Here is a 56,553-nt window from a genome sequence, read left to right as displayed (position 1 = left end):
GATCGGCACATCGTCACCGAGCAGAGCGCGGTAGCCCCGCATCATCGTGTCCGCCCGCTCAGGGTCGTCCGTGTAGATCAGGGCGAGATACTCGTCGGCAGCGCCCGCTGCTGCCCGTGGATCGATCCCGAGTCGCCGCGCCGCCGTCGACGTCGCCTCCTCCGGGGTGACATCGGTCATCACGTGCGACATCGCTCCCGAGTGATCGATGAAGCTAAGACGTACACCGTTCTGCGTGGCGACACTCGTTATATCCCTTGTCAGGGCGGTGATCGTCGCAACCCGCGAAGTTGCGTACCGGTCGAGGTCCTCAGCGAGGGCTGCCTCGAACCCGCCAGTCGCCCCGGCCAGTGCGGCATCGATGGCGTAACGGAGCGCGATCTCGAGCGACGGGACGTCAACGCCGTGTAGTGCCCCCGCTGCGGCGCATGATTCGCAGAAGCAAAGCCCAAGCGCAGAACGCACATGGCCGGGGATGTCGATGAGGTACCGCTCATGGTGTTCGCCGTGCTCGAAGGCACGGTAGTGCAGGCACTCAGCCAGCAAAGTCGAGATCGGGTAGCTGCAGATGTCGGCTGTGAGCGCCGCGAAATGGTCTTGCACGAGCGGATTCGACGGACAAAGATCACCCCGCATCCTGTCACCGAAGACGTTCCTGACGGAGGTGTCAGGAGCCGCTGCGCTCAACCTTGAATTGTGCGAGTAAATCGTCCACGCCTTCACGTCAGTGCCGCGCCGCTCGGCGGCGTCCGTCACCAGGCCGAGCACGTCCATACCGTCCGCGTCACTAGCAAGGGGTGGAGCGAATCCGCCGGGGTACAACCTCTTGTTCGGCCTGAACCAGGCGATGTCTCCTTCATGACGGTAGACCCGATGGCGCGGGTTGTGCGGGAAGACATCCCGGGCGTTGTGATACGTCGCCGACAGCGAGATCGTGTCCACGCCAGCCCGGGCCGTGAGGTTGTCAAGCACCGTCTCGACGCCCTCGCCCACGATGTCTGTGCCGAAGACGAACATCGACGATTTCATGCTCTGCTCCTGTCGTTTTTGCGGAACACCGTTCCGGCTTCCGCTCCTGTGTCTTCGCCGTCGGACACGACGATCCGTCCGTTGACGACAACGGTGCGCACGCCGGTCGAGAATTGGTGCGGCCGGTCGAAATCAGCCTGATCGGAGACAGTCGCCGGGTCGAACAGCACCAAATCTGCCGCTGCCCCCGCTTTGATCACCCCACGGTCACTGAGGCCAAGACGCGAAGCGGGAAGCGATGTCATTTTGCGCACCGCGTCTTCGAGCCCCAAGACCTGCTCCTCGCGAACATAGCGACCGAGGATTCTCGAGTATGTGCCGTAGTTTCGCGGGTGCGGGCGCCCGCCTGCCTCCGGGCTGAGGGTCCAGCCGTCGCTCGCAATCGCAGTGAATTCGTTCGCCATGATCGTCCGGAGGTTCTCTTCGGACTGGCCGTGCACAACCGTCAGGATGTCGCCCCCCGCCGCAGCCAGCAGGTCGAGAACCGTGTCGACCGGTTCCTGATTCCGTCGTTCGGCCACCTCCGTCAGCGTCAAGCCGATGTACTGGGCCAGCGGTCCTTCCGGGACCTCTGCGATAACAACGAAGTCCGGTTCGAACACCCGCAGCCCTGCGATGAGGTCTTCCGGCCGTTGCGCGGCAATCACCTCGCGGATCTCGGCGCGCTGCTCAGGGTTCGCAAGCCGTTGCTGCATGGCCGGGACGCCACCGACGAGCGCCCAGCGCGGGAGGATGACGGCGAGGGTCGTACTGCCGGCGGTGTATGGGTACTGGTCGAGCATGACATCGAGGCCATCCGCGCGCGCCGATTCGATGAGCGCGAGCGAGCCGGCGAGCTTCGGCCAGTTGTCGCGCCCCATGATCTTGTGGTGACTCAACTGCACCGGAACGTGCGCCCGCCGCCCGACGTCAAGTGCCTCTGCCACCGCCTCGAGGAGCGTCGTCGCTTCGCTCCTGATGTGCGTGGCATAGAAACCGCCGTAAGGTGCCACTGCCTCGGCGACAGCGACCAGTTCTTCCAGGGCAGCTGCGCTGGCGGGCGCGTAGGTCAGACCGGTCGACACTCCGAAGCCACCGGCCTGCATCCCTTCCGCGACGAAAGCCTGCATTGCCTTGAGCTGGGAGGGGTCCGGCACGCCGGTGTCGAAGCCCATCACTGCCATCCGCACTGTGCCGTGTCCGACGAGGCAGGCTACGTTTGCGGCGAGGGGCAGCCCATCGAGCAGTTCCAGGTACTCTGCGGCGCTGCTCCAACTGCCCCACGGCAACCCCGCGTCGAGGAAGCCGCTGTACTCGCGCAGCATGTCCGCGTGCTCCTCGACGACTGGGAAGGGCGAAAAGCCGCAGTTGCCGGTGAGGTGCGTGGTCACGCCCTGCAGAGTCATCGAAGCCGCCCGGGGATAACTCGGCAACGCGAAGTCCGTGTGGGTGTGGAGGTCGATGAACCCAGGGCTCAACACCATCCCGCGCGCGTCGATGGAGACAGCCGCGCCGCCCGTGACCGAACCGACGGCGTCGATCCTGCCGTCGACCACGGCGACGTCGGCGGTGAAGGTGGCGGCGCCTGTCCCGTCAACGACGTTCGCCCCGCGAAAGACGATGTCAGCCATCTTGGAGAACCGCCATAACGCTCACTTCGACCAGGACGCCGGGCCGAAGCCCGCAGTATATGGTGGTTCGCGCGGGGCGTGGCTCTGAGAAGAACGGGGCGTACGTTTCATTGAACTCGGCGAAGTCGTCGACGTCCGTCAGGTAGGCGCTGGTGCTGATGACATCATCGAACGTCGCGCCGGCCGCGGTCAGGGCAGCTTCGACATTCTCCATCGCGAGCTTGGTCTGGGCGGTGACTCCCTCAACAAGGGAGCGATCGGGGAGGTATCCGCACTGACCGGCAATGGCGACAACCTTGCCGATGCGGACGCTGGCCGAGTACGGGCCGCCCGGCGCCGGACCGTCGGGGACGGGGTTAGCAATTCTAGTCATGGGTGACCTCCTGGTCAGAAGAATGTGAGAACACCGTCGACGACGTTCCAAGCGTCGTCGACCAGCGGAATGAAGGGCATTTTGTCGAACGCGCCGCAGGGATGCGAGAGTCCCAGTGCGACGATGTCCCCGGGAGCGATCGACACCGGGGAGCCGACGGACATGAACGCGTGCTGGTCCATCATGCCGGTGACGATGCAGTTCTCGAGTTCGGTGATGGAGCCGTCCCTGCGGTGCACCCGCATGGGCAGTGGCATCTCGACGTCGTACGGAACATCCCTTTTTCCCGTGCCGAGAATGACGAGACCGGGCTCTGGCACAGAGAGCACCACGGCCCATGACTCCAAGGCATCACGCAGGCTCAGCGTCTCGTCCGCTTCACGCCTGCCGTCAAGGGGTGACAGCCGGTGATACCGGCCTGCATCGTGCGAGAGATAGCATCCGCTTCTCAGGACAATACGAGGGACAGCCGTTCCGGCCGGCCAGTTCGTGAGGCTCTCCACCACGCGGTCGAAGTACACGCTCCCGCCTGCGCTCACGATGACCTCGTCTCCAGCGAACAATCCAGCAGAAGAGAGCGAGACCACGAGCCCGCGCACGGCGTTGAGCAAGTGGTCGACGGCGGCGATGTCTTCGAGGGACGCCGACCGGCCAGCGAGCCCCTCGTAGGTTTCGACACCGACCAGTTCGAGCGTTTGCGATGCGGCGATCGATTCAGCCAGGCGCATGGCATCGGCAAAGTCGCGGATGCCTGTCCGTCCCCCCGGGACGCCAACCTCGAGCAACACGGGCAGCCGCCGCGTGGTGAGCACACCATGGAGCGCCGCATCCATCACGGCAACCGTCTCGATCGAGTCGACGAGGCACATGAACTCGAATCCGGCGTCGTGCTCGAGTTGCCCGCCGACCCACCGAAGCGCATCCGCTTCGACGAGTTCGTTCGCCAGGATGACGCGCGGGACCCCGAACTGTCGCATGATCTGAACCTGGCCGGGGGTGGCGGCTGTCATCGCCCACGCTCCCGACTTAAGCTGCCAGTCGAACAGTTGCGGGCTCATCGTTGTCTTACCATGCGGGGCGAGCGAAACCCCGTAGCGCTCACAGTACGCAGAGAGCGTCGCGATGTTGTGTCGGACCGCGTCAACGCGAAGCGTGGTGATCGGGAGTGAGAGATCCCCGCCGGCCACGTTCCAGCCAAGCGAACCAATCTCGGACAACGTCACAGTCGCCCCGAGCGGGACTCCCTTGTACCTCCAGTCGAGCGTCGCGTGCTCGATCGTCGACAGATCCATGATCATGCGACCGGGTTCTGCACGATGACTGAGTTCCGGAGCGTTCCGACACCCGGAATGGTGCTCTCGACTACATCACCTGCTCGAATGACGACAGCCCCGGGGGTTCCCGGGGAGATGATGTCGCCGGGGTACAGCGGCATGACCTTGCTGTGGAAGCTCACCAGGAAAGCGGGGGAGAAGGTCATCTGGGAGACGGTGTTCTCCCGCCAGACTTCGCCGTTGCGCACCGTCTTCACCACAACGTCCTCGAGGCTGCCGTCGTCGCCGAGGACCTCGTCGAGGGGAACGATCTCGGGGCCGAACGAGAAGAACGACGGAAAATTCTTCGAGCGCGTCAAGAAACGGGGGTTGCGCTGAAGGATGTCTTCTGCGGTCTGGTCAAGGATCGGAACGACCCCCCAGACGTAGTCGAGAGCCTCTTCTTCTGAGACATCGCGGCAATAGCGGCCGATCACGATGCCGAGTTCGGCTTCTGCAGTCACCCGCTCGCTCTGCTCGGGAAGCACGATCTGCCCGTCCTGGCCGATGATCGTATGGTCGCCCTTCATGAACGACGCTGGCTCTGTCGGCACGTTCTCCGACAAGTCCCCGGCGTGGGCCCTGTAATTCAGCCCGATTCCCCAGATCTTGCGCGGCGAGCGGTATGGCGCGGTGAACACGACGGTCTCACGCGCCGAGAACACCTCTTCAGGGGCGGACTCTGCAGCGGCACAGGCTGTCGCGAACAGTTCGTCGTCCAGAAGCATCATGGCGTCACCGCTGAAACCGGGGATCAGGTCCTCAACCGCGGCCACCCCTCTTTCCGGGTGCACGATGGCCGCTTTCGCGTCGTCCTTCTGCATGATTGTTGCGAGATGCATTGTTATGTCCTTCACCTATTCCGTCAGTACCAAAGTTCTTTGTTCACGATGTTCTCGAGCGGTGCACCTTGGACGAATGCCTCTGCATTGCGCTTCAGCACCCCCAGACGCCGATCGTCGATATAGGGCCCCACCACAGCGACATGGGGCGTCAGCAGCGCGCGCGGTTGACGCCAGAGCGGATGCTCGGGCGGGAGCGGCTCGACCTCGAAGACATCGAGCGCGACCGCGCCGAGAGCGCCGCGATCGAGGGCGTCGTTCACGGCCTCAAGACTTACCGTCGGACCTCTGCCGATATTGACGAGCATCGCGTGGGGTTGCATCAGGGCGATCCGGCGAGCGTTGATGAGTCCCTCGCTTTCCGGAGTGTGCGGCAGGGTGAGCAGCACAATGTCTGCGCCCGGGAGGAGGGAATCGAGCTCGTCAGGTGTGTGCATGGCCACCACGCCCTCGGGAGGGGATGCCAGCTGCGGATCGACCCCATGTACGGTGACACCAAACGCCGCGAGCATCCGCGATATCTCAGCACCGATCGCGCCTACGCCGACCACAACGGCCGTCGAGTTCTGCAGATGAATGACATCCGAGTCGGCCAGATGCCGGTCCCAGTCGCCGTTGGCCTGCTGCCGTATGTAGACAGGGATGTTCCTGGCGATTGCCAGCACGAGTGCGACGGCGTGGGTTGCGACGTGGTCGTTGTAAATGCCCCTGAAGTTGGTCACGGTCACCGGATGCGCGGTGAGCTCGTCGAAGAAGTAGCCAGGGGGCGGGGCAGCCATCGGGGCCTGAAGCCAGCTGAGCCTGTCGGCGACGGCGAGCATCCTGCGGTCGAGCGTGCCGTATGCAGCCTCGGCAGCGGGGAGCACTTCCATCGCCTCGGCCTCGTTTTCGGCGCATACAACCTCGAGTCCGTCAATTGACGCGAGCTCCGCTGCCCAGGACCGTGTCAGTTCAGACTGCGGGGGTAGAATCACCATTCGCTTCGTCATGCGCTAACCTCCGAGGCCGTGTGCTCAAGCCGGTTCCGCCAGTCGGCGAGGCCGGCGTACGCCAGCAGGTTGTGTTCGAAGATTTGCGCCCACCGGGGGGCGAAATTGGGACTGTCGCCGCCGATGTGGGGTGTGATGATGAGATCGGGGCAATCCCAGAGCGGCGAGTCCTGCGGCAGCGGCTCCGGATCGGTCACATCGATGCCCGCACCGCGCAACTCGCCGTCACGAAGTGCAACGAGCAAGGCGTCGCTGTCCACGAGTGGTCCCCTGCCGACATTTACCAACCACCCTGCTCCAAGGAGGGCGAACTCCTCTGCTCCAATCAGCCCGCGGGTCTCGTTCGTTGCGGGGGCAGTGATCATCAGGATGTCCGCCCAGCTGCACAGCTCGTGCAGGGCCTCAGGCCCGCGAACCACCGGGACGCAACCCCTATAGCTTTCAGGTGTGCGCTTCAGGCCGGCGACCTCCACTCCCCATGCGATCGCCCGGCGGGCAACCTCCTCGCCGATGCGGCCGAGCCCGATGATCGCCATCTTCTTGCCGCCGAGCTCCTCCGCCGTCATTGACGACCAGGTGTGGGTGACGGAGTTGCGAACGGACTGGCCGATTCCCCGCGTGACTCCGAGAAGCAACGCGAAGGCGTGCTCGGCGACGCACGAGGCGTGCACCCCGTGCGCGGTGGTGAGTTCGATGCCATTCCGGCTGAAATCCTCGAGCGGGTACTGGTCGGTACCGGCGCCGTTCCCGGCCACCCAGCGGAGGCTCGGGGTCAGGAAGTCATCCCTCCAGTACGAGGTGACAAGCACCTCTGCACCTGCGGCGAGTTCTGCAGCGACGGCATCCCGATCGGGGGCGAGGACGACATCCAGATCCCGCAAACCCTTCACAGTCTCGGGAACGCCCGTCGGACATCCGGGATCGACCACAACTCTTATCATTGAATTCCTCTCCATCAGACTGTTGGTACCCCGGCGCCGCGAATGCTCTCGCTGCGCGGATCAAGTACGTCACGAACGGCGTCGCCGAGCACGTTGAAGGCGAGCACGAGTGCAACCACCGCGACGCTCGGCCCGAGCACTAGCCACGGCGCCACCGTGATGAAGTTGCGCCCGGTCGACAGCATCCCTCCCCAGTCGGCCTGGGGAGGACTTACTCCCAGGCCGAGGAAGGCCAGCGAAGCGTAGGCGAGCTGGGCAGTCGACATACTCAGCGCGGCGAGCACGATGACGGAGGGAAAGACGTTCGGCACTACGTGGGTCCAAAGGATCCTGAGTGGCCCGACGCCTGCCAGCCTTGCCGCATCGAGGAACTCGCTCGTCTTGATCTGCAGTGTTGCTGAGCGACTGAGCCGCACGAATCGTGGAATGTAGAGCAGCGAGATCGCGAACGAGGCGTTCAAAAGGCCGGGGCCCATGACCGCGACGATGATAATCGCGAGAAGCAGTTCGGGGAACGCGAACATGACGTCCTGCGATCGGTTGATTAGGCCGTCGACGGCGCCGCCTGCGTACCCGGCGATGACACCGAGGACGAGTCCGATCACCAGGGCGATGCCTACGGACAGCAGCGACACCGTCATGGCGATCTTCGATGCGTCGATCACTCGGCTGAAGACGTCACGGCCTATGTCGTCGGTGCCGAGCCAATGAGCCGCTGACGGCGACGCCAGGCTCTCGACTACGTTGCCGACATTGGGGTTGTACGGTGTGATTACCGGCGAGAGGACGGCCAACAGGGCGAAGACCAGCACGACGGCGAACGACACGACGGCTGCGCGGTTTCGGCCAAGCCTTCTCAGCGCACCGCTCTTGCCCGATCGGACCCGCGGCAGGCGCACGGTTTGGGGTATTGTCTTGCTCATCATCGCCTCTGTCGTGGATCGAGGATCGGGTAAAGGGTGTCGATTACCGCATTTATCAGCACGAATGCGACGGCGAACACCATGGTCGTCGCGGTAACGGCGGGGTAGTCGCGATTATTGATCGCCTCGAGCAGTCCCCGGCCGAGGCCGGGAAGCCCGAACAACTGTTCGACGACGATCAGCCCACCGAGCATCACGCCGAGCTGGAAACCCAGAAACGTCACAAGCGGGGGGAGTGCGTTCCGGAGCGCGTGCAGATAGTGGATCCTGTTGCTGCGTACCCCGACAGCTCTCGCGGTAACGATGAACGGGTTCCGGAGCACCTCGAGCATGGCGCTGCGGGTGAGTTGCATCGTCATAGCCGCAAACGGGAGCGTGTTCGCGATCACGGGAAGGGCCATGGAGCGAAGGTTGCCTAGCGGATCGTCCGTGAAGGGGATGTAGCTCACCTGAAACAGATCAGGCGCGACCACCGAGACCACAAGCAGCAGCACAATACCGATCACAAAGACGGGAATCGAAAAGATTGTCAGCAGGACCGCGCGCGCGGCGACATCCGCCCGTTTGTTGGCGTGCACTGCGGCGATGATGCCGACTGGAACTCCCACGAGGGTCGAGAAGACGAGCGTGAGGATCGCGAGGTCGGCGGACACCGGGATCTGCTGGGCGAGGTCGGCTGCGACGCTTCGCCCAGTGATGGGCGATGTCCCGAAGTTTCCCTGCACGGCCGAGGCGAGCCAGTGGAAGTACTGGACGATGAGCGGCTGGTCGAGTCCCAGCTGATGCCGCACCGCTTCGAACTGCTGTGCCGTGGCCCCTTCCTGTCCGACGAGCACACTGGTCATGTCGCCCGGGATGAGGGTTCCAAGCGAAAAGATCAGCACAGAGACCACAAGCAGTACGGTCGCCAAGCTGAGGACCCGTTTGGTGATGATGCGGGCGATCATCGGGGCACCTCCTGGATCGTCAGTTTCGCTTCTCCAGGGAAGTGGCAGGACACCATGCGGCCGTCGCCCGCGGGTGCGAGCGGAGGCTTGATCTCTTCGCAGATCTTCTGCGCGAGAGGGCAACGGGTACGGAAGCGGCATCCGGTTGGGGGGAAAAGGGGACTGGGGACGTCACCTTCGAGCACCACGGAATCTCGATGACGCTCGATTCGGGGGTCCGGAGTGAGGGCAGATGCCCTCAGGGCGACTGAATACGGGTGCAGCGGACGCGCCACGAACTGCTCTGACGTCGCCGCCTCGACGATCTCGCCAAGGTACATCACGACGATCCGGTGGCTGATCGCCTGGACGGCCGCGAGATCGTGGCTGATGAAGAGGTACGAGACCCCCAGTCGGTCCTGAAGGTCGACGATGAGGTTGAGGATCTGGGCCTGGATCGAGATGTCCAGTGAGGCGATGGATTCGTCGTGCACAACGAGGGAAGGATCGGCGATGAGCGAACGGGCGATGGCGGCTCGTTGCTGCTGTCCGCCCGAGAGCTGGTGCGGCATGCGGCCAGCCATCTCAGGCTTCAGTCCGACCAGTGACAGGACTTCGGCGATCCGGTCGTCCGAGGTCCGGGCCCGTCGCGCGCGCAGGGGTTCGGCAATCGCCTGCCCGACTGTGCGCCGCGGGTCCATCGAACTCGCAGGGTCCTGAAAGACCATCTGAAGGCCCAGGCGGCGCTCCCGACCCTCCTGCCCCCGGGCCCAGATGTCACCGCCGTCGACCTCTACAGTTCCCTGCGACGGCTTCATCAGCCCGACGACGAGCCGGGCGACAGTGGACTTGCCGCAGCCGGACTCTCCGATCACGCCGAGAGTCTCTCCGCGGTTGATGTTGAAGGAGACGCCGTCGACGGCACGCAGGGTCTGTTCCCTGCCCCCGACTCTGACGGGAAAATGTTTCTTGAGGTCGCGCACCTCGAGCAATGAGGTGGTCGATCGGGTGTCGACAGGTGCTGTGGTCATGATGGCTCATTCGGGATCAGGGCTGAGACGGGATTGCCGGTTTGTTGCACGACCAGGCAGCGCGTGCTGCGCCCTGGCTCGATCTCAACCAGCTCGGGGTGCGTTGTGCGGCATTGGTCTTGCGCGAAGCGGCAGCGGTCAGCGAACCGGCAGCCGCTCGGGACGTTGGCCATGTCCGGCGGAAACCCGGGCAGCGTGGGCAGCTTGCCTCGGACGTGATCAGCCCGGGGAAGGGAGTCAAGAAGTCCCGCGGTGTAGGGGTGAAGGGGCTCGGCGAAGAGGGGTTCGACGGGCGCTTGCTCGACGATTTCTCCCGCATACATCACGGCAACCCGATCACACATCTTCGCAACGACGCCCATATTGTGGGTGATGAGAAGCAAAGCGGTGCCGCGCTCGTCGGCCAGGCGCTTCATCAAGGCAATCACCTGCATCTGGATGGTGACGTCGAGTGCCGTTGTCGGCTCGTCTGCGATGAGCAGCTGGGGACTGTTGATCATGCCGATGGCGATGACAACGCGTTGGCGCATGCCTCCGGACATTTGATGGGGGAATGAGGCGCGTTGCCTGGCCGGGTCCGGCATCCCGACGTCAGCGAGGGCCTGTTCGATCCGGGCTTCAGCCTCCTTGCCGGTGGGGCCCCCATGGGCGCGCAACGCCTCTGCCAGTTGCCATCCCACGGTAAAGGACGGATTGAGTGCGGTCATCGGGTTCTGGAAGACCATGCCGATGCCGGATCCACGGACCTCGCGCAGCTGCTCAGGGCTGAGCTCCTTAAGGTCCTTGCCGTTGAGCCGGATCTCCCCGGCAACGATCCGTCCTGGCTGGGGCACGAGCCTGAGGATCGAGTTGGCCGTCACGCTCTTGCCTGAGCCCGATTCTCCGACGAGGCCGAGGGTTTCTCCTGCCGCGACGTCGAAGGTCACGCCGTCGACGGCGCGGACATCGCCGGCGGGGGTGCTGAACCAGGTCTTCAGGCCGCGCACTGAGAGCACAGGCGCCTTCGTGCCCGACCCGACGATTGTCTCGTCTGTGTCGTGCGTCCGGTCAGTGTCAGTGGTATTCATAAATCGTCTCCGCCCATGAAGTGGTGGATTCCGCCGTCCGGGTCGATGCAACGACCCGGACGGCGGAGGTGGGGGTGCTACTTGACGGCGACGGCGGTCAGGAACTGCCGCGCGAGGGTCGGGTCCGGCGTCGCAGATGTGACGTTCGGGCCGTAGGCGATCATCGCGTTTGGCGCAGCCACCGCGATGTCGGGGAACGTGAGTTTGTCTTCCAGCTGCATGAGCGCCTGCAGGTTTGCACCGTACGCGGACGGATCGTCCTGTGCGGCTTTCTGCATCAGTGCCGTAACCTCAGGCGGTGTTGCTCCCTGGCGTCCGGGACGGGGGGACAACAGTGACATTGGATCGCCGGTGAATGCGTAGACGTTGTCCAGGATGTCGTAGTTGGCCTTGTTCTGGTGATCGAGCCACACGGCATTCTGCTCGGCCTGGATAGTGACGTTGATGCCCGCTTCCGCCAGTTGTGTCTTCACAAGGTCGGCGAACCGGTCGAGGTAGGTCCCGTATCCGGCGAGGTGCGTCAGCGTGATGCTGATGCCATTGGGGAAGCCGGCTCCTGCGAGCAGTTGCTTCGCCTTGGCCACGTCGCGCGTTTGGTTTGCGAGCTGGCCGAGCGGAAGGCCCCACGGTGTTGATCCAGGGAGTTGCGCACTCGGCGCTGCCTGACCGAGGAAGGCGCCCTTCACGATGGCGTCGCGGTCGAGGGCTAGTGAAATCGCCGCCCTGACGTCGGGGTTGTCGAACGGAGCGCGGCCGGAGTTGATGTTCAGGCGAATGGTGTTGGTTCCCGGAACACTTGCGACCTGCACTGTCTTGCTGTTCTTAAGTTGCAGGGCATTCTCAGCGCTCGGGAAGATCAGGTCGACCTGTCCCGACTGCACCGCGGCGACCTGGGCAGCCTGGTCCGGCATGTACTTGACCTGAAGGTCCGTGTACTTGGGAGCGGCGCTGGCGTTCCAGTAGTTCGGGTTGCGCTTGAGGACCAGTTCGCTGTTCGGAGCGTAGGAGACCACTTCGAACGGGCCGGCGCCGAGGACCTGGGTCTTGAGGTCGTGAGACGCTGCCCACGCCTTGCTCACGATGCCTGAACCGATCAGGAACGGGCTGCCGAGGTTGAGCAGGAAGCCTGCGTCGGGGGTATTCAGCTTAAACTGCACGTGCGTCGCGTCGATCTTGGCGACAGAGGCCAGGCTCAGGAACCGCGCCTTGGCGTAGGGAAGTCCGTCCTTGAGCAGTCGCTGGAACGAGAACTCGACGTCGTCAGCGGTCAGAGGGCTGCCGTCGGAGAACTTCGCATCGCTGCGAATCGTGAAGTCATAGGTCTTTCGGTCGCTGCTGATGGTCCAGTCCGTCGCGATCTCCGGCTGTACCTTGCCTTGGCCGTCGACCTTGACGAGACCGTTGTATACAAGCTGCCACGCATACATGGTGGCAATCTGCGAAGACTGGATCGGGTCAAAGGTCTGTGGAGGGACCGTCTCGGCGACGACGAGTTTAGTACCTGTACTGGCCTTGTTTGCGGCGGGTGAGCCGCTGCCGCCGCCACAGGCAGTCAGCATGGTGAGCGCAAGCACACCAAGGGCGGCAATTCCTCTTAAACGTGTTAATCTCATAGATGTCATATCCTCTCTAGGGCTGAATCACGGCTTCAACGTGATCCAAGGGACCCCAGGGTCGACGGGACGGTCGACCCTGGTAGGGGGTATTTCGAGGTGGAATGCATGCTTCGGGCGCAGGCTCTGCGTGACCCTGCAATGCAGTGCGGCGTGGGCCACACGCGGGCTACATACTTGAGATGAGGCCTCCATCCACGCGGATCTGGGCGCCGGTGACATACGAGGCTCTGGCGCTGCTCAGGAATGCCGCGACACTCCCGAATTCTTCGGCGGTGCCGTACCGGCCGGCGGGAATGCTCTTCTGGGACCGCTCGCGCACGTCTTGTGCCGTCGTTCCCTCGCGTATCGCCTGTCCGGCGTCCAGGGATATGGCGCGCTCGCTCGCTATTCGCCCTGGGAGGATCATGTTGACAGTGACACCGTCCTGCGCGACCTCGCCCGCCAGTGTCTTGAGATAGGCGGCAAGCGCCGATCTGGCAATGTTCGACTGTGCGAGGTTGGGGATCGGCTGGTTTACGCCACGTGATCCGATTCCGAGGATGCGTCCCCAGCCCCGCGCGCGCATGGTCGGCAGCACCGCCTGGACGAGGTCGATCTGTGCCATCAGCAACGCTTCGATCGTCGACTTCATCTGGTTCGACTGCAGGAGCGAAGCCTGCCCTGCGGGCGGACCCCCGGAGTTGAGCACGAGGACATCGATTGGCCCGAACGTGGAAACGACCTGGTCGATCGCGGCCCTCCGGCTCGCGGCGTCAGTGAGGTCCAGTTCGACGCCGACGGCTGACGGCATCCTCGCCGCGTGGGTGCGGGCGAGATCGCCCCTTCGACCGGCGACCGCGACGGATGCTCCCTCATTACTCAAAGCCTCTGCGATTCCGAGCCCAAGCCCGGACGTCGACCCGACGACGAACGCCACCTTGCCTTGCAGTCCGAGTTCCATCACAACACCCCCGATTCGTTGACAGCCGCGAGTTGCGCGGACAGCAAGGGAAGCAGTTCGTCCGGCATGACCTGACTCGGCGGGCGCACTGCCCGATTGTCGAAGAGCCCCCGTTCGACGAATATTGACTTGCGAATTGCGAGGCCGACCTTGGCCTGGGCCTCGAAGTTAACGAGCGGCATCCACGGAAGGTATGCCTCCCAAGCCGCAGTGAATCCGCCGCGGTCGAACGCCTCGAGGACGGTAACGAGCGCTTCAGGGTACGAGAACCCGGTCATCGCTCCCGCCGCTCCCGCCGCGAGCTCGTCAAGCAAGCCGAGGCCACCCAGACCCCCAAATACGGGAACTGTAGTGAGGGAGGTGAGGCGGCCGATGGCGACGGCCGTCGGTGGCGCTTCCGCTTTGATCCCGACAACGAAAGGACTTGCGTTGACGACGGCGGCGAGTGCATCGTTCGGAATCGTCACGCCACTTGCGACGGGATAGTCCTGGACGAGGATGCCTGCGCCCGTCGCTTCGTGGATGGCCGCGAAGTGTGCCGCAAGCTCGTCGACGTCGTTCGTATTCACCTGCACCATGAGCGCGGGTTTGGTTTCTCCACAGACCGCAAGCAGTCGGGTAGCTCTCGCGATCGCGGTGTCCGTCTTGAGGTCGGGGAGGCCAAGCACGAGGCGCATGCCCGGGGCATGCTCGAGTGCGATCTCAACAATGCGTGCGCTCTCTGCGTCGTCGAGCTGTGCGCCCTCGCCGAAAACACCGAGCAGGACGAGCCCCTGTGCTCCTGCTTCCCGGTATAGATCGATGAGATTCCGCAGGCCCTGTTCGTCTACGGCAAGCGATTCGCCGGTGAACGGTGTCGCCATGACACCCCAGAGTCCGCGGTTGAGAAGATCCGGCGGCGTGTTCATCGGGCAGGCTCTCCCTGGTCGAAGCCGGCAAGGACCATCGACATCACATGACCGACGTGTTCCTCCATAGCTTCTCCGGCGATGTCCACTCTGCCGCTTGCGATAGCCTCAGCGATCCGGACGTGCTCCTTCGCGCAACTCACGGAATCATGCTGTGTCATCGGAACGTCCCGCGCACGGAGCGCGGACGTCAGTACGAGAGCGTCGTCGATCGCGGTGTTCAACAGCTCGTTCCCCGAACAGAGCGCCACCTGGCGGTGGAACTGGGCGTCAAACTCCCTGAAGCCCTGCGCGTCTCCGGCAAGCGTCTTTGTCAGCGAACCTTCTGCGAACTCGGCAAGGAGAAGCATCTCATTGTCCGTGCGCCGCGTTGACGCAAAGCGCGCCGACGCACGCTCCAAGCTGGCCCTAAGTTCATACGCTTCGCGGATCGATTCGCGCGAAGGCTGCACGACCTGCAGTCCAGAGCCGTTGGGCGAGACAAGGCCGATGTGCCTCAGCCTCAATAGGGCTTCGCGAACAGGGGTCTTGCTCACCTGCAGCTGGGCAGCGAGGGACGCCTCTGAAATCTTCGTTCCTGGAGCCAGCTCCTTATTCACGATCGCCGACTTGATCTGTTCGAGGACAAGACTCGACAGACTTTCGGGCCTCGTGCCCAAGGGCAGTAACTGGGGAATGGTCACTGATTACTCCGTTCCTCGTTCGTTTTGACTTCGTTCCAACAGCGGCTTCGTATAACGCATGCTAGACACTGTATCTGATATATCGTATTCTGCGATAGACCCCTGGCGAAAGAAATCCGCTGACCGAGATGAAGAGAAGAAGCGAAAATGTCGACTGAGTCTGCACATCGTCCCGTCGTACTTGTCACCGGTGCCACCGGCTATATGGGGCGACAGATAGTTCCGGCGCTTCGGGATCGCTACCGCTTGCGCCTTGTTGATGTCGCGGATCCTGGCGGCGAGGACATCGAAGTTGTTGACCTTTTTGAATCGGACCCTGCCGAATTGACGGTTCTTTTCGAGGGGGTCGACACGGTTGTCCACCTTGCGTACAAACATTCCGCACCGGGGAGCAGTTACGACAACAGTGTTCCTGCCATCGACAAGTTCGAGGTCGAGTTCGGAAACCTCCGCATGGCGCAGAATGTGTACCGGGCGGCCTTCGATGCCGGAGTGCGACGCGTCGTGGTCGCGAGCTCCAACCACGCCGCCGACTGGTACGAACACACGCTTGTGCACCATGGACTCAAAGACGTCGTGGAACCTTACGAACTTCCCCTTGCCGACAACTTCTACGGCTGGTCCAAAGCTTGCTACGAACACCTCGGCTTCGTGTACGCTTGCGGAGGCCTCGGGCGGTCCCTTGAGGTCGTCCAGGTCAGGATCGGCGCTCCGCGGGATCTCGATGAGGACACCTATTCAGCAGACGAGCCGCCGGCGCCTCAGCCCGGCCCGGCGTTCCCGACCGGTATTGCGCGCTTCAAGCGCGACTTGGGCGCATGGCTCTCCCAGCGTGACGCCCAACAGCTCTTCATCCGCTGCATCGATACCGAGAACATCGAGAACGAGCACGGAGTGCCGTGGCAAGTCGTCTACGGCATCAGCAACAACACTCGGGCATTCTGGTCCCTCACGTCGGCCCGGCAGGTGTTCGGCTTCCGGCCCGTGGATGACTCGGAGGTCCGCTACGAGGCAACTGTCCAGAAGCTGCTGATGCACGGCGGCATCGCAGGCGGACGGGTGGGGGCGTGATGAACGAGCTGAGCTTCTTCGATTGCAACGCCTTCATCGGCCAGCCGTCCCTCGTGAAGTACTTTCCCGAACGCGTCACCGTCCCCGTTCTTTCAAAGGAATACGACCGTCTGGGAATTGCCAGGGCGCTCGTCACCCACGTCGCCGCAAAAGAATATGCCCCGGCGGTCGGAAACGACCTGCTGCGTCAGGAACTGGCAGGGGCTGATCGCTTCAGTCCCTGCCTCACCCTCATGCCCCCGCTCACCGGAGAGCTCTGGCAGCCCGAAGACATTCTCGACGAGCTGCGCCAACGCGGGGCGCTCGCTGCACGCCTGTTCCCGTCGCTCACGGGACACAGGTACCCGTTCGATGTTCGCGTGATCGGGAGCATCTGTGAAGTGCTCGAGACAGCTCGGGTGCCGCTCTTCGTCGATTTCGAACTCGGGCGGCGTGACGAAGCCGACTGGGTCGGACTCTACGACCTGGCCGACGCTTTCCCCGGGCTTCCGATCGTGGTGATCCGCCCGGGCGGCAGGAGCGACAGGGGGCTCTACCCGCTCCTCACACGGTCGCCCAACGTTTACATCGAGAGTGGGGGGTATTGGGTGCACAACGGCATCGAAAAAATCTGCGACGTTTTCGGGGCTGAGCGGATCATGTTCGGCTCGGGATTTCCGTATTGGACCCCGTCCGGCGCAGTCTTCCACGTCGCGACCGCTGCCGTCTCGGACAGCGAGAAGGCCCTGATCGCCCACGGTAACCTCGATCGCCTCCTCTCGGAGGTGAACCTCTGATGGACATCACGTACAAGCCGTACTTGAAGACGTCACCGATCATTGACGGGCATGCCCACATGGGGCACTACCGCAACTTTGCGATCCCCAACAACGATGCTGACGGCATGATCGCCCGCTTCGACGCTGTGGGTATCGATGTCGCGTGCGTCAGCCACCACGCCGGGATCTCGGCAGACCACGAATACGGCAACAGCATGGTGGCGGATGCTGTCCGTCGCCATCCGAACCGCCTTGTCGGGTTCTGCGTGATCAACCCCAACTATCCCAAGACTGCAGCGAGCGAGATCGCCCGGTGCTTCGGGCAGCCCGGCTTTCGCGGTTTCAAAGTCCACCCCGAGCTTCATGGAGACTATCCTCTGGACGGACCTGGCTACCGGGCGATGTGGGAGTTCGCCAATGCGAACGCCCTGCCCGTGCTTTCGCACAGCTATTTCGGCGGCGACCGCCTCGCGACGTTCGAGAGCGTTGCGTCGAAATACCCCGACGCTACTATTTTTCTCGGTCACGCGGGCATAGACCTCGGGGCGGACAACGCTCTTGCCCTCCTCGATCGCACGAGCAATGTTCTGCTCGACATGACGGCGATCCAGCGCCACTGCAGCGCGGTAGAGTACCTCGGAAATCGAGCTGACCCGACCCGCCTGACCTGGGGGTCCGACAGCCCGTTCATCGACCCTGGCATCATTCTCGGTGCGGTCGTCCATGCGGACATCCCCGATGAGGTCAAAACGGCCATACTGTATGAAAACCTCGCGCGCGCCTTGAAGATAAGGGTGGTTGACGGCGTCATCGAGGAGGCCGGCCGATGAGGATCGTCCGCATCGAGGCAATTCCCCTGAGAGTACCGCGCGAACGCCCTGACCAGAGCGCTTTCGGCACGCGGGCGTACACAGAAGCCGGCATTGTGCGGATTGACACGGATAACGGCATCACCGGCTGGGGCGAGATCTGTCTCGTCTGGTGGCGGATGGGCAGCGGCCTGTGCCGGGACGTGAACCGCCTGCTCGCGCCGGCCCTCCAAGGAGAGGACCCTCGCGCCGTGTCCCTGCTCTGCGATCGGATGAGAAAGCTACTTCCAGGGCGTGAGGACGCCCCTGCCATAGCGGGTGTTGAAATGGCGCTCCTGGATATCTGCGGAAAAGCAGCCGGGGTTCCCGTGCACCAGCTGCTCGGCGGCGCCTACAGGGACCGTATTCCCGTCAGCTACTCCCTGCACATCAAGGCTCCCGAGGCGATGGCCGCCGAAGCAGGGCATTATGCGTCAGCGGGGTACGGCACACTCAAAGTGAAGATGGGCCGCACGTGGGAAGAGGACCTGGCATCTCTTGCCGCCGTCCGTGAGGCAGTAGGTCCCGATGTCTCGATCCGCGTCGACGTGAACGGAGCGTGGACGTCGGTCTCTGAAGCTGTCCACCGGATAGCAGCCATAAGCGAGTATGACGTGGAACTCGTCGAACAACCCCTTCACGGTGACAATTTGGCAGGCATGGCGGAGCTTCGCCGGGTATCAGCGCTACCGATAGCCGCGGACGAGAGCGTCTGGAACATGCGAGACGCCTTGGAAATCACCCGGGCGAGGGCCGCAGACGTCCTCAACCTCTATTTCAGTGAAGCTGGTGGCCTGCTCCAAGCACGCACGATAGCCGAGATCGCCCGTTCGAGCGGCATGGCGGTGTGGGTCGGCAGCATGCCCGAACTCGGTCTCGGAACAGCGGCCAACGCCCATCTCGCTGCAGCCATTCCAGAGCTTGCGCTCGCAAGTGACGTGTGTGGCTTCGCCTACCATGCGGACGACATTCTCAGAGTGCCCCTCTCCGTTGAACAGGGTTCGGTCGCTGTTCCGACCGGCCCAGGGCTCGGCGTCGAAATCGACCAGGAAGCACTCACCCGCCTAAGAATGGAAGACGCATGACCATCACGACACCGCCGGACCTGCTCGCCCACTGGACCCGTGAAGATGCCGATAATCACGCCGCACACACCGTCGTCGTGCTTCCCGTCGGCGCGTTCGAGCAACACGGTCCACACCTACCGCTCGCGACGGATACGATCCTGGTCGAAGAGGTAGCAAGGCGGGCTGCCGCCCTTGTACCGGGGACCGTGGTCGGCCCCTCGTTTTCAATCGGCAGCTCCGACCACCATCTGCCGTACGGCGGGACGGCGTCCCTTTCGACGAACACGCTTATTGACGCCCTGACGGATGCCGTGGAGTCGTTACTGACGAGCGGCTTCGCTTCGGTGTTCCTGCTGAACGGGCACGGGGGAAACGTTGAAATCATTAGGCTGGTCGCGCGCGACGTCGGCATCCGCCGCAAGGCCTTCGCCGGTTCCGGCTCATACTTCCAGCTGGCCGCCGATCGGCTCAAGGCTGCAGGCGCAAGCGAGATCGGTCTCGTCCCCGGCCACGCCGGCGCTTTCGAGACCTCGATGATGTTGGCGATCCGCCCCGACCTCGTTCGCCTGTCCTCTGTTCCCCATCGGGAACTGCCGACGGCAGGGTGGGCGGGCCCGAAGGCATATCATCTCGCGACTCCCGCCCCTTTTAGGGCCCCGGACGGTTTCAGTGACAGCCCCGATGAGGGGACCGCTGAACGCGGGGCCGAATTCCTGTCGATTTGCGTCGACGTCGCTCGCGAAGCCTTGGCTGACTTCGCCGCAGTCGTCACCCGCACTGAAGGCTGAATCGTCCCAAGAAAGGCCCGACGTGAACTCTTTAACGGATGCCGTGCTCGCGGTGCTCTGCACGATCGACGGTGAGCGGGTTGTTCGATTTACCGACCCCCGGTCTGCCGCCTTGCCGGTCACAGACCTCGCCGTCACTAGGGGCGATGCGGTGTTCGAGACCATCGCATTCTTCGACGGACGCCCACAAGCACTCGAAAAACACCTCAAGCGCCTGGCAGCTTCTGCCCGGAAACTCGACATGGCAGAACCCGAGCGCGATGTGTGGACGTCGGCAATTATCGCCGCCGTCGCCGAGCATCCGGCTTGGCCCGAACTATCGGTCAAGGTGGTGCTCACCCGTCCTCAGGCTGGTGAAGACGGAACCGTGCACGGCTGGGTTCACGTTGAAGCCGCCGCCGACCACTCGAAGAGGCGAAACACGGGGGTCAGCATTGCGACGATGTCACGGGGCGTGACGCGCGCGGCAGCGAGTGAGGCACCCTGGCTGCTAATGGGCGCGAAGACACTTTCGTATGCGCTCAACATGGCGGCCACACGGGAAGCGCACCGGCGGGGCGCCGACGAAGCCCTATTCCTCACCGTCGAAGGATTTGTGATGGAGGGGCCGATCTCTTCGGTCGTGATGAGACGCGGCAACGAATTGCTTACGCCTCATCCCGGCATCGGGATCCTTGAGGGTACTACTCAGCAGGATGTCTTCGCTCATGCCCCATCGCTTGGACTCAAACCGCTTTACGTCGAGATCCATAAGGACGAACTCCCGGAAATGGACGCCGTGTGGATGCTCGGGAGTGGAAGCCTGGCGCTTCCGGTCTACCGCATCGACGGCACCGATGTGTCGACGGACCCCGAAATGACCAGGCGCCTGAACCACCACCTGCGCTTCGGCCGTTTGAGTCCGGATCCCGGATGAGACGGCGTCATTGATTCACCGCAGCGGCGGCCGTCCAAGGTGGACGGCCGCCGTCGGGCTTGGAAACCAGCGGCCTTCTCGCCGCACTGTTCAGCTCAGGGGTGAGAAATCTGTCGACTTCAGGTACACGGACTCAACGCCTGCGACAATCTCACCGTTTTCCGTGGAGGCAGCACGGGCCTTTAGCCAACGGGGATCGGTTCTGAAGGCTTCCCAATTGGCCTCCGGGTCGCCCGCGTGCCGCACGAGGTAGACCAGAACGTCGTCCTGGTCCACAGGATGCCAGTAGCCAAGGCTCTCAATCCCGTGCTCGGCGAAGAGCTGGAGGGTGTGATCCCGGAACCGGGTCAGCAGGTCCTCCATCCGCCCCTCGGTGGATGTGTAGGTACGCATTTCAAAGGTCACGAAGGATCTTCCTCTCGATGGTCGGTGTCAAGCCGGGAAAAGCCCCTGCGGAAGCGGCATCCCCGATAGAAACAATCATGCGGGCTCGGATTGGTTTGTTCGGATTAACGTGAACGCAGCCGCAGGCCGCCCATGCCGCCGTCGACCGCAAGCGAGACGCCCACCGCGGAACCGTTGAGCGGGCTTGCGAGGTACCCGATTGCTGCGGCTACTTCCGTTGCCGCGACCAGCCGCCCATGAGGCTGACGTGCATTCAGCGCGGCGCGCTCCGCTTGCGCATCAGGCGCGGAGTCAAGCAACCGGGCGACCCACGGCGTGTCGGCAGTGCCGGGACTGACGCAGTTCACCCGGATACCTTCCCCGACGTGGTCGGCTGCCATCGCCAATGTGAGTGAATGCACGGCGCCCTTGCATGCGGAGTACAGCGCCCGCTGTTGCAACCCCGCCGTGGCAGCGATGGACGACGTGTTGACGATCGCGGCATTCCGGGACTCCCGCAGGTGCGGCAAGGCAGCTCGCGTCACGCGCGCGATTCCAACAACGTTGGTGTTCAGTACTCGAGCCCATTCTGTGTCATCGTTTGCGGTTATATCGCCCTGGGCCCCGATTCCGGCGTTGTTAATCACGATGTCGATACCGCCCAGGTGCTGTGCCGCCTTGTCCACGGCGGCATCGACTGACTCAGTGTTCGATATGTCGCAGTGAATCCCCACAGATCCTTCGGGGGCGCTTTCTGGGTTCAAGTCCAGAACTGCGACCTTACACGCACGGTCCTGCAGGTATTCCACCGTTGCGGCGCCGATCCCAGACGCCCCGCCGGTAACTATCGCCTTAAGTCCTTCAAATTCCATTTGCAGCTCCTTCATTGGCTTGTGCTCCTTGCTGGGGGAAGAAATGGATATTGCTCGTCGGCAAAATTGCGCATTGTCCGCACGTTGACCCGTGGGCGGAAACCATAAACGTGGTAGAGCCGGTCGACGGCGTACAACGGGCCATCGGAGTTGCCGGGGCTTTCATAGAACGAAAGGTCCAAGTCATCGGCTTTGGCACCGAGCACAGCGCGCAGGGCTTCGGCTGTTGGGATGGGAGCTCCGGCCAACGGTGCGACGAGGTTCATTTGCCGGACTCCAGGGCCGACGGGGTGCGTGGCTGCCAGGGCGATGGCGTCGACAACATCGGACGCGGCGATGGTCCCCATCTGGCAAAACGGCAAGTTCATAGTCTGCAGGGCCTCCGGTTCTGCGGGTTCCGCATCCTCCGGCAGCACAGCGCCGATGCGGAAAACCGTGAACTCGAGGCCGGGGTCGGTTCGCCCGAAATACCTGATGGTGGACTCCATCAGGGACTTCGAGAGACCGTACGCGTCGAAGGCACGGCCAGGATGGTCGTCCGGGATGGGCAGGTCCGAGGGAAGAAATTCATCCGAGAGACAACCAGCGGCGGCGATGGAACTTGCCACCACGAAGTGATTTATCCCGTGGTCGATTGCGTACCGGAAAAACCGGCGGGACCCGGCCACATTGACACGGAAGGCGTCTTCCTCTGAACTGCCCCCGGTAACGCCCGCCAGGTGCACAACGGCGTCGACGTCGTATCCGTCGAGCTGGGCGAGATCCTCGGCAACGGAAAAGTCGCCGCGAAGGCTCACCGATGCTTCTGTGACTTCCCCCCTGGCAAAGGCGATAACGTCATGATTTTCATGCAACTGGCGGACGAGCCTGGATCCGATAAACCCTGTCGCCCCGGTGACAAGCACTGTGCTCACGAAATGTCCTCCTTTTGAATGAAGTCGAGACCACGGATCAGAGGATGAGGCCGCGCTGGCGCAGCTCGTCCCAGAGGGCGTCCGGTACAGGTACCTCCGTGAGGTCCAGGTTCCGTTTCACCTGTTCGGGGGTGCGCATGCCCAGGACAACACTGGTGACCGCTGGATTCCGGAAGGAGAAGGCGATGGCGGCGGCCGGCAGCGTTGTGCCGTGGGCTTCACAGATTTCGGCCAGTTCAGTCGCCCGTCGAACGAGATCCTCCGGCGCCCGCTCATAGTTGAAGGTGGCATCGGGTGAGACTCTGTTCTTGGAGAGCAACCCCGAGTTGAAGACGCCGACGTTGACGATACCTACCTGCCGTTGGATACAGGCGGGGATAAGCTCAGCGGCGGCGCCTTGCTCCAGCAGGGTGTAGCGTCCGGCGAGCATGATGACATTGATCTCGCTCTCCGTAACGAACCGGTGCAGCATTTCGACCTGGTTCATACCAACCCCGTACGCGCCGATTACGCCCTGGTCCCGGAGCGAGGCCAGTGCCGGAACGGCACCGTCGAGGGCTTCAGCCCAGTAGTCGTCCGGGTCATGGATGTAGACGATATCGATCCGGTCGGTGTCCAAACGGTCCAGGCTCTCTTCAATGGAGCGCATCACACCATCGCGGGAGTAGTCCCGGACCCGGGTCAGATCATCGGGCACGTCGAAGCCATCGGTGTCACGCCCTGTCGGTGCCGGGTTCGGGCGCAGCAATCGGCCGACTTTGGTTGAAAGGATGTATTCGTCCCGGGGATACCCTCCCAGCGCTTCGCCCACTCGGCGTTCGGAAAGTCCGAGCCCATAATGAGGCGCCGTGTCAAAGTAGCGGATGCCTCGGTCCCACGCGGCGACTACCGCATCGACCGCCTCCCGATGTGGGACCTCCCGGTAAAGGTTTCCGATGGGGGCTGCGCCGAAGCCCAGTGCTGGTATCTCAACGCTCGTTCCCGCAATGGTACGCGTACTCACTTCGTCGCTCGCTTTCACTGATCGAGTTGGTAAAACCTTGTGGCCGTATCGTGTGCGACGGCGGCCAGTTCTGCCGCCGTGGCGCCTTCGAGAGCCTGGTTGAGGACGATGTCGGCCCATTCGCCGTAGCTGTCATCGCCGTTATCCGAGGACCGGGCAGCGCGGGAGACGGGCCAATCGCTGCCGAACATGCATCTCGCTGCCCCGAAGGTCTCCAGTGCCGTCTCTAGGAACGGCATGACCTGACTGCGGAAGTCCCCGTCCGGATCGGCTTCCGGGGCGGCACCGGAGAGCTTAAGGAAGACATTGGGTAGTGCGCCCAGCCGCTTGAGGTTCGCCCGCCAGGGCGAAAGTTCGCCAGAAGAAATAGGCGGTTTTCCCATGTGATCGAGGACGATCCGCAACTCCGGAAGAACTCGGGCGAAGGCTGTCAAAGCCGGCAGCTGATCGTGGCGAACACAGGCGTCAAAGGTCAGTCCTGATTCGGCCACGGCGCGTCCACCTGCGACCGTAGCCCGATCGGTAATGAACGAGTGCGACTCTTGTTGAAAGAGCCTCCGTACACCCTTCACAAGGGGCCGTTGCAGCAGCGACCCGAGGTGCGTGGCGAGCCTGGGGCCGGACTCGATGGGCGCAGAAGCAACGATGCCGCCGAGCCGGGGTACGACGTCGGCCATTCCGCTGACCCAGTCAACTTCCGCGATGCTCTGCTTGGGTGAACAGTCGCCTTCCACAAAAACAATCCGGGCGACACCCAGGCTCCCGATGTCCAGGTCGGTAGGCACGTACGCTCTATTGAGTCCCGGTGCGCCCTCCAACCAGGGGTAGTTCAGTACCGATGTATCCCAAAAGTGCACATGGGAATCAACAATGTTCATCGCGGTCCTCAGCCTGCACTTGTCCGCACACCTATAGTCAGAAGCAGGTTTGCGTACTGGCGGATGTCCCCGCTGGCGACAATGACGGCCACGTTCGGACTACGGGCGGCGTCATAGAAATCGAACCGGGGATAGGATGTCACGGCCACCGAGGGACCGAGAAGTTCCCTGTAGCCCCGAACTGCCGGGGGATCGTTGCCGTCCGGCGGGCTCATCACCGCCGCAGCCTCGATGGGTATGGCTGTACCAAGCACTTCGAGGATCTGGTCTACGCTCAGGAGCCCGGGCCGCAGGTTCAGCGGCACACGAACAGCGCCCGTCGGCCCGCCAGTGTTGTGGGGGTAATTTCCATCCGCGATGAGAATCTGTGTGCCATGACCTGATTGCGCCAGGGCCGCCAGGAGGGTCGGATGAATGAGTTCGAAGTTGATCACGATATTTCCCCGGATCTAACCGAGGCGAAGGCGGTTCCCTCGGATACGCGCCTCGCTCGTCTGCTCCGTTCCGCTGATCCCCGGGGCGTAGCGGACCAGAACGAGCCGTTCGGGTAGGCAAAACGATCCAGTGAAGCCTGGAACATTTCTGCAGAATAGCCGGGTTTGGAGGGTAGGACGTACGCTCCGTCGGAGACCACACAGGGGTCAGTGAAATGTTCGTGGAGGTGGTCGACGAATTCGGTGACCCGACCCGTCAGATCGCCGGACACCGCAATGTAGTCAAAAATGGACAAGTGCTGTACAAGTTCGCACAGTCCAACCCCACCTGCGTGCGGGTTGACCGGAATCCCGAACTTGGCAGCCATAAGCTGCACGGCGAGGATTTCATTGACGCTGGCCAGCCGGCACGCATCCAGCTGGCAGTAATCGATGGCGTTGGCTTGAAAGAGCTGCTTGAAGAGCACCCGGTTCATTCCGTGTTCTCCGGTGGCAACCCCGACCGGAGCGACCGCTTCCCGCACCGCCGCATGCCCAAGGATATCGTCGGGACTGGTGGGTTCTTCGATCCACAATGGGTTGAACCGGGCCAGTTCGCGCACCCAGGCGATCGCTTCCGGGACGTCCCAAACCTGGTTGGCGTCGATCATGAGGTAGGCGTCGGGACCAATAACTTCCCGGGCGATGCCAAGCCGGCGAATGTCGTCCTCGAGACTGGCACCGACTTTCAGTTTGATGTGTCGGTAGCCTTCATCGACGGCCTCCTGGCACAACCGCCGGAGCTTATCGTCCGAGTAGCCGAGCCAACCGGCGGACGTTGTGTAGCAGGGATATCCGGTCCACTCCAGCTGATCGATGCGTTCTTGCTTGGTCAGCTCCAGCTTGGCCAGCATGTCAATGGCTTCATCGCGGGTCAGGACATCGGACAGGTAGCTGAGATCAGTTGCGTCCACCAACTGCTCCGGCGTCATTCCCGCAAGGAGTTTCCACAGCGGTAAGCCGGCTCTTCGCGCCGCCATGTCCCAGACCGCGTTCATGACTGCGCCCAGAGCCAGATGTTCCACGCCCTTGTCCGGGCCAAGCCAGCGGAGCTGGGAATCCTGCTTCAACATCCGGTATGTCGTACCGGGACTATCACAGAGGTGCGCTGCTTCGCGTCCGACCAACGGGAGGGCCCGCTGCTCGATGGCCGCGGCACAGATATCATTGCCTCGACCAATAGTGAAGGTGAACCCGCACCCGAAGATGTCCGGGTCGTCAGTGTGCAGCACGATATAGGCGGCCGAATAGTCGGCGTCCTTGTTCATTGCATCGGAGCCGTCGGCGGACGACGAGGTGGGGAATCTAACGTCGTAAACGTCGAATCCGGTAATGGTTGTCATGGTTCCCCTTAGATCGCAGTCTTGTCGACCGCGGTCTTGTAGCCTTGATCCTGTACAGAACAGATAGATCGGATGAATAATGGTTGCTGGTACGAGAAATATACAGGAACTGCAAGCGATGTCTATAGATACATCCGATGATTGTCTAATGATCCCCGGTTACTGAAGGTAACGCCTCTAGGAAGTGAGTTCACCGAGATGACAACTGCGCCGATGTCCCAGACCGAGGTGGTCATCAGCGGGATCAAGCAGATGCTTTCGAGCGGGCGGCTTGTTCCCGGCGAGCGGCTACCGGTTGAGAAGGACCTGGCCGCATCGCTCGAGGTCTCCCGCGGCTCGCTGCGCGAGGGCATCCGCGCCCTGTCGACTATGGGAATTATTGAAACCCGCCAGGGGGCGGGTACTTTCGTCACTCAGCTCGAGCCCGCGGAACTCCTGTCCGCCATGGAGTTCTGGGTCAGCCTGCAGGAAGGTGAACAAGCGGGAGAGGTCCACGCCGTCCGACGGTCCCTGGAGACGGAGGCTGCCGGCGCTGCCGCGCGGAGGATCTCGCAAGAGGAACTGGAACGGGCGGAAGCACTTCTCACGGTGGCCCACACTGCGATCAATGCGGATCCAACGGATCACGAAACGGCCCTGAAAGCCGATATGGAGTTCCATCGCCTCATCGCCGAGGCCTCGGGAAACCGGGTCCTGTCGGCTCTGATCGAGGCGTTGTCGGGGCGGACTCTCCGCGGCCGAATGTGGCGCTCTACCCACGACAAACCCGGCCTGAGGGACACCCACCGGGAACATCTGGAAATACTCGCCGCCCTGCGGCTGCACGATCCCGAACGCGCCCGAGTCCGCATGGCAAGCCACCTGTATGCCGTCGAAGACTATGTGCGTGACATCCCGCCTGGCGCCCTGGCCGATGCTGAGGAGCCTGAAATCTGAGCCGGCGGCACAGCCGCGACCGGGGGAGCGCCGCCCAGCTGAACCCGACGATACATCAGATGTATATGCCCATCGCCCCAGATTTGACCGCTGAGATGCCTCATTCCGGCCCACTCAATCAACAAAGATCTGATGAATATCGCAAAACAACCTTGACTTCCCATAATGTGCACTGCATTCTGATGAGACCCCCGTCACGCAACGCAGAAGATGTTTGCTGAAGACGTTTTCGAATGCAGCGCTGTGCGGCGACCCTTCTCTGTTCTACTGAAAGGTTTTCCCAGTGTCGCGAAACCTCCCCGCTGGCCGCACTGTCAGCGCTATCGCCTTCTCGGCTGTTGCGGCTCTCACCTTGGCTGGCTGTGGCTCGAGCGGAGTTGCAGCCAGCGGCCCCGGAGCAAGTTCTGCCGCCTCGGCCATGTATACCTGGATCTCCAACGAAAATGACCGCTCACAATGGCAGTCATTCATTGACGCAGCGAAGAAGACTGATCCCGGCTTCAACCTCACCCTTGAGGGACCCAGCTTCCCCGACTACTGGACCAAGGTCAAAACCCGTGAGGCCAGCCCGGGCGCGCCCTGCATCATTACCACCCAAGGGGCCCGGGCGCAGGAGCTAAAAGACCTGCTGGCGCCGCTGGATGACTTGGCGAAGAAAAACAATATCGACCCCTCCAAGTACAACCAGGCGATGATTCAGGGCATGACCGTCGACGGTAAGCTCCGGGCGATACCTTACGATGCAGCGCCCTTTGTTCTCTACTACAACAAGGACCTGTTCCAGGCTGCCGGGCTGAAGTATCCGACGGAGAATTACACCCGGGCGCAGTTCATCTCCGATGCGAAGGCACTGACCAGGAACGGCGTTTACGGGCTCTCGCTCCCGCCGCAGTTCGTTAACGGCCCGGCTCCGGCCTTGGCATTCGCGGACGGACACTATCCCGTCAAGGACGGCAATCTGGATATCACCAACCCCGACTTCGTCAAAGACGTGCAGTTCACCTTCGACCTGGTCAACAAGGAACACGTTGCGCAAGCCCCGCAGGCGTCGGACGTTGTGGACGTCTCGCAGCAGCAGTTCATGAGCGGCCAAGCGGCAATGACCTTCGGGGGCCCCTGGATGTACCAGACATTCACCACCAAAACCAAGGGCACGGTCGGAGTTGCCGTTATTCCGTCCACCTCCGGGAACCCGATTTCCATGATCCAGGGTTCAGGCTTCGGCATTGCTGCTTCTTGCCAGGATAAGGAAGCCGCATTCGCGAACATCATGAAGATCACCACCGCCGACGTTATCGGGGCGGTAGGTGCAGGCCACGGAAACGTTCCCACGCTTCAGGCTGCGATGAAGGTCTGGGCTGGAACTAAACCCGCCGCTGATGTTTCCACCATCGAAACACTACTCAAGAACGGCAAACCGCTGCAGACAACGAAGAACTGGAACCAGGTCGAAACCCTGTTCACCCAGTACTCGGTTGAGGGTTTCCGTGGCACGAAATCCGCCGAAACCATCCTGAATAGCGTTGCGAATTCCGCGAAATAGGTGACATGCCGGCCCTGCGGGTTACCGCGGGCCGGCATAGTCAACCGCCCTGGTCCATCCATGATGCGTTAGGTCCATTTCATGATTGTTCTGCCTGAAGTAAACAGCGAAGCCGTGGCTGCAGCACCAGCCGCTCCGCCCGAACGAATCCAAAGCCGCGCACAGGGTCGGCTGGCAGCTCTGTATCTCGCACCGGGGATGCTCGGATTCCTCATTTTCATCATCATCCCGTTGGTCGCATCGTTGGTTATCAGCTTGTACAAGTGGCCCCTGTTCGGGGAACCGGAGTTTGTGGGTTTTGACAACTACGCATCGCTTTTCAGTTCGGATCCGGTCTTTTGGACCGTGCTGCGAAACACGCTCGTCTTTGCCGTCTGCTACACGGTTCTAAACCTCGGAATTTCCCTCGGACTTGCCACCTGGTTGCATCACATTGGCAAATGGGGGCCCTTTTTCCGGGTGTTGTTCTTCATTCCCGTTGTTACGCCGATGACGGCCAATGCGTTGGTTTGGCGGTTGATGCTCAGTGACAACGGTGTTGTGAACTCGGGACTGGCAGGAGTGGGCATACACGGACCGTCCTGGCTCAGTGACAGCAACCTTGCCATGGCGTCCCTGATCGCCATGTCGCTTTGGCAGGGGATCGGCTACAACATCTTCGTTCTGGGAGCGGGGTTGAGTAACATCTCACCCGGCCTGCTCGAAGCCGCGACGATCGATGGTGCGGGGCCATGGCAGCGTTTCTACCGGATTGTCTTCCCCATGCTGTCACCGACGCTGTTCTTCTGCACCGTCATGACGATCATCGGCTCCTTCAAGGTCTTCACCCAGCCGTACCTGCTTACCCTTGGTGGCCCGGGGGAGTCGACGAACACCATCGTGCTCTACCTGTACCGCAACGGCTTCTCCTTCGACAAGATGGGCTATGCCTCGTCGCTGGCCTGGATCCTGTTCGTGATCGTCATGCTGATCACGGCCCTGCAATTTTCCCAGCAAAAGAGGTGGGTCAACTATGACAACTGACACCTTGACACGAACCGCCCCCCAGACAGGCAAGCGCGATCGTAGCCGAGGACGCAGAGGGCGGATCATCAGCCGGACCGCGATGATCGTCGTCGGCCTGGGATTCATTTTCCCGTTCATCTGGATGCTGGCAACATCCTTGAAATCCACCGAGGAAGTCTTTTCCACCGGTGCCAGTTTCCTGGGATCACACCTGGAGTGGTCGAACTACAACACGGCATGGACGGTCATCCCCTTCGGCCGGATCATCGTGAACAGCTTCATTGTGGCTCTCGCCGGCGCCCTGCTGACCACGACCGTTTCACTGCTCTCCGCTTATGCCTTCGCACGGTTCCGGTTCCGCTTCCGGGACAGGCTGTTCCTGCTATTCCTGGGCACTCTCGTACTGCCGCATGAGGTACTCGTCATCCCGCTGTACATCATGATGAACAAGCTGGGCCTGGTGAACTCGCTGGTTGCCTTGATCGTTCCGTTCGCCTTCGGCGCCTTCGGGGCCTTTCTGATCCGCCAATTCCTGCTGACCCTGCCACTGGACTACGAGGAAGCCGCCCGCATCGACGGCGCAGGTTCCTTCCGCATCCTGTGGAGCATCATCCTGCCGCTCGTGCAGGCCCCGCTCGCCGTCGTCGGCGTCTTCAGTTTCATTGACTACTGGGGCAGTTTCCTATGGCCCCTGATTGTGATTAATGACAACACCCAGGGCACTATCCCGCTCGGCCTGTCAATGTTCTCCGGCGAACGGGGCACCGACTGGGGCCCCCTCATGGCAGCGTCCACACTGGCCGTGCTGCCCAGCCTGATCGTCGTCATCGTCCTGCAGAAACAACTCGTCAAGGGCATCAGTATGGGCGGCTTGGGAGGCCGCTGAACCCACCCGGATCCGCCCCCAAGACTAAAGAAGTTTGTCTCACTGTCTCACCAACAACGAATCGGAGTCTGATGTCTCAGCCCAGCACGTCCACAGAAACCCAGCCAGCTGCGCAGGAAGAATGGGCCCAGCTAAAAAGGGAGCTGCCCGAATGGTTCCGCAACGCACCCTTCGGTATCTTCATCCACTGGGGAGCCTACTCAGTCCCGGCTTGGGCCGAACCCATTGGAGCCCTGGGAACCATAAAGGACCCACGCGAGTGGTTCACGCACAATGCCTACGCCGAGTGGTACATGAACACCATCCGAATTGATGGAAGCCCGGCACAGAAGCACCATCAGGAAGTACATGGCGGCATTCCCTACGACGAGTTGCTTGACCAGTGGCACGCCGAAAACTTTGACCCTGCCAGCTGGGCCGAATTGTTCAAGGAAGCCGGCGCCGACTACGTAATACCAACCACTAAACACCATGATGGCATCGGCCTATGGGATGCGCCGGGAACGAACGGACGCAACGTGGTGCACCGCGGCCCGAAGCAGGACCTGATTGGCGCCATTGCCGGCGCGGTCAAAGAACGGGGCATGCACTTGGGCCTCTACTACTCCGGAGGACTGGACTGGCACGTCCGCCCCTTCCCGCCGCACATGAGCTCGGACAGCGTCCACGACACCGACCGGCCGAGGGACCCCGAGTACGCCCAATACGCCTACGACCACGTGGCCGACCTGATTGAGCGGTACCGGCCGGAAATCCTCTGGAATGACATCGAATGGCCCGACGCCGGGAAGCACTTTGGACCGGGCGGTCTGGGCACACTGTTCAAGGAGTTTTATGCCGCCTGTCCGACGGGCGTAGTCAACGACCGGTGGGGCAGTGCCACGCACCAGGACTACGGCACCAGCGAGTACGAAGCCCACAAGGACGCAGAGTCGTTTGACGCGTGGGAGAACTGCCGGGGCATAGGCTTCTCGTTCGGGTACAACCAGGTTGAAGGAGCGGAACAGTCGCTGACCGGCAAACAGCTTGCCCGCCAGCTGGTCGACGTTGTTTCGCGCGGTGGACGCTTTCTGCTCAATGTGGGGCCGAAGGCGGATGGCACCATCCCGGCGATCCAACGTCAGTCCCTCACGGAGCTGGGTGCCTGGATGGCCACCGGAAAACAGTATCTGGTTGGCGCCACGCCGTTGGATCCCGCCGTTGCCGTGCCCGCGGACGAACCCTGGATCCGTTGGGTTGACCGCGGAACCGAAATCGTCGCTTTCGTCGATTCCCTCGATGAAAGCACGACGGCAACCGATTTGGCACCCACGGGAGTGCGCCTGGAAGATGCCACCGTTGAAGGCTCGGGCGCTACCATCACCCATGACGGCCGCACGCTTCATGTACAGCTCTTGGCCGAGCGCGTGGGTCCGGCCGTCATCCGGATTCCACGGACATAGAAGTCCGCTGTTTCCCGCAACCTCGCTAACGAAGTGCCGCTCCAGGATTGATTCTGGAGCGGCACTTTTCTGCCAGGAGAAGATGGACGGCCGGGTGTTCAACCAGCGGAGCGGCCGGACAGCCGCTCAACGAGGAGCATCAGGGCTGAATGATCCAAGGAACCGTGCCCCTGGGCGCGCACCGCCCCCATCAACTGCGCCGCCATGGCACACAGCGGGATGGCGACGCCGGCCTCGCGGGCTGCGGCGGTGACAATGCCCAGGTCCTTGTGATGCAGATCCACGCGGAAGCCCGGCTCGAATTTGCGGGCGATCATCGAGGCGGCCTTGCGGTCCAGAACCCGGCTGCCGGCCAGACCACCGGCGAGAACCTTGATGGCGGCCTGAGTGTCCACCGAGTGCGCCTCAAGGAAGACCAGTGCCTCGGCCAGCAGCTCAATGGTGCCCGCAACGATAAGCTGGTTGGTCGCCTTCACGGTCTGCCCGGAGCCGGACGGACCAACGTGAACCACGGTGCTGCCAATGGCCTCAAGAACCGGCCGAACGGCGTCGACGTCGGCGGTTTCGCCGCCGACCATGATGGAGAGATTGCCCTCGATGGCGCCTGTCTCGCCGCCGGAAACAGGGGCATCCAGAGCCTTGATGCCGGCTTTCTGCGCCGCCGCGGCCAACTGGACGCTGACATCGGGTCGGATAGTGCTGCAGTCAACCCAGTAGGCACCCTTTTGGGCATTGGCAAAGACGCCGTCCGGGCCGCTGACGACCGCCTCGACGTCCTGGGAGTCCGGCACCATCGTGATGATGACGTCGGCGTCCTTGACGGCTTCGGCGGTGCCGGGAGCGCCGGCGCCCCCGGCACTGACCAACTGGTCGATCTTGCCCTGGCTGCGGTTGAATCCCGTGACTTGATGGCCGGCCTTGAGCAGGTTGACGGCCATCGGCAGGCCCATGATTCCCAGTCCGATCACGGCGACTTTCCGGGGAACAGCATTCATTTTTCGTGTCCATTTCCTAAAGCGTTGCTAGTACTTAAAGTTCTCCGTTACGCGAAAGGTCCGCGCTGTACTAGGTTGTCCGGGACCTTGCCCCGCGCGAACGCCTCCATCTGCTTCTTAAGGAGCTTGACCACTCTCGGGTAGAACGCTGAAGTGTTTCCGCCAATATGCGGGGTGATCAAGGCATTCTCGGCAGTCCACAAGGGGTGATCGGCCGGTATCGGCTCAGGATCGAAGACATCGATGGCACACTTGAGTCTGCCCTTCACCACTTCCGCCGTCAGGGCGTCGGAGTCGACGACCGCCCCGCGGGCAACGTTGACAACGAGAGCGCCGGCCGGCAGCGCGGCAAGGACCTGGGCGTTGATCAAGTGGTGGGTCTGCTCAGTCAAAGGAGTGATCACAACCATGACTTCCGCCGTGGCAGCCAACGCAACGAGTTCCTGCGCGCCGTGAATGTGGCCGTCGGCATCGTTCCGGGCGGAACTACCGACCCGGGTCAGTTCAACCTCGAAGGGCTGCAGACGGCGGGCAATTTCCATGCCGATTCCTCCGACTCCAACGAGTAGGATTTTACGGTCCGCGAGCGAGAGATGCCGCTGCGGCCGCCATGCACCCTCTTGTTGGTCGCGCACTGCAGCGTCGATGCCACGAAGCGACGCCAGGATGAGCCCGATCGCCAATTCGGCCGTAGCAGCCGCGTGGACGCCGCTGGCCGATGCGACGGCAACTGTCTCACCCACTGCCTCACGCACACCGTCGTAACCGGTGGATTGCGTCTGGACGAGTTTGAGATGGGGCACACGGCCTAGTTCCCCAAGCACCTCAGCGGCGTTGATATACGGCAGAACGACCGCATCGACGTCGTCGAGGTCAACTCCGACGGGCGCACTGCGAAGGTCCCACACCGTTCCCCGCATCCCTTCCGGCAATGGTTCCAAAGCCGCCAGCAGTTCCTTGTCAGGAAATGTGACGGTACTGATGATCTGCGAATCATTTGTCATCGATTAACCAATGCTCCCGACTAAATCGGCGTCGGGCCCCTGGACTCCAGCCCCATCCCTCCGGAACCGGTCGTTGATGATTTCTCCACGGAAATCTTCGTTGGGGAAAACGCCGTCCCTGAAGACCACTGTTCCGCCAACAACCGTGGCTGAGGGCCAGGTCTTGAGGACGTATCCGTCGTAGGGCGAGTAATCCACGGCTGAGTGCAGTTCATTCGCCCGAACCACCCGTTCACCCTCGTCGAGAATGACCAGGTCCGCGTCGGCTCCAATGGAGACATGGCCCTTGTTTGGCAGGTTGAATCGGCGGGCCGCATTCGTGGACGTGAGCTCGATAGCACGCTCCATGCTCATGCCGTGCTCGTAAACAAGGTGAGTGAGCAACAGGGGAAGCATCAAAGCGATGCCCGGCAATCCGGGGCGGGCAGTCACCCAGTCGGTTTTCGCGGCACTCGGCCAGACATTGTGGTCCGAGCCAAAGAAGTCGATCTCGCCGTTCAACACGGCGTCCGTGATTGCAGCTGCCAGTTCGGGGTCGCGCAGGGGAGGGGCTACCTTGCCCTCCGGGCCAATGCCGGAGCTGGTTGTCAGGAGCATGTAGTGCACGCAGGACTCGAGTGCGGCATCGCTATAGCCCGCCGCCCGTCGAGCGCGGATCGCCTCGAGGCTCGAGACGTGGACAATCGTGACCGGACAGTTGGCCTTTTCGGCCAGGTAGAGGGCGGTCCATGCGGCGTCGCCTTCGGCCTCGGTTGGCCGGGACCGTTCCCATGAGGCCAGCGAGGTCATTCCCGTCGAAATCTCGTGTTGCATGCAGTGATCAACGATGTCACCGTCCTCGGCGTGCACCAGCGCCTGTACCCCGTGCCGAGCAATCTCGCGGAAGGCTATTCTCATTTGGGCGTGGTTGAGGCTGCCGATGCCGCCCAGGGCGGCTGCCTCTTCGCCGCGATAGGGCATGAACAACTTGAATGTTGTGATGCCTTCGGCCACCGCCTGGGGGATCTCAGCGACCTGTTCCATGTTCATGACGTAGCCATGGAAGAGGACGTTCATCATGCTCTGCTGACCGGCCGCGCGGAGACCCTCACGGTATGCCTCCAGCATTGAGCCCAGTCCGAATTGCGCGTAGTTCAAGGCTGTGGTGCACCCACCCGCGAGTGCTCCCTTGGATTCCACCGCGAAGTTGTCGTCAGGGCCGAAGCCCGGCAGATCATTGTATTCCGGAGCCCGCTGGTTTATGTGGGAGTGAGTGTCGATGGCACCGGGTATCACCCAGCGGCCGGCGGCATCCAACATCTCGGCGGCAGTGCCGAGGTCCTCCGCCTGGCCGGTGAGGGCGACGATGACTCCGTCCCGGACTCCGATGTTGTACAGTTCCTGGTCGTCCGTGTTGAGGCGTGCATTTTTGATGATGAGCTGTAGTTCGGTCATGCTCTGTTCTCTCCTTCGAGTCTTTAGTTTGCCGGGCGGTGGAGGATTACTTTTTGTTCAGCCAGTTGTCCTCCAGATAATCCGGGCTGACGTAGCCCCTCGACAGCTGCTCACGGTGCCATCCTTCCCGCAGGTCCTCGGGGAGGGCGCGATACTCGCGCCACAGCAGGCCAATCGCCACAGCGGCATACAACTGGTAGTCAATGATCCGTCGCAGTGCTTCTGGATCGTTCAACAGCTGCCGAGCCTCCGGAGCCGTCAGTGTTCGCCCGGAGAGCGCCGCGAAATCCTCAAAGGCGCCGCTTTCCGTGAGGCCGATCTGTTCCAGGCTCGGCCGCCCTTCCGGGCGCCCGTCAACGTAGGTCACCAATTGGTCGTAGAGGTCAAACCATCCGGACCGTTCGGGCTCATCCAGCCACAGGGCCGCGTAGAACAACATGAGGGCGTGGTGCCGGATCATGCTGTAGTTCCCTTGGACCGTGCCCAGCTGAATCTGGAGAACGTCGTTGGTCAAAGACATTTCGGGCCGGCTCGTACCACTCAAGAGGCTCCGGAGCTCGGGACGCAATTCGAAGACAGGCCCATAGGTGAGGTCCAGCAATTGCAGAAAAAACGCTGCGTCGGGAAGGTGGTTCACAACCCGTGGCTCGCTGCTGTTATCGAGCCAAGCGAGCATGAAGTTCCCGTACAGCCGCTCACTTTCCTTTTCAACAACTTGGGGAACAACGGTCGCCGGGTCCGCTACCGGTCCGGCCAGTTCAAGCATCGGGATCGAGAGACGCCGACCCTTTTCAACCCAAGTGGACGCGAGTTCAGCCGTGACCGGGGTTGGGTGTTTCCAGCGCCCCTCTTCAAGATCGTCCTCGCGGACCGCTTCGGAATGCCTGTTCATTTGAATCCTTCCGTCCTGGACCGTGACATTAATTCGGCGGATGCTGCCGGCGCGGACGGCTGCGGTCCCTCAGTTGTCGCGCATAACATCGACATGCATCCACTGTTCAAGGGCCTTGATTACTGGGTGATACGTGTCAGCAGCGCCGACTCCACGCGCGATAGCAGCATGTACAGCAGCGCCGTAACCCCGCTGAGGACCGCCAATGCAGTCCACAGGGTCACATATTCGGAATTTCCAATGCTGGTCGCGACCGTGTAGCCAATCCCATCGCCTGTTGCCAGGATCTCAACGAGGACGGCGCCAAGAATGGAGCCCGGAATCGCCACCCGGGCGCTCGCGGCCAGGGCTGGAATGGCGTAGGCCAAACGGACGCTGAAGAGCGAGCGAACCCAGCCGACGGCATATACGTGCATCAACTCGGTTGCGGGTTTCGGCACGGCGCGTAACGCCGCCAAGACGATCACCAGCGTCGGCACGAAGGTGACCGCGCCGGCGAGCACTGCCACCGTCATGACGCCCCGCCCGAAGACGAGGGCGATGATCGGAGTCATTGCCACAAGCGGTACGGCACGGATGGTCATGACCACCGGCAGGAACATGCCCTCGACCAGTGAAGAGTTGAGGAAGATGACTGCCGCAATGAGCGCTGCGACGGTGCCGGCAACATAGCCGATGGAGGCGTCGCTCAGTGTCTTTGCCAGCCCGGAGAAGATCACGTCTCGATTTGCCGCCGCATCCGGGCCGGCGGTGAGATACGTCCATACCTGGTCTGGAGTCTTGGCGAGGTAGGGGTCAAGGCCTGACCCGCGCACCAGTGCGAACCACAGAAGAACCACCGCCACGAGGGAAGCAATCGTACGCCCGAAAGCCAAAGTCACCTGCTTGGTGCCCTTCGACCGGACCGTCGCGGAGATGCCGAATTCTGTCGATGTAGCGGTGTACGCCAGGCGGTGGGCAATTGCACCGATCAAAAGGTAAGTCACGGTGGAAAGAGCTGTCGCCTCAACCGCTACCGACCAGGCCCGCGCCTCGTTCAGTGACTGCTGAGCCTGCACCATGACCACACCGAGTCCCTGGTCCCCGCCAAGATACTCTCCGATCATGGCGCCAACCACCGCAGCAGGTGCAGCCAGGCTGAGTGCGGCGGCTATTTCGGGCACCGCCGCGCGAACGCGTACCCGTGCTAGAGCAAATGCCCGGGATCCACCAGAGACGTGGACGAATTCCAAGGCTGACTTGGGGCCGCCCTCCAGGCCCACCAGTGCCCCGAGCAGTGTCGGGAAGAACACTGACAGCCCCGCCATGCTGACCTTCGCCCCGTCCGGCGAAGACAGCACGATCAACAGCGGCGCGATGGCAATGGTAGGAGTGGAATAGGTCGCCATTGCCAGCCGCGTCAAGATGTTCTTCAAGCGAGGCAAGAGCAGGCAAATGGCGGCAACACCCAGCGCCGCCAGGTTTCCCCAAAAGAATCCACGGCCCGCTTCCCCAAGGGTGGTCATCACACCGTCAAAATAGAAGCCGTCGGCGACCATGGTGCCAACCACGTCCGGAACGGTCGGCACGATGTGCTTACCCGCGGCGATAGTTCGCGCGATGAGTTCCCAACCCACGAGCAGCGCGGCAAGCCCCGCCATCGGCGGCAGCCAGCTTCTCAAGCGGTTCTTTAGCCTGGACGCAGGAGGCTGGCGCTCGGGCGCCGGCGCGGACGTGCTTACAGCACTGGATGTTGCCACGAGGTTCCTTTCGCTAAGAGCACTGACGGCATCAGGCGTTGACTTTGGCGGCATGCCGGTCCCCGCGCGGGCTGGACTCGCCCGTGAAAAGAAGTCCACTCAGCCGGTCCGCGATCTTATGGAACTCGGGGGAGCGCAGCATGTCCGGGGTACGGGGCCTTGGCAGGTCGATGTCAATCTTCTCGACGACGTGACCGGGACGTGGTGCCATTACGGCCACAGAGTCGGAAAGGAAAACAGCCTCGGCGATCGAGTGCGTGACCAGTACCGTCGTGGTCCGGCGCGCCGTCCATACCCGGAGCAACTCAAGGTTCAGCCTTTGCCTGGTCATTTCGTCCAAGGCACCGAAGGGCTCATCCAACAACAGGACCTGGGGCTCGTGAATGAGCGCTCTTGCAATTGCAACACGCTGGCGCATACCGCCGGACAACTGTGCGGGCTTTGCCTTCTCAAAGCCGGTCAGGCCGACGAGCGAGATGATGTCCCGCAGGTCATTTTCTGCCGGCTTTCGACCGGCCGCCTGGATGGGAAGCTTGATGTTCTCTTCCACCGTGCGCCATGGCAATAGCGCCGCATCCTGGAAAGCGATTCCGAGATGGTGGTTCTTCCGGGCGACCGACGGAGCTTCGCCGTGAACAAGGACCTGGCCATTGGTCGGTTCGTCCAGGTCCGCCAAGATGCGCAGCATCGTGGACTTGCCGCAACCGCTTGGGCCCAGCAGCGACAGGAATCCTCCGAGGGGGACCTCCAGATTCACTCCGGAGAGCGCCAGGACCTCCTTGCCACGAACGGCGAACTTCTTGGAGACGTCGCGAATGCTGACGCCCGCATTTCCGGGTGTGGTGCCCATGGGTCAGACCGTGGCCTTTCCTTTGTATACGTCATTCAGGACATCAAGGGTGAACATGTCCTTCGTCGCCTCGACGCCGCCGAGCTTTAGCGAGTTGACCGTGCCGTTGATAAGTGTGTCGGTCATCCAGAAAAGCCCGTGAGTCTTCGTGTCGGGCGTGACGACCAGATCGACTTCCGATTTCATCGCCAACACCTGTTGGCTCACGTCGAGCTTGAGGTCCTTGCCGTAGTTGTTGACCGCCAGGTCGGCCGCCTTGTCCACACTGGCAACGGCATCCAGCCAGCCCTTCGATTCGCCCTGCATCAGTGCCACGATCTGCGCCCGCTTCGCGGTGTCCTGCAGATTCGACTTCTTCACGATGTAGGCCTCCTCCATGAGGGGGTAGTTGAAGTTGTCAAACAGCAGGTTGTAGGGTTCGACTCCTTTGATGCGCAGGAAATTGGGCTCGTTGCTGTAGAAGCCCATGATGCCGTCGAGTTCACCAGTCACCAGCGGTGTGGGGTCGGACTGCAGCGGCACGATCGTGAACGTGGATTTGTCGATTTTGTTGGCCGTGAGGAAGGCCGTAAAGACCGGAAGGTCCAGGGCCTGTACCCCGATCTTCTTACCGGCAAGTTCCTGCGGCGTCTTGATAGGCGCAGCCGCACGGGATATCAATACGAAGGGGTTCTTCTGGAAACCTGCGCCTATGATCTGCAGGTCAGCGCCGTTGATGATGGCCTTTACGGCCTGCGCCGTGTGGGTTATGCCCACCAGCGCCTTGCCCGATTGGACAACCGGCTCCACTGTCAGGTTGGGTCCACCGGCCATCAGGTTGACGTTCAGGCCCAGGTTCTTCCAGTACCCGTTCTGGTCGGCAAAGAAGCTACCGGCGAACTGGACGTTCTTGATGAATACCAGCTGCAGACCCACTGTCCCGCTGGCAGCGCCGGAAGAAGCGGTGCTGGATGCAGTCGTCGCCGATCCACAGGCGGCTAACAGCGCCCCGCCGGCAACCGCCAGCGCCCCCGCCCCTACCCCCCGCAACAGGTGTCGTCGGGACATGGCAGCGGGCGGCAATGCGGACATAAGAGTGGCCTCCGCACTGGAGGCGACGGACGCATCATTTGTTTTAATCACGGAACTATCCTTTTCATCGGAAAAACCGGGTGGAATTGTGTCTTGAAGAAATTTGACAATTGATGTTCATGGCGAACATTTCAGCGGCGGAGTTATTACCCGTGGGGATTGGCAGCGTGTCAACCAATTGTGGGGAGCTGCTCGCGCCCCATGGGTTACCGTTTATGGCAGCCGACGACCGGAACCGACATCAGCTACGGGCCGCGGATCTATACGTTTAGATTTACGATAGGAGCGAACTCGGAGAAGTGTCAATATGATGTGATCCGGATTTGCGTCAAGGCCGGAAAGTTAACACGGCCGCAACAATTCGTGCTTAAACTCGTAACAAGCGGCCGGTCGTCCCGTGCTCTAGGCTTGGGTACATAATCGCGGCCGCGAGTCTGCTGCGGGTTCGCGGAATATTCGCGGAAAAATACGATAGGAGTAACGGATGATCACCCAAGAGGAGGTCGCGCGAGAGGCCGGTACGTCCACAGCGGTTGTTAGCTATGTGGTCAACAACGGGCCGCGAAAGGTTTCCGATGCAACGCGGAAGCGCGTTTTGGATGCCGTGGAGAGACTGGGCTATCGCCCGAATGCGGTAGCGCGGTCACTGCGCTCTGCGTCAAGCACGACCCTCGGCCTCATCGCTGCCGACATCACGAACCCCTATTGCGGCGAAGTTGCCCAAGCCGTTGAGACATCCGCGCTCGAACGCGGATACAGCCTTCTTCTTGGCAACGCAATGCAGAACGATGAGCGACAGGCAAAGCATCTGCGCACTTTTATCGAGCAGCAGGTCAAGGGGATCATCTTCGCGGGTAGCTCCGTGACGAACGAAGCATTTCTTCCCGCAACAATGGCAGCGCTGAAGGGCAACAAGACGCCCGTCGTCTTCCTGGACCGATCGGCCAGCGAAGTCTGGGGCACCTCAATCATTGTCGACAATAGAGCGGGCGCTTTTGCCGGCACGACGCACCTACTCGACCACGGGCATACCGAAGTGGCGAGCTTCAGCGGTCCTCTCGGGCTGTCGGCCGTCAGAGAACGCCAAGAAGGCTGGGAGCAGGCTCTGATCGCGCGGGGAATCGACCCGGATGGTCAGCTGAATGTCCAAAGCAGTTTTGATCGCTATGACGCTTTCCGGGTTGCCAAGATGCTCTTGGCAACCCGGAAACGGCCGCGAGCCATGTTCGTGCACAGTGACGAGCAGGCAATCGGAATACTGCATGCCGCAGCGGAGGCCCGGGTCCGAGTCCCGGAGGACGTCGCCTTGGTTTCGTTCGACGGGATCCGCGAGGCGGGCATCATATCCCCGGGGTTAACGACCGTGCAGCAGCCGATCGCCCGGGCGGGCTCCCTGGCGGTTGACCTGCTTCTCCGGGCGAGGCCGGGCGAAGCGATGGAACTCCAGAGCGAGATGCTCCCTGTGGAGCTGATCATCCGCCACAGCTGCGGCTGCGCTTAAGAGAGCCCGCCAGAGGGGTCCGGCTCTCAACGCACCTCTATCGTCTATGCCTGGAGTGCCTTGGCCCAGAGGTTGATGTCGGATTCGACGGCAAATTCGTCAATTCTGTCCAGCTCATCGTTGGTGAAGTCCGGACCTGAGGTTGCCGCCAGGTTGTCTTCGAGTTGCCGGACGCTGCTGGCACCGATCAGGGCCGATGTGACGGGTATTCCCTTGTTTTGTGGACGCAGAACCCAGCTTATGGCCATCTGGGCCAAGGTCTGCCCACGCTGCGTCGCGATCTCGCTGAGGCCCCGGATCCGGGTCAGGTTCTCCTCAGAGAGCTGCGTGTCCACCAGGGACTTGCCTGCGGCAGCGCGGGAGTCCTCCGGAACGCCATGTAGGTACCGCGTGGTCAGCAAACCCTGCGCGAGGGGCGAGAACGCGATGGCGCCTGCGCCCACCTGCTCGAGGGCCTGGAACAAGTTGGGCTCGCCCTGTTCGGTCCAACGGTTGAGCATTGAGTACGAGGGCTGGTGGATCAGCAGCGGCGTCCCAAGGTCCCGAAGGATGGCAGCTGCCTCGAGCGTCTTGTCCGGAGAGTAGGAGGAAATGCCCGCGTACAGCGCCCTGCCCGAACGGACCGCGGTGTCGAGCGCTCCCATGGTCTCCTCAAGGGGAGTGTGCGGGTCCGGTCGGTGGCTGTAGAAGATATCCACGTAGTCCAGGCCCATGCGTTCCAAGGACTGGTCCAGGCTCGAGAGGAGGTATTTCCTGGATCCCCATTCCCCATACGGGCCAGGCCACATGTGGTAGCCCGCCTTGGTGGAGATGACGAGCTCGTCGCGGTACGGCTTGAAGTCGTCCCTGAGGTGACGGCCAAAATTGGTTTCGGCACTGCCGCTGGGCGGACCGTAGTTATTAGCCAGGTCAAAGTGTGTGACGCCGAGCTCGAAAGCGCGGCGAAGGATGGCCCGTTGTGTCTCAAAGGGCTTGTCGTCGCCAAAGTTGTGCCAGAGGCCCAAGGAGACCGCTGGAAGCTTCAGCCCGCTTCGGCCGACCCTTCGGTACGGCATGGAATCATAACGGTCCTGCGCCGGAATGTAGATCAAGGGTTCAGTTTCCTTCGGTTGTCGTTTTGCACTTGAGGTTCTTGTTTGTCGTTTTGTTGGCGCAAGCAATGGCGGGGGCTTCGTCCAGAACCATGAGACTGATCCCGTCTCCAGCGTGCACCATCCGACGCCCGCGGCCACGGTCGAGCCAGACCCAAGCTGTGGTCCCATCTGCCGACACCATGTCCAACCAGCCCTCGGCAATCATGCGGCCCCGGCTAATGAGGCCAACGTAGTTTCCCACCAAGAGCTGCACCAGCAGCGAGGAGCCCAGGACCTCGATCCCGCCAAATACACGGACAAAACGTTCCCCCGGATCGCTTGGCTCCCGGGTTTCGATTTTGACTTTCCGAGCGCTGTTCGGGGCATTCGAAACGGTGCTGACGGCACCGCCTGCTACGGCGGCGACCTCGCTCGTGCCAGATATAGACATCGTTGGTTCCTAGGATTGGTTTCGCTTTGTAGGAAATGGGGGAGTCCAGGGCGAACAACCGGCTTGGGCGTCAATGACGGGGGTCTCGAGCCGATGGACCGGATGGCCTTGCATCCGCGCCGATTGCTTCGCGCGCTGGCGCCATCAACAGCTTAGGTCTTGTGCGATCACCTGGAATGCGATGATCGTGGCCCTGTCGAACCTAGGATCGCGAACCCCACCGAAGAGTTGCCGGCGCGATTCCCCCGAAGTTCCCGGGCGCTTCTGTAATGTTGGTAGTTGAGACCGAATGAAGGCGGGATGGACCTTGGGCCGCAAGACACTTGTTGACGATGTGGTCGACGGGCTTTTGGATGACATCCTTGAGGGCAAGCTTGGGCCTAATGATGTCCTCCCCAGCGAGTTGGAGATAGCCGACTATTACGACGTCAGTCGGCTCACCGTGCGTGAGGCGCTGAAGGTGCTGCGGGCACAAAACATCTTGTATGTGAAGGCCGGCCGCGGCACGTTCGTCAACCCACCGGAGACCTGGACGGGACTCGGTGCGATCTTCCGGGCTGCCTCGCGCGGCAGTAGCGCGGAGCAGGTGGCGGCCGGGCTCATCGAGGTGCGTCGCATGGTGGAGACGGGGGCGGCCGGGCTTGCGGCAAAGCGGCATTCTCCCGAGGACGCGGAACGGATGAGGCAGTGCATCCACGACATGAAGCTCTCGCGCGCCGCTGGCGATCTGGACCGGTTCGTTGCGGCCGACATTGGATTTCACGACGCCGTGCTTAGGGCCTCGGGCAATCCGTTTGTCCGTGCGCTCCTCGCCCAGCTCGGTCAGCTCTTGTACACGGCCCGACGGGAAACTTCTGCCGTTCCGGAGATTCAGCTCCACGCCATCTACTTCCATCAGCGCGTGCTGGATAGCATCCTCACCGGTGACGCTGAGCTCTCACGGCAAATCATGGATGAGCACATGGACCAGACGTTCGAAGACTACGAACGTTACGTGCACAGCGCCAAGCCCTGAGGCGGGCAGCAGCTTCTCATTGCCAAGCTGAGTTGCAGAAGTGGCATTTCGATCCGGCCCTTGACGCCTCTTCCATGCCATCGTATTCTTTTTGTCAGATCAGATGTCTGACATCTGACATTGAATGAATGTCTCCAACTCAAATTCCCGGATTCACGCCGAGCCCAGTTGCACGGTGCGGGTCCACAGACAGAAGGTCAAAGATGACTTCCCTCACGATGCGGTCCGCAACCCTCGGTGAACTAGGTGAGCGCACGCTGCGCAAGGTTCGCCGTCGCATCATGCCCCTGATTGTGCTTCTGTACTTCGTCTCGTACCTCGACAGGAACAACGTTGGTTTCGCCAAGTTGACCATGAGCTCGGACATTGGCCTCAATTCCGCCGCCTACGGACTCGGTGCCGGGATCTTCTTCCTCGGATATGCCCTGCTCGAAATTCCGAGCAATGTGGGCATGTATCGCTTCGGCGCACGTAAATGGCTGGCCCGGATTCTCATCACCTGGGGCATGCTTGCCGCGGCCATGGCCCTGGTGAACGGCGAGTCCACTTACTACATCGTCCGTTTCCTTCTGGGGGCGGCCGAGGCTGGGTTCTTCCCTGCCATCCTGTTCTACCTGACGCTGTGGTTCCCCGCAGCGCAACGGGTCACCGTGCTGGGGATCTTCATCCTCGCGCAGCCATTGTCCAACGCGCTAGGCGCTCCGGTCTCCGGGCTGCTGCTGCAGCTGGACGGCGTTATGGGCCTTCACGGCTGGCAGTGGCTCTATATCTTCGAAGGCATCCCGGCGGTCTTCCTGGGTCTTCTCACCCCGATTCTCATGACAGACCGGCCCCGCGACGCCAAGTGGCTCAAACACGATGAGCGCGAATGGCTGGCTGACGCCATGGACGCGGAACTTGCCCTCAAATCAAAGTCGGGACACCATAACTTCCTCGCCGGACTCAAGGACAAGCGCACCCTTGCATACTCTGCCCTGTATTTCGGTCTGGTCTGCGGCATTTACGGACTGGGCCTGTGGATGCCCACCATTGTCTCGGCCCTTGGCAAGTTCTCGACGACGGACGTCGGCTTCATCGTCTTCATCCCTTACGCCATCGCCGCTGTGTTTGTGTACTGGTGGAGCAAGCGGGCGGACAAGACCGGCAAACGGGCCTGGCACGCAGCGGCCAGCATGGTTCTCGCCGGAGCAGGCCTCCTCGCAGCCGGCTTCCTGCTTCCGATCAACCCCCTGGTCGCGATGGTGGGCCTTATCGTCTCCGCTATGGGCATCTATGGGGCCATCGCACCGTTCCTCTCCATGCCTTCGGCTGCGCTCACCGGCGCTGCAGCAGCTTCGGGCCTCGCCTTGATCAACTCGCTGGGCAACCTGGGCGGCTTCGTGGCACCCTACGCGGTGGGCCTTCTGAAGGACGCAACGGGCAACAACCAGAGCGGCCTCGTCTTCCTGTCCGTCTGCCTCGCCGCTACCGGCGTTGCCACTTACCTTTACGCACGAAAACGCCCCGAAGGCGACGCCGTTCCCGCCCAGGCAACCGGGCCTTCCTCCGCCTCCTGATCCAGCACAAACCGAAGGAAACAAAGCAATGACCTCAACCAATTTCCCCACTGAACGCACCGTTGTACTGACCGGAGCAGCGTCGGCCCGAGGCATCGGGCGGGCTGCTGCGGATCGCATGGCCAGCGAAGGCTGGGCGGTGGCCATCCTGGACATCAACGGCGTCGACGCGAAAGCCGCAGCCGACGAGATCGCCGCGAAGCACGGCGTCCAGACGATCGGGCTGGCCGCCGACGTCTCCGACAAGGAGTCGGTGGACACCGCAATCGCCCAAGTGGAGGCGGAACTGCCGCCGATTGTCGGCCTCGCCAACATCGCCGGTATCAGCAACCCCACCCCGTTCATGGAAGAAACCGTGGAGGGATGGGACCGGGTGTTCGACATCAATATGCGCGGCACTTTCCTGGTCAGCCAGGCCGTACTCAAGGGCATGATCGAACGCAAGGTCGGGCGCATCGTCAGCATCTCCTCCATCTCGGCCCAGCGCGGCGGCGGCACCTTCTCCAAGGTGGCCTACAGTGCATCCAAGGGCGGCGTGATCGGCTTCACCCGCGCCCTGGCCCGCGAAGTCGGCGAACACGGCATCACCGTCAACTGCGTCGCACCTGGCCCCATCGACACCGACATCATGGGGGGCACCCTCACTGAGGAACGCAAAGCAGAAATGTCCCAAGGCATCATGATGGGAAGAGTCGGCACCCGCGAGGAAGTAGCCGCCCTGATGAGCTTCCTCCTCAGCGGGGATGCTGGCTATATCACTGCGGCAACCTACGACATCAACGGTGGCCTCCAGGTCTCCTGATCGTTCGAACGGCAGGAATAGGTGTGCCCCGCAGAGCGAGCTGCGGGGCACACCTATTTGTGCCATTGCGGTTAGGCGCTACCGGATGAGCGATTCGCGCAGCTGTTGCAGCGCAACACGAATGACGGTCTCGGATCGGTGGATCTCCCTCACATTCATCCCGGTGAACTCTTTCACCGCGCGGCGCATGTTTTGCACGTCGGTGAATCCGCACGATGTCGCAATTTCTGAGTAGGTGATCTTTCGGGCATCGGCCCTAAGGAGGAGCTCCAGCGCTTTGCGCGTTTTCAAGGCGCGTATACGCTCACCCAGGTGGAGTTCTTCATTCTCGAAAACGTAGAACAGGGAGCGGCGGGAGAGGTTGAACCTTTCGGCGACCATCCCCACGTCCAGATCCGGGTTGTCATAGTTGGAATCAAGGTATCTATTCACTGCCAGTCTTAGAGTTGGTTTCTGCGCCTCATCGTCCACCGGTGTTTCAAGCAGGGAGCCAACCAGGGTTGCCATTACGGATCGGAATATGTCTGCGGTTCCCGATGCCTGCCGTTCAATGCCGGGGCGCTTCCAGCTCAACAGCGCAGGAATCACGAAGGTGCCCACAATTGGGTGCTTTGCGAGGTCAGGCAGGCGATGCAGGGAGCGAAGTGCGGCATCGCTGACCTCCAGACTGCTGCGGTCGATGTTGATCTGTAAGGCGTGAAAGCCCTCGGGCGCATCGAAACTGCCGCTCAGCGAGGTATCGATGAACCTGACGGAGCCTGGTGGTACTGGCTCAGGCACGCCGTTGAGAGCCAGGGTTAGGGCTGGCCCTTTCCTGAAGTAGGCCAGTCGCAGATCCCTGGCGTCGGGATTGGGCGCCCACGAGCCGACTGCGGGGGCGTTGTGCATTTCTATGAGGCTGAAGCCTGGCCCGGAAAAACTAATGGCTGACGGTGTGAAAGGCCGGGGCGCAGCATCCTTGGACTTCTCCAATCGCATCGGGGTTTCGACAGCACTGCTGTACCACGTTCGCCAATGTTCGAACCTTTGTTCGGGACTGGGCCCCTGCGGCACTGCATATCTTCGCAGCTGACCGCTGTTCCCTGCGGCAGATTGAGGCATGCCATCCTCCTTTTTCGCCAGCGTGAATCTTCATGGCGGTCCCTTGGAATGGCCGGAACGTCTTGGGGCAGCGGTTGCGGTGGCACGCAGTGCCGGCCAGAAAAGACCTCAGCTGTTAGGCGTATTTTACGCGTGTATATCTTTATTTGCCTCTCCGTTTGGGAACGTGGCCAAGGAACGCGGTGGATTTAACTGGCTACGGCGTCACGGAGCCGAGACCGGGAGGCTTGGGCGACGCGTTCCGCATTCTGCGGGTCGGCATTTTGGTGTTTGCCGGGATGCGGTGTTGTTGCGAGATCATTGAGTCGATGGGGGGCGAGCGCGTGCTCGATGGCCAAGATGCTGGCCCCAACCACGCCTGCCTCCGGCCCGGTTTCGGATTGGGTGATATTCAGGCGCTGTGTCGCCAAGGGCGTCGAGCGTGCATAGACGGTTTCACGGATTCCGGCGATCAGATGTTCTCCGGATTGGGCAAGGGATCCACCGACGACAATGAGGGAGGGGTTGATGAGGCTCACACACATGTTGAGCATTTCTCCGATGTCGCGGCCGGCCTGCCGGACGGCTTGAATAGCGGCCAAATCGCCGGAACGGACGAGTGAGACGACGTCGTTTGCGGTGGTTGCTTCGAGTCCGTTTTCGCGAAGCTGGGCGGCGAGGGCCGGAGTGCCTGCGATGGCTTCCAGACAGGCGGTCTTGCCACAACGGCATTGGATTCCTGCCGCCTTGGAAACGGCGATATGACCGACGTCTCCGGCCACTCCTGCCGCTCCTCGCTGCAATATTCCTCCACTGATGATTCCGGAGCCGATGCCGGTGGCGACTTTGAGGAAGATCATGTTGTCCTCGTTGGGCCAGCGTGTAGCCCGCTCGCCGAGGGCCATGATGTTGACGTCGTTGTCGACCAGCACGGGAACCTCAAAGGTCTGCCGAACGTACGCGGGGACATCGAATCCGTCCCATCCCGGCATGATCGGCGGGCTGGTCGGTTTTCCGGTGGAGTGTTCAACGGGACCGGGAAGTCCGATGCCGACGGCGACAATGTCCGTTGCCGGACGCTTCACCGTTTGCAGATGACCCTGCAGCGTCATCGCTAGCCAGTCCAGAACAGTTTCCGGTCCTCGTGAAATCTCAAGTGGTTCAGTGGTTTCCACGAGAATTCTTCCCGACAGGTCCGTGAGAGCCACGGTCGCGTGTGTGGCGCCGACGTCGGCGGCAGCGGCTAGCCTTGCACCTGGGTTGAAGGCTAGCCGCGCCGAGGGGCGGCCTCCGGTGGAAGCTGCATCCGACACCGGTACAACCAGCCCGAGTACCAGAAGCGCTTCGAGGCGGGAACTGATGGCAGCCCGCCCCAAGCCCGTGATCTCAGCCAGGTCGGCCCTGGTTCGCGGGCGTCCGTCCCGCAGAATACGCAAAAGGTCGCCGGGGCCGCCGTTGTCCATATCTCTCCATTCCGGGGGCTCAAAAGAGGTGACTGGTGAGCTTGAGGTCTGAAACATCACGCTCACAGGCCCCGAGGGACCTTGCCTCCACCAGTGTTAAGGTGCCCCTTCGTTCCCGTCCACACGTCGACGCCGGAAGCTTCAAAAGGTGCAACTTCGGTCTGCATTCCTTCGGCAAGAGCGTCAAAAGGTGCACACTTTTGCTTGGTGACTGACAAAAGCTGCGTGGTGCGTGTCACTCTTTCGGCATGGAAAACGACAGAACCACGACAGCCCACGGCCGGTTACGGGCAGCGTTCGTCGGCGCCGGGTTCATGGCTGAAGTGCATAGCAGAGCCGCCCGTGCTGCAGGGGCGGAAATCGCCGGTATCGCTTCCTCGAGCCATGCCAGCGCCGCCCGCGCCAAAGACCGTCTGGGCGTCATACAGGCTTACGCATCCGTCCAGGACCTCGTCGAGGACGACACGATCGACGTCATCCACGTGTGCACTCCCAACGTCACCCACTTTGCGCTGGCAGATGCAGCGCTGCGGGCGGGCAAGCATGTTGTCTGTGAAAAACCCCTGGCCACTTCCGTGCAGGAAGCTGAAAAGTTAACCGCACTGGCGCGCACCCAGAGGCGCACCGCCGCCGTGCCCTTTATCTACCGGTTTCATCCCATGGTCCGGGAGGCCCGAGCGAGGGTGCGACACGGCCAGGTTGGACGTGTCCTGACCATCCAGGGTTCATTTCTTCAGGATTGGCTTCTGTCCAGCGATGACGACGACTGGAGGGTCGATGAAAGCCTCGGAGGACCCTCACGGGCTTTCGCCGATATTGGCTCGCATCTGTGCGATGTCATCGAATTCGTTCTTGATGACCGGATCAGCCGGCTGGCCGCCCTGACCCGGACCGCTTTCAGTCAACGCGGAGGCCGGGAGGTCCGGACCGAAGACATTGTCTCGGTGGTGTTCGAGACCCGCGGCGGGGCCGTGGGGACGCTCCTGATCAGCCAGGTCGCCCCGGGGCGTAAGAACCGCCTCGCTCTGGAAATTTCGGGAACGATGGAAACCCTGAGCTTTGATCAGGAGCATCCGGAAACTCTGTGGGTCGGGCGCCGCTCGGGCTCCCAATTGCTGGTCCGCGATCCGGCTGCCCTTGATCCATCGGCTGCCCGATACTGCAGCCTGCCGGCAGGCCATTCGCAGGGCTATCAGGATGCCTTCAACTCCTTCATGGCCGATGTTTACCTCACGGTGAGATCCGGTACGGTTCCCGACGGCCTGCCCCTTTTCGAGGACGGCCTGCGGGCTGCACGCCTCACGTCCGCCGTCCAACGCTCCGCCCAGGAGGGTGGCTGGCAAGAAGTTTCTCCGAACGACCCGGAATCGACCGGGCACAAGATCCCTTTATTAACCCTTAAGGAAAGGCAGTAGGATGATCCGATCATTCGATCGCGTCAAGCGATCCCGCATCGTCGCGGGATTGGGAGCTGCGCTCACCGTGACCTTGTTGGCGACCGCATGCACGGGTGGCTCATCAGCACCCAGCACCGCCGCGGCCAAACCGACAGAGCTGCGGATGCTCTACACCACCGACGAAGCCAACAGCGCCGCTGTCGCATCGCTGGTACCCCAATTCAAGGAAAAGTTCGGCATTGATCTGAAGATCGACAATCAGCCGTACGACGCATTGCAGCAGAAGGTCTTCTCGGAGTTCGCGTCCAGCAGCAGCTACTACGACATCGTCGTCGTCGACACCCCGTGGGCGCCGGCCCTGGTGCAGAACCTCGAACCCCTGAGCCAGTACATCCAGAACGACGCGCTGAACCCTGGCAGCCCGCAATCCAACGTGGGCGACTTCATCCCCAAGGTGTTCTACGACACCGCGGTCTACAACGTTGATTCCCCGATCAAACGCTACCCCGATCCCACCGCGAAGCCGGAGGTGTCCGCGATCAAGAACGCCGGATTCGACGTGTACGGGATGCCGATCCAGTCGAACGTGGCGGTCATGGCCTACCGCAGCGACCTGTTCAACGACCCGACCCAAAAGGCGAACTTCAAAGCCAAGTACGGCAAGGACCTCACGGTTCCGAAGACCTGGGATGACTATGCCCAGGTGGCAGGGTTCTTCACCCAGCCCGACAAGAAGCTCTACGGAACTACGGTCATGGCAGGCGTAGGGGACTGGGCCACGGACGACTTCAAGACCCTGCTGGCATCCTACGGCGGAGACGGGACACTCGCGGACGAGAGCGGCAAACCCGCGTTCAACACTCCCGAAGGAACCCAGGCACTGGACTACTACGCCAAGCTCGCGCAAAGCGGACACGTCCCCCCGGGCAGCACGTCAGCTGACTGGGGCACCACCGCCGAATCGTTCGGCAGCGGGCTAACCGCCATGACGATCAACTACCACGACCTCAAGCTCGCTGACAACGTCAAGGGGGGCGCCATCGGCTACGCCCCCGTACCCACCGGCAAGGCTGCCGGCCCCCACTTCGGTACCTGGATGCTGAGCCTGAACAAGAATTCCAAGAACAAGGAATGGGCCTACCAGGCGATCAGCTGGCTGACTGCCGCCGAACAGCAAACCACGATGACCGCCAAGTCCCTGCACCCCAGCCGGACATCCGTCTTTGCCGGCATCAAGACCGATAACCCCCTCGCGCCCTTCTACGACACCCTCGGGAAATCCCTCGCGGTCGGCGTTGGCCGTGCGCGGCTGACCAACTACACCGAAGTCAGCCATGAAGTGGCCGTCGCGGTGAACAACGCAGCAACAGGCGCTTCCTCACCATCGGACGCCCTCAAATCCGCGTCAGACAAGGTCTCGGCCCTCCTCAAATCGGCCGGCTACTAACACAACGGACCGCTCAAGGTCGCCCAAGGAGTATCGATAATGAAAGCAACCGCCGCACCACCGGATGCGACCTTGACGGTTGATGCTTCCCGCCGAGCGGCCGGCCGTACCACGGCCGGTCCGCGCGGCAGGAAGCCGTTGACCTGGAAAAAACGTTCGACCCCGTGGATCTACATGGCCCCGGCCATGGGTGTCCTGCTGCTGATGACCGTGGCCCCCGCCATCTTCATCTTCTACTCGGCCTTCCGCAACGACAAGATCCTCGGCGGCGTGGGCAAATTCGTCGGACTGGACAACTTCATCGAGGCGGTTACCAATGCCTCGGTCCAGCACGCATTCCTGATCACTTTCGGCTTCGTCGCGGTCGCGGTGATTCTGGAGATGATCCTCGGCTTCGCCCTGGCACTGCCGCTGGCCGCCCAGACCCGTGCCAACAAAGTCGGGGCCGCTCTCATGCTGCTTCCGTTTGCTGTCACTCCGGCGGTCGCAGCCATGGTCTTCAAGCAGCTGTTGAACCCCAACTACGGTTGGGTAGGTTACTACCTCGGCGTCTTCGGATTCCCCAAAGGCACTGACCTGCTCGGGGATCCGACATCGGCGTGGATCGTCCTGGTCATTCTCGACCTGTGGCAGTGGACCCCGTTCATCGCCCTGATCCTGATGGCCGGTCTCCAGTCCCTGCCGGGCGAACCCCGGGAAGCAGCCATGGTCGACGGGGCGACCCCATGGCAGATGTTCCGGCACATTACCTTTCCGGCCATGGTGCCGTTCATTGCCATCGCGGCCGTGCTGCGGACCATCCAGGCCTTCAAGACCTTCGATTCGTTCAAGATCCTCAGCGGCGGGGGGCCCGGTGAGTCCACCGAAATCATCAACCTGGGCATTTTCCGCGTAGGCCTTCAAAGCTTCAATGTCGGTCTCGCCTGCGCCTTGGGCGTGGTCTTCTTGATCATCCTCTCGCTTCTTGTCCCCTTCATGCTGCGCGTCATCGGCCGCCGAGCAGACCCCGAGGAAATGTAATGACAACGACATCATCATCAACCCGCCGCGGCGGTGCCGTGGCACGGGTCATCATCGGACGTACCTTCCTATGGGCATGGCTACTGATCGGCCTCGTGCCGTTGCTCTTCATGCTTGTCACCTCCATCAAGCCGGCCGGCATCGCCAACCAGATCCCTCCCGCCTGGATCTTCCAGCCCACCCTGGACAACTACGCCTCCGTGCTGTCAGCCGGCGGCGGGAAATCCGAAAGCTTCGGTCAGCTGCTGGCCAACAGCGCCGTCGTCAGCCTCGGCGCCACAGCCCTGGCCATCGTCGTGGGGGTCCCTGCCGCCTATGCCCTGACCATGCGGGATTTCCGGGCCCGCAAGGGACTCTCATCCTGGATCCTGTCGACCTACATGTTCCCTCCCATCGTCGCCGTCATCCCGGTCTTCGTCTTCGCTGGCAAGCTCGGGCTCATGGACACCTACCCGGCCCTGATCATCCCGTACGCCGCCTTCAACCTGCCCATCGTGGTCTGGATCCTGCGCAGCTCGATCCTGCAGTTGCCCTATGAGATTCAGGAAGCAGCCATGGTCGACGGCGCCTCGACCTGGGAAGTCCTCCGCCGGATTATCTGGCCCCTGCTCGTGCCGTCCGTCGCCACGGCCGCCGTACTGACCATCGTCCTATCGTGGAATGAGTTCCTGTTCGCGCTGTCCCTGACCCGCAGCGGAGCGAAGACCGCTCCGGTAGGCCTGCAGCAGTTCACCGGTATGTACGGCACGGACTGGGGCAACATCACCGCCGCCGCTACCCTGATCGTCGCACCCATCTTGGTGCTCATGGTCGTGCTGCGCCGCCAGATGGTCGCCGGCCTGACCTTCGGTGCAGTCAAGTAAATGAGTATTGGAGAAGAAAAAATGAAAGCAGTCATTCTCCCCGGTGACAAAAGAGTCACTGTCGTGGAACGCGAGCTCCCCGAGCCGGGGCCGCACGAGGTGCTGGTAAGGACCCGTGCCTCCGCGATCTGCCGCAGCGACATGAGCCTCTACTACGGCACTCCGATCGTCGGCGGCGAAGGCGCCGGCCAGGGCTCGGTGATCCCCGGGCACGAGGCGGCCGGCGAAGTCGTCAGGGTCGGGAGCGCCGTGACCCACGTCAAAGTGGGCGACCGCGTCGCAGGCTACCTCGCCGTCGGGTGCGGATTCTGCGAGTACTGCCTCAGCGGCTACATGATGCTGTGTGAGCAGTGGAAATGCTTCGGTTTCGACGTCGACGGCGGTGACGCCGACTACTTCGTCCTTCCCGAGCGCAACTGTCTTCAGCTCCCCGACGAACTCAGCTTCCGCGCCGGCGCGGTGATGACTGACATGGTCGGGAGCCAATACCACGTGCAGAAGCAGCTCGGCGTGGCCGGCGGAAAAACCGTCGCCGTCTTCGGCATGGGGCCAATGGGATCCGCGGCAGTACTCATCGGCAAGGCCTTCGGGGCCAGAGTCATCGCCGTCGACGTTATCGACCATCGGCTCGAACAGGCCAGCTCCCTTGGCGCTGACGCTGTCATCAACAGCACAACAGCCGACGCCGTTCAGCAGATCCGGAACCTCACCCAGGGCCGCGGAGCGGACATCTGCATCGATTGTTCCGGCAACCCGGCCGGGCAGAACTCGGCATTGGACGCCGCAGCCAAACTAGGTGCCGTCGCTTTCGTCGGTGAGTCGCGGGCCACGCAGATCAACCCCAGCGACCAGATGCTCCGAAAGCTGCTCACCGTCGTCGGCGGCTGGTACTTCCCGATCAGCGACTGGGAAGAAATAGTCCGCCTCGTCATCGACCAGAAAATCCCGGTCGAAAAACTCATCAGCCACGACTTTTCCATCGAGCAGGCCGAGGAAGCATTCCGCGCCTTCGACCAGCGCGAAACCGAAAAAGCCGTCTTCGTCTGGTAAACCCCGTCAGCCCCTCCCAAGGAGAGAACCCATGTTCAGATATGCCGCCGAGCTCGTCCCCTACCACGACCATGGCTTCGAAGACTCGATCCGCGACCTTGCCGACATCGGCTTCAAGGAGGTCAACCTCTGGTCCTCCGCCGCTCCGCTGGCCCATCACGTCAACCCGGGAGATGACCCCGGAAAGATCCTCGGAGTGCTGGACAAATACGGGGTCAAACCCTGCGGCCTCACCGTGTATGGAAAGACCCAGGAAGAGATCCTTGAACGCGTCGAGTTCGCCGCAGACCTCGGAATCGACACCCTCATCTTCGACTGCGAAGCCAACTACCCCGACTTCGTCTCCACCTTCCTGCCACCCATCGTCGAAGCAGGAGCGCGCCACGGAGTCCGGATCGCGGTCGAAAACCATCTCACCGTCCCCTTCGCACCCGATTTCGAAACCGGCGCCAACGAAGACCAGCGATGGGACGAAGGCGTTGACACGCTGGCGCAGATGAAACGGCTCATCCGCGACATCGACGACCCCTACCTCGGCGTCTGCATCGCGCCCCCGCACTTGTGGGTGATGCAGGACACCATCAGCGAAGCGATCACCTTCCTCGCCGAACGCAAGAGGCTCTTCTATTACTACATCTGGGACATCGATCGCGCCTACCGCCACGGCACCGACGGGCTGAACTTCGGTCCCGCCGACCAGCAACTACCCCGCCCCGACGGCACACTTGACCACTCCGTGATGCTGGGAACACTCCGCCGGGTCGGGTACGAAGGCGTTGCCAGCCTCAAATGCCACGGAACCCAAGGATGGAGCTTCGAAAAGATCGGTGAACACCTTCGCGCGTCCGACGCGTATGTCAGGGAGTGCATGAAAAAATCTGACGCCCTGTGAGGATCCCGGACGATTCAGCAAAGCCTAGGAGAACCATGTCCCGCCCGTACACCCTGTTCACCGGCCAGTGGGCCGACCTGCCCTTCGAGGACGTCGCGAGACTCGCCTCCGGGTGGGGCTATGACGGCCTGGAAATCGCCGTGTCCGGGGACCACCTGGACGCCTGGCGCTGGGACGAACCCGGCTACGTCGAATCCAAACTGGCCATCCTGGAAAAATACAACCTCAAGGTCTGGGCGATCTCCAACCACCTCAAAGGCCAGGCCGTCTGCGATGACCCCATCGACTTCCGCCACCAGGGAATCGTCGGGGCCAAGGTCTGGGGCGACGGGGACCCCGAGGGCGTGCGCCAACGCGCCGCCGAGGAAATGAAACACACCGCCCGCCTCGCCCAGGCCCTTGGGGTGGATACCGTGGTCGGGTTCACCGGCTCCTCCATCTGGCAGTACGTCGCGATGTTCCCGCCGGTCCCGGAGAAGGTCATCGAGGCCGGCTACCAGGACTTCGCGGACCGCTGGAATCCCATCCTGGACGTCTTCGACGAGTGCGGGGTCCGCTTCGCCCACGAAGTCCACCCGTCCGAGATTGCCTACGACTACTGGACCACCGTGCGAACCCTGGAAGCGATCGGGCACCGGGA

General features: G+C 62.1%; 55 protein-coding genes (1 of these 55 only partly in view). 22 read left to right on the top strand and 33 right to left on the bottom strand.

The window, feature by feature from the left end:
* The 15 genes from AB0323_RS21090 to AB0323_RS21020 form a co-directional block, all read right to left on the bottom strand.
* Positions 1–1,029, bottom strand: the 5' portion of a protein-coding gene (locus tag AB0323_RS21090; protein ID WP_366179073.1) for a hypothetical protein. It extends 213 nt beyond the left edge of the window; 1,029 of the gene's 1,242 nt are visible here — the first part of the coding sequence; the start codon lies at positions 1,027–1,029; its stop codon lies off the left edge, out of view.
* Entirely contained in the window at positions 1,026–2,639 is a 1,614-nt protein-coding gene (locus AB0323_RS21085) for a D-aminoacylase (protein ID WP_366179072.1), read from the bottom strand. Before AB0323_RS21085 ends, AB0323_RS21090 begins: the two co-directional genes overlap by 4 nt.
* Positions 2,632–3,012 (bottom strand): RidA family protein, encoded by a 381-nt coding sequence (locus tag AB0323_RS21080; protein ID WP_366179071.1) that lies wholly within the window; start codon positions 3,010–3,012, stop codon positions 2,632–2,634. The genes AB0323_RS21085 and AB0323_RS21080 overlap by 8 nt, the downstream gene beginning before the upstream one ends.
* Positions 3,013–3,026: 14 nt before the next feature.
* Positions 3,027–4,310 (bottom strand): amino acid deaminase, encoded by a 1,284-nt coding sequence (locus tag AB0323_RS21075; protein ID WP_366179070.1) that lies wholly within the window; start codon positions 4,308–4,310, stop codon positions 3,027–3,029.
* Positions 4,307–5,167: a fumarylacetoacetate hydrolase family protein gene (locus AB0323_RS21070; protein WP_366179069.1), complete on the bottom strand. Its 861-nt coding sequence runs from the start codon at positions 5,165–5,167 to the stop codon at positions 4,307–4,309. The genes AB0323_RS21075 and AB0323_RS21070 overlap by 4 nt, the downstream gene beginning before the upstream one ends.
* A 23-nt stretch (positions 5,168–5,190) precedes the next feature.
* Positions 5,191–6,156: a D-2-hydroxyacid dehydrogenase gene (locus tag AB0323_RS21065; RefSeq protein ID WP_366179068.1), complete on the bottom strand. Its 966-nt coding sequence runs from the start codon at positions 6,154–6,156 to the stop codon at positions 5,191–5,193.
* Positions 6,153–7,097 carry a D-2-hydroxyacid dehydrogenase gene (locus AB0323_RS21060; RefSeq protein ID WP_366179067.1) on the bottom strand — a complete coding sequence of 315 codons (945 nt, stop codon included), beginning with the start codon at positions 7,095–7,097 and terminating at the stop codon, positions 6,153–6,155. Before AB0323_RS21060 ends, AB0323_RS21065 begins: the two co-directional genes overlap by 4 nt.
* Positions 7,098–7,111: 14 nt before the next feature.
* Entirely contained in the window at positions 7,112–8,023 is a 912-nt protein-coding gene (locus AB0323_RS21055) for an ABC transporter permease (RefSeq protein WP_366179066.1), read from the bottom strand.
* Positions 8,020–8,967, bottom strand: coding sequence for an ABC transporter permease (locus AB0323_RS21050; protein WP_364535842.1), 948 nt, complete (start codon positions 8,965–8,967; stop codon positions 8,020–8,022). The genes AB0323_RS21055 and AB0323_RS21050 overlap by 4 nt, the downstream gene beginning before the upstream one ends.
* Positions 8,964–9,977: an ABC transporter ATP-binding protein gene (locus AB0323_RS21045; protein ID WP_366179065.1), complete on the bottom strand. Its 1,014-nt coding sequence runs from the start codon at positions 9,975–9,977 to the stop codon at positions 8,964–8,966. The genes AB0323_RS21050 and AB0323_RS21045 overlap by 4 nt, the downstream gene beginning before the upstream one ends.
* On the bottom strand, positions 9,974–11,044 hold the full coding sequence (locus AB0323_RS21040; protein WP_366179064.1) for an ABC transporter ATP-binding protein: 1,071 nt from the start codon (positions 11,042–11,044) through the stop codon (positions 9,974–9,976). Before AB0323_RS21040 ends, AB0323_RS21045 begins: the two co-directional genes overlap by 4 nt.
* A gap of 77 nt (positions 11,045–11,121) precedes the next feature.
* Positions 11,122–12,657 carry an ABC transporter substrate-binding protein gene (locus AB0323_RS21035; RefSeq protein ID WP_366179063.1) on the bottom strand — a complete coding sequence of 512 codons (1,536 nt, stop codon included), beginning with the start codon at positions 12,655–12,657 and terminating at the stop codon, positions 11,122–11,124.
* A gap of 169 nt (positions 12,658–12,826) precedes the next feature.
* Entirely contained in the window at positions 12,827–13,600 is a 774-nt protein-coding gene (locus AB0323_RS21030) for an SDR family oxidoreductase (protein ID WP_366179062.1), read from the bottom strand.
* Complete coding sequence (locus AB0323_RS21025; RefSeq protein WP_366179061.1) at positions 13,600–14,508, bottom strand: dihydrodipicolinate synthase family protein; 909 nt, start codon at positions 14,506–14,508, stop codon at positions 13,600–13,602. Before AB0323_RS21025 ends, AB0323_RS21030 begins: the two co-directional genes overlap by 1 nt.
* On the bottom strand, positions 14,505–15,191 hold the full coding sequence (locus AB0323_RS21020) for a GntR family transcriptional regulator (RefSeq protein WP_366179060.1): 687 nt from the start codon (positions 15,189–15,191) through the stop codon (positions 14,505–14,507). Before AB0323_RS21020 ends, AB0323_RS21025 begins: the two co-directional genes overlap by 4 nt.
* Positions 15,192–15,338: 147 nt before the next feature.
* On the opposite strand from AB0323_RS21020, the gene AB0323_RS21015 reads away from it, so the two are divergent.
* From AB0323_RS21015 to AB0323_RS20990, 6 genes are read left to right on the top strand one after another with little or no spacing between them, the layout of a single operon-like run.
* A complete protein-coding gene (locus AB0323_RS21015; RefSeq protein ID WP_366179059.1) occupies positions 15,339–16,262 on the top strand; it encodes an NAD(P)-dependent oxidoreductase in 924 nt (307 codons plus the stop codon).
* Complete coding sequence (locus tag AB0323_RS21010) at positions 16,262–17,038, top strand: amidohydrolase family protein (protein ID WP_366179058.1); 777 nt, start codon at positions 16,262–16,264, stop codon at positions 17,036–17,038. The genes AB0323_RS21015 and AB0323_RS21010 overlap by 1 nt, the downstream gene beginning before the upstream one ends.
* Positions 17,038–17,850, top strand: coding sequence for an amidohydrolase family protein (locus tag AB0323_RS21005; protein ID WP_366179057.1), 813 nt, complete (start codon positions 17,038–17,040; stop codon positions 17,848–17,850). The genes AB0323_RS21010 and AB0323_RS21005 overlap by 1 nt, the downstream gene beginning before the upstream one ends.
* Complete coding sequence (locus tag AB0323_RS21000) at positions 17,847–18,953, top strand: enolase C-terminal domain-like protein (RefSeq protein ID WP_366179056.1); 1,107 nt, start codon at positions 17,847–17,849, stop codon at positions 18,951–18,953. Before AB0323_RS21005 ends, AB0323_RS21000 begins: the two co-directional genes overlap by 4 nt.
* Entirely contained in the window at positions 18,950–19,723 is a 774-nt protein-coding gene (locus AB0323_RS20995) for a creatininase family protein (RefSeq protein WP_366179055.1), read from the top strand. The genes AB0323_RS21000 and AB0323_RS20995 overlap by 4 nt, the downstream gene beginning before the upstream one ends.
* A 22-nt stretch (positions 19,724–19,745) precedes the next feature.
* Positions 19,746–20,639, top strand: coding sequence for an aminotransferase class IV (locus AB0323_RS20990; RefSeq protein ID WP_366179054.1), 894 nt, complete (start codon positions 19,746–19,748; stop codon positions 20,637–20,639).
* A gap of 90 nt (positions 20,640–20,729) precedes the next feature.
* Here the strand turns inward: AB0323_RS20990 and AB0323_RS20985 are convergent, their stop codons facing one another.
* The 7 genes from AB0323_RS20985 to AB0323_RS20955 all read right to left on the bottom strand — a co-directional run bounded on the left by AB0323_RS20985 (position 20,730) and on the right by AB0323_RS20955 (position 26,506).
* Positions 20,730–21,044: an NIPSNAP family protein gene (locus AB0323_RS20985; protein WP_366179053.1), complete on the bottom strand. Its 315-nt coding sequence runs from the start codon at positions 21,042–21,044 to the stop codon at positions 20,730–20,732.
* A 104-nt stretch (positions 21,045–21,148) separates the two neighbouring features.
* Positions 21,149–21,895, bottom strand: coding sequence for an SDR family oxidoreductase (locus tag AB0323_RS20980; RefSeq protein WP_366179052.1), 747 nt, complete (start codon positions 21,893–21,895; stop codon positions 21,149–21,151).
* Positions 21,896–21,906: 11 nt separating this feature from the next.
* Entirely contained in the window at positions 21,907–22,809 is a 903-nt protein-coding gene (locus AB0323_RS20975; protein ID WP_366179051.1) for an NAD(P)-dependent oxidoreductase, read from the bottom strand.
* Positions 22,810–22,846: 37 nt separating this feature from the next.
* Positions 22,847–23,812: an aldo/keto reductase gene (locus AB0323_RS20970; RefSeq protein WP_366179050.1), complete on the bottom strand. Its 966-nt coding sequence runs from the start codon at positions 23,810–23,812 to the stop codon at positions 22,847–22,849.
* Between the two features lie 14 nt (positions 23,813–23,826).
* A complete protein-coding gene (locus AB0323_RS20965) occupies positions 23,827–24,690 on the bottom strand; it encodes an amidohydrolase family protein (protein ID WP_366179049.1) in 864 nt (287 codons plus the stop codon).
* Between the two features lie 8 nt (positions 24,691–24,698).
* The gene (locus AB0323_RS20960) at positions 24,699–25,124 is read right to left on the bottom strand and encodes an RbsD/FucU family protein (RefSeq protein ID WP_366179048.1); all 426 of its coding nucleotides are present in this window, start codon (positions 25,122–25,124) and stop codon (positions 24,699–24,701) included.
* Positions 25,121–26,506 carry an L-fuconate dehydratase gene (locus AB0323_RS20955; RefSeq protein WP_366179047.1) on the bottom strand — a complete coding sequence of 462 codons (1,386 nt, stop codon included), beginning with the start codon at positions 26,504–26,506 and terminating at the stop codon, positions 25,121–25,123. Before AB0323_RS20955 ends, AB0323_RS20960 begins: the two co-directional genes overlap by 4 nt.
* Before the next feature lie 198 nt (positions 26,507–26,704).
* Here AB0323_RS20955 and AB0323_RS20950 point away from each other — a divergent pair, with 198 nt between their 5' ends.
* The 5 genes from AB0323_RS20950 (at position 26,705) to AB0323_RS20930 (ending at position 32,318) form a co-directional block, all read left to right on the top strand.
* Complete coding sequence (locus tag AB0323_RS20950; protein ID WP_366179046.1) at positions 26,705–27,442, top strand: FadR/GntR family transcriptional regulator; 738 nt, start codon at positions 26,705–26,707, stop codon at positions 27,440–27,442.
* A gap of 283 nt (positions 27,443–27,725) precedes the next feature.
* Positions 27,726–28,985: a sugar ABC transporter substrate-binding protein gene (locus tag AB0323_RS20945; protein WP_366179045.1), complete on the top strand. Its 1,260-nt coding sequence runs from the start codon at positions 27,726–27,728 to the stop codon at positions 28,983–28,985.
* 81 nt (positions 28,986–29,066) lie between these two features.
* Positions 29,067–30,008, top strand: a complete 942-nt coding sequence (locus AB0323_RS20940) for a sugar ABC transporter permease (RefSeq protein ID WP_366179044.1) — start codon at positions 29,067–29,069, stop codon at positions 30,006–30,008.
* Positions 29,998–30,876, top strand: coding sequence for a carbohydrate ABC transporter permease (locus AB0323_RS20935; RefSeq protein WP_366179043.1), 879 nt, complete (start codon positions 29,998–30,000; stop codon positions 30,874–30,876). The genes AB0323_RS20940 and AB0323_RS20935 overlap by 11 nt, the downstream gene beginning before the upstream one ends.
* A 71-nt stretch (positions 30,877–30,947) precedes the next feature.
* On the top strand, positions 30,948–32,318 hold the full coding sequence (locus AB0323_RS20930; RefSeq protein WP_366179042.1) for an alpha-L-fucosidase: 1,371 nt from the start codon (positions 30,948–30,950) through the stop codon (positions 32,316–32,318).
* Between the two features lie 98 nt (positions 32,319–32,416).
* Here AB0323_RS20930 and AB0323_RS20925 read toward each other — a convergent pair whose 3' ends face one another.
* From AB0323_RS20925 to AB0323_RS20895, 7 genes are all read right to left on the bottom strand, one after another.
* Positions 32,417–33,313: a 2-hydroxy-3-oxopropionate reductase gene (locus AB0323_RS20925; RefSeq protein WP_366179041.1), complete on the bottom strand. Its 897-nt coding sequence runs from the start codon at positions 33,311–33,313 to the stop codon at positions 32,417–32,419.
* Positions 33,314–33,360: 47 nt separating this feature from the next.
* Positions 33,361–34,317: a 2-hydroxyacid dehydrogenase gene (locus AB0323_RS20920; RefSeq protein WP_366179040.1), complete on the bottom strand. Its 957-nt coding sequence runs from the start codon at positions 34,315–34,317 to the stop codon at positions 33,361–33,363.
* 3 nt (positions 34,318–34,320) lie between these two features.
* Entirely contained in the window at positions 34,321–35,751 is a 1,431-nt protein-coding gene (locus tag AB0323_RS20915; protein ID WP_366179039.1) for an amidohydrolase family protein, read from the bottom strand.
* 46 nt (positions 35,752–35,797) lie between these two features.
* On the bottom strand, positions 35,798–36,643 hold the full coding sequence (locus AB0323_RS20910; RefSeq protein ID WP_366179038.1) for a hypothetical protein: 846 nt from the start codon (positions 36,641–36,643) through the stop codon (positions 35,798–35,800).
* A 119-nt stretch (positions 36,644–36,762) separates the two neighbouring features.
* On the bottom strand, positions 36,763–38,382 hold the full coding sequence (locus AB0323_RS20905; RefSeq protein ID WP_366179037.1) for an ABC transporter permease subunit: 1,620 nt from the start codon (positions 38,380–38,382) through the stop codon (positions 36,763–36,765).
* A gap of 31 nt (positions 38,383–38,413) precedes the next feature.
* The gene (locus tag AB0323_RS20900) at positions 38,414–39,232 is read right to left on the bottom strand and encodes an ABC transporter ATP-binding protein (protein WP_366179036.1); all 819 of its coding nucleotides are present in this window, start codon (positions 39,230–39,232) and stop codon (positions 38,414–38,416) included.
* Positions 39,233–39,235: 3 nt separating this feature from the next.
* Entirely contained in the window at positions 39,236–40,294 is a 1,059-nt protein-coding gene (locus AB0323_RS20895) for an ABC transporter substrate-binding protein (RefSeq protein WP_366179035.1), read from the bottom strand.
* A gap of 493 nt (positions 40,295–40,787) precedes the next feature.
* Between AB0323_RS20895 and AB0323_RS20890 the strand changes: the two genes are divergently transcribed.
* A complete protein-coding gene (locus tag AB0323_RS20890; protein ID WP_366179034.1) occupies positions 40,788–41,804 on the top strand; it encodes a LacI family DNA-binding transcriptional regulator in 1,017 nt (338 codons plus the stop codon).
* A gap of 44 nt (positions 41,805–41,848) precedes the next feature.
* Here AB0323_RS20890 and mgrA read toward each other — a convergent pair whose 3' ends face one another.
* Together mgrA and AB0323_RS20880 are read right to left on the bottom strand one after the other, a co-directional pair.
* Positions 41,849–42,895: an L-glyceraldehyde 3-phosphate reductase gene (gene mgrA / locus AB0323_RS20885; RefSeq protein WP_366179033.1), complete on the bottom strand. Its 1,047-nt coding sequence runs from the start codon at positions 42,893–42,895 to the stop codon at positions 41,849–41,851.
* Positions 42,896–42,899: 4 nt separating this feature from the next.
* Positions 42,900–43,328 carry a hypothetical protein gene (locus tag AB0323_RS20880; protein ID WP_366179032.1) on the bottom strand — a complete coding sequence of 143 codons (429 nt, stop codon included), beginning with the start codon at positions 43,326–43,328 and terminating at the stop codon, positions 42,900–42,902.
* A 307-nt stretch (positions 43,329–43,635) separates the two neighbouring features.
* Between AB0323_RS20880 and AB0323_RS20875 the strand changes: the two genes are divergently transcribed.
* The 3 genes from AB0323_RS20875 to AB0323_RS20865 all read left to right on the top strand — a co-directional run bounded on the left by AB0323_RS20875 (position 43,636) and on the right by AB0323_RS20865 (position 46,701).
* Complete coding sequence (locus AB0323_RS20875) at positions 43,636–44,343, top strand: FadR/GntR family transcriptional regulator (RefSeq protein WP_366179076.1); 708 nt, start codon at positions 43,636–43,638, stop codon at positions 44,341–44,343.
* A 203-nt stretch (positions 44,344–44,546) separates the two neighbouring features.
* Positions 44,547–45,899, top strand: a complete 1,353-nt coding sequence (locus AB0323_RS20870) for an MFS transporter (protein ID WP_366179031.1) — start codon at positions 44,547–44,549, stop codon at positions 45,897–45,899.
* 28 nt (positions 45,900–45,927) lie between these two features.
* Positions 45,928–46,701, top strand: a complete 774-nt coding sequence (locus AB0323_RS20865; RefSeq protein ID WP_364535948.1) for an SDR family NAD(P)-dependent oxidoreductase — start codon at positions 45,928–45,930, stop codon at positions 46,699–46,701.
* Positions 46,702–46,779: 78 nt separating this feature from the next.
* On the opposite strand, the gene AB0323_RS20860 is transcribed toward AB0323_RS20865, so the two are convergent.
* Together AB0323_RS20860 and AB0323_RS20855 are read right to left on the bottom strand one after the other, a co-directional pair.
* The gene (locus tag AB0323_RS20860) at positions 46,780–47,589 is read right to left on the bottom strand and encodes a helix-turn-helix domain-containing protein (RefSeq protein WP_366179030.1); all 810 of its coding nucleotides are present in this window, start codon (positions 47,587–47,589) and stop codon (positions 46,780–46,782) included.
* A gap of 401 nt (positions 47,590–47,990) precedes the next feature.
* The gene (locus AB0323_RS20855; RefSeq protein WP_366179029.1) at positions 47,991–49,244 is read right to left on the bottom strand and encodes an ROK family protein; all 1,254 of its coding nucleotides are present in this window, start codon (positions 49,242–49,244) and stop codon (positions 47,991–47,993) included.
* Between the two features lie 248 nt (positions 49,245–49,492).
* On the opposite strand from AB0323_RS20855, the gene AB0323_RS20850 reads away from it, so the two are divergent.
* From AB0323_RS20850 to AB0323_RS20820, 7 genes are all read left to right on the top strand, one after another.
* Positions 49,493–50,659 (top strand): Gfo/Idh/MocA family oxidoreductase, encoded by a 1,167-nt coding sequence (locus tag AB0323_RS20850; RefSeq protein ID WP_366179028.1) that lies wholly within the window; start codon positions 49,493–49,495, stop codon positions 50,657–50,659.
* 1 nt (position 50,660) lies between these two features.
* A complete protein-coding gene (locus AB0323_RS20845) occupies positions 50,661–52,088 on the top strand; it encodes a sugar ABC transporter substrate-binding protein (protein ID WP_366179027.1) in 1,428 nt (475 codons plus the stop codon).
* 39 nt (positions 52,089–52,127) lie between these two features.
* Positions 52,128–53,108 carry a sugar ABC transporter permease gene (locus AB0323_RS20840; protein ID WP_366179026.1) on the top strand — a complete coding sequence of 327 codons (981 nt, stop codon included), beginning with the start codon at positions 52,128–52,130 and terminating at the stop codon, positions 53,106–53,108.
* The gene (locus tag AB0323_RS20835) at positions 53,108–53,971 is read left to right on the top strand and encodes a carbohydrate ABC transporter permease (RefSeq protein ID WP_364535960.1); all 864 of its coding nucleotides are present in this window, start codon (positions 53,108–53,110) and stop codon (positions 53,969–53,971) included. Before AB0323_RS20840 ends, AB0323_RS20835 begins: the two co-directional genes overlap by 1 nt.
* Positions 53,972–53,992: 21 nt before the next feature.
* Complete coding sequence (locus AB0323_RS20830) at positions 53,993–55,021, top strand: zinc-binding dehydrogenase (protein ID WP_364535963.1); 1,029 nt, start codon at positions 53,993–53,995, stop codon at positions 55,019–55,021.
* A gap of 31 nt (positions 55,022–55,052) precedes the next feature.
* Positions 55,053–55,913 (top strand): sugar phosphate isomerase/epimerase, encoded by an 861-nt coding sequence (locus AB0323_RS20825; protein WP_366179025.1) that lies wholly within the window; start codon positions 55,053–55,055, stop codon positions 55,911–55,913.
* Between the two features lie 35 nt (positions 55,914–55,948).
* A partial coding sequence (locus tag AB0323_RS20820; RefSeq protein WP_366179024.1) for a TIM barrel protein occupies positions 55,949–56,553 on the top strand: 605 nt, incomplete at its 3' end.

Source organism: Arthrobacter sp. NPDC080031, assembly GCF_040702485.1.
Lineage (GTDB): Bacteria > Actinomycetota > Actinomycetes > Actinomycetales > Micrococcaceae > Arthrobacter.
Note: the sequence above shows the minus strand (reverse complement) of the source record. Positions and strands in the feature narration are given on the sequence as shown.

Excerpts from the sequence above, each read along its gene's own strand:
- AB0323_RS21085 (WP_366179072.1), bottom strand. The coding sequence starts at position 2,639 with ATGGCTGACATCGTCTTTCGCGGGGCGAACGTCGTTGACGGGACAGGC.
- AB0323_RS21080 (WP_366179071.1), bottom strand. The coding sequence starts at position 3,012 with ATGACTAGAATTGCTAACCCCGTCCCCGACGGTCCGGCGCCGGGCGGC.
- AB0323_RS21075 (WP_366179070.1), bottom strand. The coding sequence starts at position 4,310 with ATGATCATGGATCTGTCGACGATCGAGCACGCGACGCTCGACTGGAGG.
- AB0323_RS21070 (WP_366179069.1), bottom strand. The coding sequence starts at position 5,167 with ATGCATCTCGCAACAATCATGCAGAAGGACGACGCGAAAGCGGCCATC.
- AB0323_RS21065 (WP_366179068.1), bottom strand. The coding sequence starts at position 6,156 with ATGACGAAGCGAATGGTGATTCTACCCCCGCAGTCTGAACTGACACGG.
- AB0323_RS21060 (WP_366179067.1), bottom strand. The coding sequence starts at position 7,097 with ATGATAAGAGTTGTGGTCGATCCCGGATGTCCGACGGGCGTTCCCGAG.
- AB0323_RS21055 (WP_366179066.1), bottom strand. The coding sequence starts at position 8,023 with ATGATGAGCAAGACAATACCCCAAACCGTGCGCCTGCCGCGGGTCCGA.
- AB0323_RS21050 (WP_364535842.1), bottom strand. The coding sequence starts at position 8,967 with ATGATCGCCCGCATCATCACCAAACGGGTCCTCAGCTTGGCGACCGTA.
- AB0323_RS21045 (WP_366179065.1), bottom strand. The coding sequence starts at position 9,977 with ATGACCACAGCACCTGTCGACACCCGATCGACCACCTCATTGCTCGAG.
- AB0323_RS21040 (WP_366179064.1), bottom strand. The coding sequence starts at position 11,044 with ATGAATACCACTGACACTGACCGGACGCACGACACAGACGAGACAATC.
- AB0323_RS21035 (WP_366179063.1), bottom strand. The coding sequence starts at position 12,657 with ATGAGATTAACACGTTTAAGAGGAATTGCCGCCCTTGGTGTGCTTGCG.
- AB0323_RS21030 (WP_366179062.1), bottom strand. The coding sequence starts at position 13,600 with ATGGAACTCGGACTGCAAGGCAAGGTGGCGTTCGTCGTCGGGTCGACG.
- AB0323_RS21025 (WP_366179061.1), bottom strand. The coding sequence starts at position 14,508 with ATGAACACGCCGCCGGATCTTCTCAACCGCGGACTCTGGGGTGTCATG.
- AB0323_RS21015 (WP_366179059.1), top strand. The coding sequence starts at position 15,339 with ATGTCGACTGAGTCTGCACATCGTCCCGTCGTACTTGTCACCGGTGCC.
- AB0323_RS21010 (WP_366179058.1), top strand. The coding sequence starts at position 16,262 with ATGAACGAGCTGAGCTTCTTCGATTGCAACGCCTTCATCGGCCAGCCG.
- AB0323_RS21005 (WP_366179057.1), top strand. The coding sequence starts at position 17,038 with ATGGACATCACGTACAAGCCGTACTTGAAGACGTCACCGATCATTGAC.
- AB0323_RS21000 (WP_366179056.1), top strand. The coding sequence starts at position 17,847 with ATGAGGATCGTCCGCATCGAGGCAATTCCCCTGAGAGTACCGCGCGAA.
- AB0323_RS20995 (WP_366179055.1), top strand. The coding sequence starts at position 18,950 with ATGACCATCACGACACCGCCGGACCTGCTCGCCCACTGGACCCGTGAA.
- AB0323_RS20980 (WP_366179052.1), bottom strand. The coding sequence starts at position 21,895 with ATGGAATTTGAAGGACTTAAGGCGATAGTTACCGGCGGGGCGTCTGGG.
- AB0323_RS20965 (WP_366179049.1), bottom strand. The coding sequence starts at position 24,690 with ATGAACATTGTTGATTCCCATGTGCACTTTTGGGATACATCGGTACTG.
- AB0323_RS20955 (WP_366179047.1), bottom strand. The coding sequence starts at position 26,506 with ATGACAACCATTACCGGATTCGACGTTTACGACGTTAGATTCCCCACC.
- AB0323_RS20950 (WP_366179046.1), top strand. The coding sequence starts at position 26,705 with ATGACAACTGCGCCGATGTCCCAGACCGAGGTGGTCATCAGCGGGATC.
- AB0323_RS20940 (WP_366179044.1), top strand. The coding sequence starts at position 29,067 with ATGATTGTTCTGCCTGAAGTAAACAGCGAAGCCGTGGCTGCAGCACCA.
- AB0323_RS20935 (WP_366179043.1), top strand. The coding sequence starts at position 29,998 with ATGACAACTGACACCTTGACACGAACCGCCCCCCAGACAGGCAAGCGC.
- AB0323_RS20930 (WP_366179042.1), top strand. The coding sequence starts at position 30,948 with ATGTCTCAGCCCAGCACGTCCACAGAAACCCAGCCAGCTGCGCAGGAA.
- AB0323_RS20925 (WP_366179041.1), bottom strand. The coding sequence starts at position 33,313 with ATGAATGCTGTTCCCCGGAAAGTCGCCGTGATCGGACTGGGAATCATG.
- AB0323_RS20920 (WP_366179040.1), bottom strand. The coding sequence starts at position 34,317 with ATGACAAATGATTCGCAGATCATCAGTACCGTCACATTTCCTGACAAG.
- AB0323_RS20915 (WP_366179039.1), bottom strand. The coding sequence starts at position 35,751 with ATGACCGAACTACAGCTCATCATCAAAAATGCACGCCTCAACACGGAC.
- AB0323_RS20910 (WP_366179038.1), bottom strand. The coding sequence starts at position 36,643 with ATGAACAGGCATTCCGAAGCGGTCCGCGAGGACGATCTTGAAGAGGGG.
- AB0323_RS20900 (WP_366179036.1), bottom strand. The coding sequence starts at position 39,232 with ATGGGCACCACACCCGGAAATGCGGGCGTCAGCATTCGCGACGTCTCC.
- AB0323_RS20890 (WP_366179034.1), top strand. The coding sequence starts at position 40,788 with ATGATCACCCAAGAGGAGGTCGCGCGAGAGGCCGGTACGTCCACAGCG.
- AB0323_RS20880 (WP_366179032.1), bottom strand. The coding sequence starts at position 43,328 with ATGTCTATATCTGGCACGAGCGAGGTCGCCGCCGTAGCAGGCGGTGCC.
- AB0323_RS20870 (WP_366179031.1), top strand. The coding sequence starts at position 44,547 with ATGACTTCCCTCACGATGCGGTCCGCAACCCTCGGTGAACTAGGTGAG.
- AB0323_RS20865 (WP_364535948.1), top strand. The coding sequence starts at position 45,928 with ATGACCTCAACCAATTTCCCCACTGAACGCACCGTTGTACTGACCGGA.
- AB0323_RS20860 (WP_366179030.1), bottom strand. The coding sequence starts at position 47,589 with ATGCACAACGCCCCCGCAGTCGGCTCGTGGGCGCCCAATCCCGACGCC.
- AB0323_RS20855 (WP_366179029.1), bottom strand. The coding sequence starts at position 49,244 with ATGGACAACGGCGGCCCCGGCGACCTTTTGCGTATTCTGCGGGACGGA.
- AB0323_RS20850 (WP_366179028.1), top strand. The coding sequence starts at position 49,493 with ATGGAAAACGACAGAACCACGACAGCCCACGGCCGGTTACGGGCAGCG.
- AB0323_RS20845 (WP_366179027.1), top strand. The coding sequence starts at position 50,661 with ATGATCCGATCATTCGATCGCGTCAAGCGATCCCGCATCGTCGCGGGA.
- AB0323_RS20840 (WP_366179026.1), top strand. The coding sequence starts at position 52,128 with ATGAAAGCAACCGCCGCACCACCGGATGCGACCTTGACGGTTGATGCT.
- AB0323_RS20835 (WP_364535960.1), top strand. The coding sequence starts at position 53,108 with ATGACAACGACATCATCATCAACCCGCCGCGGCGGTGCCGTGGCACGG.
- AB0323_RS20830 (WP_364535963.1), top strand. The coding sequence starts at position 53,993 with ATGAAAGCAGTCATTCTCCCCGGTGACAAAAGAGTCACTGTCGTGGAA.
- AB0323_RS20825 (WP_366179025.1), top strand. The coding sequence starts at position 55,053 with ATGTTCAGATATGCCGCCGAGCTCGTCCCCTACCACGACCATGGCTTC.